The sequence below is a fragment of the Halomonas caseinilytica genome (genome assembly GCF_001662305.1).
Lineage (GTDB): Bacteria > Pseudomonadota > Gammaproteobacteria > Pseudomonadales > Halomonadaceae > Halomonas > Halomonas caseinilytica.
In genome coordinates this window covers 169218-223434 of record NZ_BDEP01000013.1, presented here as the reverse complement: position 1 = coordinate 223434, position 54217 = coordinate 169218, and the positions used below count along the sequence as shown (strand labels likewise).

59 protein-coding genes and 1 other RNA gene (2 of these 60 only partly in view) are annotated in these 54217 nt (G+C 64.4%); 40 read left to right on the top strand and 20 right to left on the bottom strand.

Annotation, left to right across the window (positions count from 1 at the left end; all coding sequences use genetic code 11):
* A protein-coding gene (gene pmbA, locus A9O65_RS07620) for a metalloprotease PmbA (protein ID WP_064698856.1) crosses the window boundary here: on the top strand, window positions 1-29 show its end. The gene continues 1312 nt to the left of window position 1, outside the view; 29 of the gene's 1341 nt are visible here — the last part of the coding sequence; its start codon lies off the left edge, out of view; its stop codon occupies window positions 27-29.
* A gap of 145 nt (window positions 30-174) precedes the next feature.
* Here the strand turns inward: pmbA and A9O65_RS07615 are convergent, their stop codons facing one another.
* The 11 genes from A9O65_RS07615 to A9O65_RS07565 form a co-directional block, all read right to left on the bottom strand.
* The gene (locus A9O65_RS07615; RefSeq protein ID WP_064698855.1) at window positions 175-444 is read right to left on the bottom strand and encodes an HPr family phosphocarrier protein; all 270 of its coding nucleotides are present in this window, start codon (window positions 442-444) and stop codon (window positions 175-177) included.
* Window positions 445-448: 4 nt separating this feature from the next.
* A complete protein-coding gene (rapZ, locus tag A9O65_RS07610; protein WP_064698854.1) occupies window positions 449-1375 on the bottom strand; it encodes an RNase adapter RapZ in 927 nt (308 codons plus the stop codon).
* Window positions 1376-1413: 38 nt separating this feature from the next.
* Window positions 1414-1893 (bottom strand): PTS sugar transporter subunit IIA, encoded by a 480-nt coding sequence (locus A9O65_RS07605; RefSeq protein WP_064698853.1) that lies wholly within the window; start codon window positions 1891-1893, stop codon window positions 1414-1416.
* 6 nt (window positions 1894-1899) lie between these two features.
* The gene (hpf, locus tag A9O65_RS07600) at window positions 1900-2211 is read right to left on the bottom strand and encodes a ribosome hibernation-promoting factor, HPF/YfiA family (RefSeq protein ID WP_064698852.1); all 312 of its coding nucleotides are present in this window, start codon (window positions 2209-2211) and stop codon (window positions 1900-1902) included.
* A 100-nt stretch (window positions 2212-2311) separates the two neighbouring features.
* Entirely contained in the window at window positions 2312-3733 is a 1422-nt protein-coding gene (locus A9O65_RS07595) for an RNA polymerase factor sigma-54 (RefSeq protein ID WP_064698851.1), read from the bottom strand.
* A 179-nt stretch (window positions 3734-3912) separates the two neighbouring features.
* A complete protein-coding gene (lptB, locus tag A9O65_RS07590) occupies window positions 3913-4638 on the bottom strand; it encodes an LPS export ABC transporter ATP-binding protein (RefSeq protein ID WP_064698850.1) in 726 nt (241 codons plus the stop codon).
* Window positions 4635-5165: a lipopolysaccharide transport periplasmic protein LptA gene (gene lptA / locus A9O65_RS07585; protein ID WP_064698849.1), complete on the bottom strand. Its 531-nt coding sequence runs from the start codon at window positions 5163-5165 to the stop codon at window positions 4635-4637. Before lptA ends, lptB begins: the two co-directional genes overlap by 4 nt.
* A complete protein-coding gene (gene lptC / locus A9O65_RS07580; RefSeq protein WP_064698848.1) occupies window positions 5162-5746 on the bottom strand; it encodes an LPS export ABC transporter periplasmic protein LptC in 585 nt (194 codons plus the stop codon). The genes lptA and lptC overlap by 4 nt, the downstream gene beginning before the upstream one ends.
* 4 nt (window positions 5747-5750) lie before the next feature.
* The gene (locus A9O65_RS07575; protein ID WP_064698847.1) at window positions 5751-6308 is read right to left on the bottom strand and encodes a KdsC family phosphatase; all 558 of its coding nucleotides are present in this window, start codon (window positions 6306-6308) and stop codon (window positions 5751-5753) included.
* A 15-nt stretch (window positions 6309-6323) separates the two neighbouring features.
* Entirely contained in the window at window positions 6324-7310 is a 987-nt protein-coding gene (locus A9O65_RS07570; protein ID WP_064698846.1) for a KpsF/GutQ family sugar-phosphate isomerase, read from the bottom strand.
* 39 nt (window positions 7311-7349) lie between these two features.
* Window positions 7350-8303, bottom strand: a complete 954-nt coding sequence (locus A9O65_RS07565) for a calcium/sodium antiporter (protein ID WP_064698845.1) — start codon at window positions 8301-8303, stop codon at window positions 7350-7352.
* A gap of 141 nt (window positions 8304-8444) precedes the next feature.
* Here A9O65_RS07565 and A9O65_RS07560 point away from each other — a divergent pair, with 141 nt between their 5' ends.
* From A9O65_RS07560 to hisD, 9 genes are all read left to right on the top strand, one after another.
* Window positions 8445-9257 carry an ABC transporter ATP-binding protein gene (locus tag A9O65_RS07560; RefSeq protein WP_064698844.1) on the top strand — a complete coding sequence of 271 codons (813 nt, stop codon included), beginning with the start codon at window positions 8445-8447 and terminating at the stop codon, window positions 9255-9257.
* Window positions 9254-10036, top strand: a complete 783-nt coding sequence (gene mlaE / locus A9O65_RS07555) for a lipid asymmetry maintenance ABC transporter permease subunit MlaE (protein WP_064701781.1) — start codon at window positions 9254-9256, stop codon at window positions 10034-10036. The genes A9O65_RS07560 and mlaE overlap by 4 nt, the downstream gene beginning before the upstream one ends.
* A 16-nt stretch (window positions 10037-10052) precedes the next feature.
* Window positions 10053-10517, top strand: a complete 465-nt coding sequence (gene mlaD / locus A9O65_RS07550; RefSeq protein ID WP_064698842.1) for an outer membrane lipid asymmetry maintenance protein MlaD — start codon at window positions 10053-10055, stop codon at window positions 10515-10517.
* A gap of 2 nt (window positions 10518-10519) precedes the next feature.
* Window positions 10520-11176: an MlaC/ttg2D family ABC transporter substrate-binding protein gene (locus A9O65_RS07545; protein ID WP_064698841.1), complete on the top strand. Its 657-nt coding sequence runs from the start codon at window positions 10520-10522 to the stop codon at window positions 11174-11176.
* Window positions 11173-11517, top strand: a complete 345-nt coding sequence (locus A9O65_RS07540; protein ID WP_064698840.1) for an STAS domain-containing protein — start codon at window positions 11173-11175, stop codon at window positions 11515-11517. Before A9O65_RS07545 ends, A9O65_RS07540 begins: the two co-directional genes overlap by 4 nt.
* A 111-nt stretch (window positions 11518-11628) precedes the next feature.
* Window positions 11629-11883 carry a BolA family protein gene (locus tag A9O65_RS07535; RefSeq protein WP_064698839.1) on the top strand — a complete coding sequence of 85 codons (255 nt, stop codon included), beginning with the start codon at window positions 11629-11631 and terminating at the stop codon, window positions 11881-11883.
* 14 nt (window positions 11884-11897) lie between these two features.
* Entirely contained in the window at window positions 11898-13160 is a 1263-nt protein-coding gene (murA, locus tag A9O65_RS07530; protein WP_064701780.1) for a UDP-N-acetylglucosamine 1-carboxyvinyltransferase, read from the top strand.
* Window positions 13161-13229: 69 nt separating this feature from the next.
* Window positions 13230-13883 (top strand): ATP phosphoribosyltransferase, encoded by a 654-nt coding sequence (hisG, locus tag A9O65_RS07525; protein ID WP_064701779.1) that lies wholly within the window; start codon window positions 13230-13232, stop codon window positions 13881-13883.
* A gap of 40 nt (window positions 13884-13923) precedes the next feature.
* On the top strand, window positions 13924-15246 hold the full coding sequence (gene hisD / locus A9O65_RS07520) for a histidinol dehydrogenase (RefSeq protein ID WP_064701778.1): 1323 nt from the start codon (window positions 13924-13926) through the stop codon (window positions 15244-15246).
* A 126-nt stretch (window positions 15247-15372) separates the two neighbouring features.
* Here the strand turns inward: hisD and A9O65_RS07515 are convergent, their stop codons facing one another.
* A complete protein-coding gene (locus A9O65_RS07515; RefSeq protein ID WP_064701777.1) occupies window positions 15373-16641 on the bottom strand; it encodes a Do family serine endopeptidase in 1269 nt (422 codons plus the stop codon).
* A 96-nt stretch (window positions 16642-16737) separates the two neighbouring features.
* On the opposite strand from A9O65_RS07515, the gene A9O65_RS07510 reads away from it, so the two are divergent.
* Complete coding sequence (locus tag A9O65_RS07510; protein ID WP_064698834.1) at window positions 16738-17499, top strand: Nif3-like dinuclear metal center hexameric protein; 762 nt, start codon at window positions 16738-16740, stop codon at window positions 17497-17499.
* 51 nt (window positions 17500-17550) lie between these two features.
* Here the strand turns inward: A9O65_RS07510 and A9O65_RS07505 are convergent, their stop codons facing one another.
* Window positions 17551-17979 (bottom strand): Z-ring associated ZapG family protein, encoded by a 429-nt coding sequence (locus A9O65_RS07505; protein WP_064701776.1) that lies wholly within the window; start codon window positions 17977-17979, stop codon window positions 17551-17553.
* A gap of 186 nt (window positions 17980-18165) precedes the next feature.
* On the opposite strand from A9O65_RS07505, the gene zapE reads away from it, so the two are divergent.
* The 8 genes from zapE (at window position 18166) to A9O65_RS07465 (ending at window position 24606) form a co-directional block, all read left to right on the top strand.
* Window positions 18166-19344 (top strand): cell division protein ZapE, encoded by a 1179-nt coding sequence (gene zapE, locus A9O65_RS07500; protein WP_064701775.1) that lies wholly within the window; start codon window positions 18166-18168, stop codon window positions 19342-19344.
* A gap of 277 nt (window positions 19345-19621) precedes the next feature.
* Window positions 19622-20050 carry a 50S ribosomal protein L13 gene (gene rplM / locus A9O65_RS07495; RefSeq protein WP_064698831.1) on the top strand — a complete coding sequence of 143 codons (429 nt, stop codon included), beginning with the start codon at window positions 19622-19624 and terminating at the stop codon, window positions 20048-20050.
* Between the two features lie 13 nt (window positions 20051-20063).
* A complete protein-coding gene (gene rpsI / locus A9O65_RS07490) occupies window positions 20064-20453 on the top strand; it encodes a 30S ribosomal protein S9 (RefSeq protein ID WP_064698830.1) in 390 nt (129 codons plus the stop codon).
* A 313-nt stretch (window positions 20454-20766) separates the two neighbouring features.
* Window positions 20767-21372, top strand: coding sequence for a ubiquinol-cytochrome c reductase iron-sulfur subunit (gene petA, locus A9O65_RS07485; protein WP_064698829.1), 606 nt, complete (start codon window positions 20767-20769; stop codon window positions 21370-21372).
* Window positions 21372-22631 (top strand): cytochrome b, encoded by a 1260-nt coding sequence (locus A9O65_RS07480; RefSeq protein ID WP_064698828.1) that lies wholly within the window; start codon window positions 21372-21374, stop codon window positions 22629-22631. Before petA ends, A9O65_RS07480 begins: the two co-directional genes overlap by 1 nt.
* Complete coding sequence (locus A9O65_RS07475) at window positions 22631-23365, top strand: cytochrome c1 (protein ID WP_064698827.1); 735 nt, start codon at window positions 22631-22633, stop codon at window positions 23363-23365. Before A9O65_RS07480 ends, A9O65_RS07475 begins: the two co-directional genes overlap by 1 nt.
* A gap of 94 nt (window positions 23366-23459) precedes the next feature.
* The gene (sspA, locus tag A9O65_RS07470) at window positions 23460-24086 is read left to right on the top strand and encodes a stringent starvation protein SspA (RefSeq protein ID WP_064698826.1); all 627 of its coding nucleotides are present in this window, start codon (window positions 23460-23462) and stop codon (window positions 24084-24086) included.
* A 43-nt stretch (window positions 24087-24129) separates the two neighbouring features.
* A complete protein-coding gene (locus A9O65_RS07465; RefSeq protein WP_064701774.1) occupies window positions 24130-24606 on the top strand; it encodes a ClpXP protease specificity-enhancing factor in 477 nt (158 codons plus the stop codon).
* A gap of 101 nt (window positions 24607-24707) precedes the next feature.
* Here the strand turns inward: A9O65_RS07465 and A9O65_RS07460 are convergent, their stop codons facing one another.
* From A9O65_RS07460 to A9O65_RS07445, 4 genes are read right to left on the bottom strand one after another with little or no spacing between them, the layout of a single operon-like run.
* Window positions 24708-25274 (bottom strand): BON domain-containing protein, encoded by a 567-nt coding sequence (locus A9O65_RS07460; protein ID WP_064698824.1) that lies wholly within the window; start codon window positions 25272-25274, stop codon window positions 24708-24710.
* Window positions 25275-25278: 4 nt separating this feature from the next.
* Entirely contained in the window at window positions 25279-25872 is a 594-nt protein-coding gene (locus A9O65_RS07455) for a phosphoheptose isomerase (RefSeq protein ID WP_013331705.1), read from the bottom strand.
* 21 nt (window positions 25873-25893) lie between these two features.
* Window positions 25894-26259: a YraN family protein gene (locus tag A9O65_RS07450; RefSeq protein ID WP_064698823.1), complete on the bottom strand. Its 366-nt coding sequence runs from the start codon at window positions 26257-26259 to the stop codon at window positions 25894-25896.
* Window positions 26246-28003 (bottom strand): penicillin-binding protein activator, encoded by a 1758-nt coding sequence (locus A9O65_RS07445; protein WP_064698822.1) that lies wholly within the window; start codon window positions 28001-28003, stop codon window positions 26246-26248. Before A9O65_RS07445 ends, A9O65_RS07450 begins: the two co-directional genes overlap by 14 nt.
* 48 nt (window positions 28004-28051) lie before the next feature.
* Here A9O65_RS07445 and rsmI point away from each other — a divergent pair, with 48 nt between their 5' ends.
* From rsmI to lpxC, 17 genes are all read left to right on the top strand, one after another.
* Window positions 28052-28909, top strand: a complete 858-nt coding sequence (gene rsmI, locus A9O65_RS07440) for a 16S rRNA (cytidine(1402)-2'-O)-methyltransferase (RefSeq protein WP_064698821.1) — start codon at window positions 28052-28054, stop codon at window positions 28907-28909.
* Window positions 28910-28942: 33 nt separating this feature from the next.
* Window positions 28943-29304: RNase P RNA component class A (gene rnpB, locus A9O65_RS07435), an RNA gene on the top strand.
* A 65-nt stretch (window positions 29305-29369) separates the two neighbouring features.
* Window positions 29370-30326 carry a 16S rRNA (cytosine(1402)-N(4))-methyltransferase RsmH gene (gene rsmH, locus A9O65_RS07430; protein WP_064698820.1) on the top strand — a complete coding sequence of 319 codons (957 nt, stop codon included), beginning with the start codon at window positions 29370-29372 and terminating at the stop codon, window positions 30324-30326.
* A 10-nt stretch (window positions 30327-30336) separates the two neighbouring features.
* Window positions 30337-30675, top strand: a complete 339-nt coding sequence (ftsL, locus tag A9O65_RS07425; RefSeq protein ID WP_064698819.1) for a cell division protein FtsL — start codon at window positions 30337-30339, stop codon at window positions 30673-30675.
* Complete coding sequence (locus A9O65_RS07420; RefSeq protein WP_064698818.1) at window positions 30672-32393, top strand: peptidoglycan D,D-transpeptidase FtsI family protein; 1722 nt, start codon at window positions 30672-30674, stop codon at window positions 32391-32393. Before ftsL ends, A9O65_RS07420 begins: the two co-directional genes overlap by 4 nt.
* A gap of 30 nt (window positions 32394-32423) precedes the next feature.
* Window positions 32424-33935, top strand: coding sequence for a UDP-N-acetylmuramoyl-L-alanyl-D-glutamate--2,6-diaminopimelate ligase (locus tag A9O65_RS07415; RefSeq protein WP_064701773.1), 1512 nt, complete (start codon window positions 32424-32426; stop codon window positions 33933-33935).
* Entirely contained in the window at window positions 33932-35299 is a 1368-nt protein-coding gene (locus A9O65_RS07410) for a UDP-N-acetylmuramoyl-tripeptide--D-alanyl-D-alanine ligase (RefSeq protein ID WP_064698816.1), read from the top strand. Before A9O65_RS07415 ends, A9O65_RS07410 begins: the two co-directional genes overlap by 4 nt.
* Before the next feature lie 8 nt (window positions 35300-35307).
* The gene (gene mraY, locus A9O65_RS07405) at window positions 35308-36390 is read left to right on the top strand and encodes a phospho-N-acetylmuramoyl-pentapeptide-transferase (protein ID WP_064698815.1); all 1083 of its coding nucleotides are present in this window, start codon (window positions 35308-35310) and stop codon (window positions 36388-36390) included.
* Window positions 36391-36437: 47 nt separating this feature from the next.
* The gene (gene murD, locus A9O65_RS07400; protein ID WP_064701772.1) at window positions 36438-37826 is read left to right on the top strand and encodes a UDP-N-acetylmuramoyl-L-alanine--D-glutamate ligase; all 1389 of its coding nucleotides are present in this window, start codon (window positions 36438-36440) and stop codon (window positions 37824-37826) included.
* On the top strand, window positions 37823-39013 hold the full coding sequence (gene ftsW / locus A9O65_RS07395; protein WP_064698813.1) for a putative lipid II flippase FtsW: 1191 nt from the start codon (window positions 37823-37825) through the stop codon (window positions 39011-39013). Before murD ends, ftsW begins: the two co-directional genes overlap by 4 nt.
* On the top strand, window positions 39010-40095 hold the full coding sequence (murG, locus tag A9O65_RS07390; protein WP_064698812.1) for an undecaprenyldiphospho-muramoylpentapeptide beta-N-acetylglucosaminyltransferase: 1086 nt from the start codon (window positions 39010-39012) through the stop codon (window positions 40093-40095). Before ftsW ends, murG begins: the two co-directional genes overlap by 4 nt.
* Before the next feature lie 61 nt (window positions 40096-40156).
* Window positions 40157-41569: a UDP-N-acetylmuramate--L-alanine ligase gene (gene murC / locus A9O65_RS07385; protein WP_064701771.1), complete on the top strand. Its 1413-nt coding sequence runs from the start codon at window positions 40157-40159 to the stop codon at window positions 41567-41569.
* Window positions 41566-42483 (top strand): D-alanine--D-alanine ligase, encoded by a 918-nt coding sequence (locus A9O65_RS07380; RefSeq protein ID WP_064698810.1) that lies wholly within the window; start codon window positions 41566-41568, stop codon window positions 42481-42483. Before murC ends, A9O65_RS07380 begins: the two co-directional genes overlap by 4 nt.
* 1 nt (window position 42484) lies before the next feature.
* Complete coding sequence (locus tag A9O65_RS07375; protein WP_064701770.1) at window positions 42485-43210, top strand: cell division protein FtsQ/DivIB; 726 nt, start codon at window positions 42485-42487, stop codon at window positions 43208-43210.
* Between the two features lie 197 nt (window positions 43211-43407).
* The gene (ftsA, locus tag A9O65_RS07370) at window positions 43408-44697 is read left to right on the top strand and encodes a cell division protein FtsA (RefSeq protein ID WP_064698808.1); all 1290 of its coding nucleotides are present in this window, start codon (window positions 43408-43410) and stop codon (window positions 44695-44697) included.
* Window positions 44698-44731: 34 nt separating this feature from the next.
* Complete coding sequence (gene ftsZ, locus A9O65_RS07365) at window positions 44732-45919, top strand: cell division protein FtsZ (RefSeq protein WP_064698807.1); 1188 nt, start codon at window positions 44732-44734, stop codon at window positions 45917-45919.
* 112 nt (window positions 45920-46031) lie between these two features.
* Window positions 46032-46943 carry a UDP-3-O-acyl-N-acetylglucosamine deacetylase gene (gene lpxC / locus A9O65_RS07360; RefSeq protein WP_064698806.1) on the top strand — a complete coding sequence of 304 codons (912 nt, stop codon included), beginning with the start codon at window positions 46032-46034 and terminating at the stop codon, window positions 46941-46943.
* A gap of 88 nt (window positions 46944-47031) precedes the next feature.
* Here lpxC and A9O65_RS07355 read toward each other — a convergent pair whose 3' ends face one another.
* The gene (locus A9O65_RS07355; RefSeq protein ID WP_082919948.1) at window positions 47032-47451 is read right to left on the bottom strand and encodes a DUF721 domain-containing protein; all 420 of its coding nucleotides are present in this window, start codon (window positions 47449-47451) and stop codon (window positions 47032-47034) included.
* Window positions 47452-47604: 153 nt separating this feature from the next.
* Between A9O65_RS07355 and A9O65_RS07350 the strand changes: the two genes are divergently transcribed.
* The 4 genes from A9O65_RS07350 (at window position 47605) to A9O65_RS07335 (ending at window position 53087) form a co-directional block, all read left to right on the top strand.
* The gene (locus tag A9O65_RS07350; protein WP_064698804.1) at window positions 47605-47970 is read left to right on the top strand and encodes a hypothetical protein; all 366 of its coding nucleotides are present in this window, start codon (window positions 47605-47607) and stop codon (window positions 47968-47970) included.
* Window positions 47971-48030: 60 nt separating this feature from the next.
* On the top strand, window positions 48031-50754 hold the full coding sequence (gene secA / locus A9O65_RS07345; protein WP_064701769.1) for a preprotein translocase subunit SecA: 2724 nt from the start codon (window positions 48031-48033) through the stop codon (window positions 50752-50754).
* 66 nt (window positions 50755-50820) lie between these two features.
* On the top strand, window positions 50821-52050 hold the full coding sequence (gene argJ, locus A9O65_RS07340; RefSeq protein ID WP_064701768.1) for a bifunctional glutamate N-acetyltransferase/amino-acid acetyltransferase ArgJ: 1230 nt from the start codon (window positions 50821-50823) through the stop codon (window positions 52048-52050).
* Window positions 52051-52139: 89 nt separating this feature from the next.
* Window positions 52140-53087, top strand: coding sequence for a Nudix family hydrolase (locus A9O65_RS07335; RefSeq protein ID WP_064698801.1), 948 nt, complete (start codon window positions 52140-52142; stop codon window positions 53085-53087).
* A gap of 162 nt (window positions 53088-53249) precedes the next feature.
* Here the strand turns inward: A9O65_RS07335 and A9O65_RS07330 are convergent, their stop codons facing one another.
* Both A9O65_RS07330 and A9O65_RS07325 read right to left on the bottom strand, forming a co-directional pair.
* Window positions 53250-54152, bottom strand: coding sequence for a carbon-nitrogen hydrolase (locus tag A9O65_RS07330; protein ID WP_064701767.1), 903 nt, complete (start codon window positions 54150-54152; stop codon window positions 53250-53252).
* On the bottom strand, window positions 54149-54217 hold the final stretch of the coding sequence (locus tag A9O65_RS07325; RefSeq protein WP_064701766.1) for an agmatine deiminase family protein. The gene runs 990 nt beyond the window's last position; only the last 69 of its 1059 coding nucleotides appear in the window; its start codon lies off the right edge, out of view — the gene reads right to left on this strand; it ends in the stop codon at window positions 54149-54151. Before A9O65_RS07325 ends, A9O65_RS07330 begins: the two co-directional genes overlap by 4 nt.

The following is a 54217-nucleotide window of genomic DNA, read 5'->3' as shown; positions in this document are numbered from 1 at the left end:
TCGACGAGATGACGGTCGCGGGCGCGTAGCGCCCGGGACGCGGCTGCGCCGCTCGAAAAGCCGGGCTTCGCCCGGAGCTGGAAGAACGCCCGCTTCGCGAGCTTAAGCTGGAAGCTTGAAGAAAAATCTTGATCCCGTGCGTCGGTGTTCATGCTGCCTTCCAGCTTCCAGCTGTCAGGCCTCCTCGTCGAACCGGGCCTCGAACAGCTCCTCGAGGGCATCGAGGACTGCCTCGTCGTCCTCGCCCTCGGCTTCCAGGAGGAGTTCGGTGCCGCAGGGGGCGGCGAGCATCAGCAGCGACATGATGTTGTCGGCGTTGGCTGTCCGACCGCCATGGGAAACGGTAACGCTGGCATCATAGGGTTGGCAGCACTGGACCAGGCGGGTGGCGGCGCGGGCGTGCAGACCGCGCTTGTTGGTCAAGGTGAGCTTGCGACTCGGCACGGACTCAGGATTCCTTTTCGTGGTCGTGATCGTCTTGTTCCTGGGTGGGTGGCGTTTCCGAGGGGAGGCGGCTGAGGTGTATGCCCAATTCGCGGTGGCGCAGGCGAACGCTGGGATGCTGGGCGGCGAGGTCGTGAGCCAGGCGCTCGGCCAGGTAGACCGAACGATGCTGCCCCCCGGTGCAGCCGATGGCCACGGTCAGGTAGCTGCGCTGGCTGGCCAGGTAGCGGGGCAGCCAGCGTTCCACCCAGGCGAGGATGTCCCGGCGCATCTCGTCGACCATCGGATAGGTCTCGAGAAAGGTGATGACGCTGTCGTCGCGTCCGGTGGCATCACGCAGTGAAGGGTCCCAGTAGGGATTCGGCAGGCAGCGTGCGTCGAAGACAATATCGGCGTCGAGAGGGACGCCGCGCTTGAAGCCGAAGGACTCGATGGTCAAGGCGAGGGCTTCCTGCCCGCGCTCGGCCACCTGGTCGGCGATGCGTCCACGCAGCTCATGCACCGAGAGCCGCGAGGTGTCGATCACCAGATCGGCGAGATCACGGATCTCTGCCAGGGATGCTTCCTCCTGATCGATGGCTTCAGCAAGCGTCATCCGGTTGTTGCGGGTCAATGGATGGCGGCGCCGAGTGGCCGAATAGCGCTCGAGCAGGATGCGGGCATCGGTAGTGAGGTAGACCACCTGGCACTGGACCTTCCGGTGACGCAAGTCATGGAGCAGCGTCGGGAAGCGCTGCAGGGCATGCGGCAGGTTGCGGGCGTCGATGCTGACGGCGATGGAACGTGCCTGGCCGTCGCGCAATTCGTCCACCAGCGAGCCGAGCAGCGTGGCCGGAAGGTTGTCGATGGCATAGAAACCGAGATCTTCCAATGCCTGCAGGGCGATCGACTTGCCCGAGCCTGAACGGCCGCTGATGATCACGATCTGCATGGCAGGGTCTCCTGGTCGAGTGGCTGGCCGTTGTGCCGTCAGTCGTTCTCGGCCGGTGCCTGTCGGCGTATCGCCTCGATGAGTCGTTCGTGCAAGGCGTGCTGGCTATCGGCACGACGCAGAGCGTTACGGGTGTCGGCGTCGTTCATTACGGCGGCGACCTGGCCGAGCAAGGCCAGATGGGCGTCGTCGGCCTGCTCGGGAACCAGCAGCACGAACACCAGGTCGACAGGGTCGCCGTCGACGGCGTCGAAGTCGATCGGCTCGGCGAGCTTCAGAAAGCCGGCAATGGGCGCCTTGCAGTGCGGGTTGCGGGAGTGGGGAATGGCGACCCCGTGCCCGATGCCCGTGCTGCCCAGGCGCTCGCGACCGATCAGGCGGCTGAAGACCTCCTGGCTGTCCAGACTCGGTGTGTTCTGGGCGATGAAGGTGCTGAAGAATTCCAGTACGCGCTTTTTGCTCCCCCCGGGCACGTCGAAGAGCGTGCGCTCGGGGGGAAGGATGGTTTCCAGAGTCATGATGGATCAGCGTACGCCGGCGGCGCCTTGGGCGCGCGCCTGGGATTTTTCCTTGTGTTTCACCAACTGGCGATCGAGCTTGTCGGCAAGGGCGTCGATGGCGGCGTACATGTCCCCGTCCATCGCTTCGGCATGCAGGTCAGCACCGGCGGCATGCAGGGTACAGGCAGCCTGTTGACGTTCTTTCTCCACGGAGAGCGTGACTTGCACGGTGGTGATGTTGTCGTAGTGACGTTCGAGTCGCGCGAGCTTCTCTTGGACATAGTCACGCAGTGCGTCGGTCAATTCCACATGATGGCCGGTGAGGTTGACTTGCATGACACGCTCCTTGCTCCTTGGGTTGTGCCTCGATTGTAACCCTTTTTGGAGTCGTGCAAACCCCCTGTGAAACGCTGTTGCCAGGCTCGCTCGAAAACGCTCAGCGAAGGCGCTTGCGCTGGCTCGAGGAGGGGATGTTCATGGCTTCGCGATACTTGGCCACGGTTCGCCGTGCGACATCGATGCCTTCCTCGGCGAGCAGGGTGACAAGCTTGTTGTCGGAGAGTGGCTTGCGTGCCGGTTCCTCATGGATGAGCTTGCGGATCCGGGCCCGTATGGCGGTGCTGGAGTGGGCGTCGTCGCCGTCGCCGACATGGCTGGAGAAGAAGTACTTGAGCTCGAACACGCCGCGTGGCGTGTGGATGTATTTCTGGGTCGTCACCCGCGAGATGGTCGATTCGTGCATCTCGACGGCCTGGGCGATGTCGGCCAGGATCAAGGGTTTCATGGCTTCCTCGCCGTGCTCGAGGAAGTCCAGCTGGCGGGCCATGATCTCGCGACCGACGCGCAGCAGAGTGTCGTTGCGACTGGCCAGACTCTTGAGCAGCCAGCGCGCCTCCTGCAGGTGATCCTTGAGGAACTGGTTGTCCTGGCTCTTGTCGGCGCGTCGGATCAAGGCGGCGTAGTCGGGCTGGATGCGCACGCGTGGCATGGCCTCGGGGTTGAGCTCGATCTGCCAGCCTTGTTCGTCGCGCCGGGCGACCAGGTCGGGGATGACGTAGTCGTTGCCGCCGCTGGCGAACGCGCTGCCCGGGCGTGGGTCGAGTCCTCGGATCAGGGCGATCACCTCGTCGAGCGCCGCGTCGTCCAGGCCGAGGCGGCGCTTGAGCAGGCGTCGATCATCGCCGGCCAGGGCCTCGAGGAACTGACGGGCCAGGCGCCGGGCCTGCGGCAGTCGAGGTGTTTCCTGGGGCAGGGCGGCGAGCTGCAGCATCAGGCATTCCCGCAGGTCGCGGGCGAAGACGCCGGTGGGCTCGAACTGCTGCACCTGCAGCAACACGGCTTCGACCTCGCGGCTGGAGAGCCCTTCCAGGCCCTGGGCGCGCAGGCCATCGCGGATCGCGTCCAGCGGCTGGTCCAGGTAGCCATCCTCGTTGACCGCGTCGATCAGGCTCTCGGCGATACGCGAGGAGCGCTCATCCAGGCCGCTCATGGCCAGTTGCCAGGCCAGGTGCCCCTGCAGGCTTTGGCCCGCTGCCTGACGCTCGAAGTCGGGGGCCTCGCCGCTGCCCGTGCCGCTCAGACTGCCCAATCCGGCATCCTGATAGGTATCGGACCAGTCGCTGTCGACGGTCAGATCCTCGGGAATCTCGCTGGCCCAGTCATCTTCGGGCGCCTCGCCGACGGCCAGTTCGCCGAAGTCCTCGTCGAGCTCCAGCATGGGGTTGGATTCCAGGGCCTGCTGGACCTCCTGACGCAGGTCGAGAGTGGAAAGCTGCAACAGGGCGATGGCCTGCTGCAATTGGGGCGTCATGGTCAGCTGGGTGCCGAGCCGAAGTTGGAGGGAAGCCTTCATGGCCATAGGAAAAGAGAACCGCTCAACGTGCGAGAAACCTCCACCCTAGTGCGTTGCATCACGGCATGCAAGTCTTCGATAAAGCAATTATCATGCCATCGGCAAATTTCGTGCCTTGGTGATAAAGTGTTCATTATATCAGCTTGTTGTGGTGACATGGCGCTGAGGGGCGGCAAGCCGTGGGCTCAGAGGCGGAAGTCTTGGCCTAGGTAGACGTCGCGCACTCGCTGGTTGGCGAGGATCGCCTCGGCGTCGCCTTCGGCGATGATCTGGCCGTCGCCGACAATGTAGGCGCCGTCGCAGATGTCGAGGGTCTCGCGGACGTTGTGGTCGGTGATCAGTACACCGATGCCGCGTGTCTTGAGCTGGCGGATGATGCCCTTGATCTCGCCGACGGAAATCGGATCCACGCCAGCGAAGGGTTCGTCAAGCAGGATGAAGTCAGGCTCGGTGGCCAGAGCGCGTGCGATTTCCACCCGTCGGCGCTCACCCCCGGACAGGCTCATGCCGATGTTGTGGCGGATGTGGGTGATGTGGAAGTCTTCCAGCAGCGATTCCAGGCGGTCGCGACGGCCGGCGCGGTCGAGATCCTTGCGGGTCTCGAGAATGGCCATGATGTTGTCGGCCACGCTGAGCTTGCGGAAGATCGAGGCTTCCTGGGGCAGATAACCGATACCGGCGTGGGCGCGCTCGTGCATGGCGGCATCGGATAAGTCGAGATCGTCGATGGCGACCTGGCCGGCATCGGCACGCACCAGGCCCACGATCATGTAGAAGGAGGTAGTCTTGCCGGCCCCGTTGGGGCCCAGCAGGCCGGTGATGTGGCCCTGGCCGATCTCCAGGCTGATGTCATGGACCACGCGTCGGCGTTTGTAGCTCTTGGCCAGGTGGCGGGCGTGGAGCGTCTTCATTGGGAATCCTGCTGCTCGGGTTCCAGGGTCATGCGTACTCGCTGGTTGCCTTCGACGCCTTCCGCGGAGGAACGCGCCTGGACCACGCGGCGATCGAGAAAGTACTCCAGGTAGCCGCCATCGAAGGTGTCACCGCCCCGGTGCAGTTCGGCCTGGTCGATGAGTTCCATGCGGCGTTCGGCCACGTGGTAGACGATGCGCTGCCCCCAGCCGCGTACCACTGATTCGTCGGGAGCGGGCTGCTGTTCGATATAGGCGCGATCGCCGGTGGCGATGGCCTGGCTCAGCTCGCCGGCGTCGTTGCGGCGGATTTCCACTCGTGAGCCGGTCAGGCGCATGCTGCCCTGCTGAATGTTCACGTTGCCCTGGTAGACGGCGGTGCCGGCACGGTCATCGAGGTCCAGGCGGTCGGCCTCGACCTGGATCGGGGCGCTGGCGTCTCCCTCCAGTGCCTGTGCCTGGGAGACGGCGAGGCTCAGGATGACCAGTGACAGGCCCAGCAGAAAGGGGGAGGTGGTTCGCGTCATGGCTCGGGGTCCTCATCGGTTGCCGGCGGGTGATGACCGCGAACATTGTCGGTCAGTCGCGCACGATTGTCATGAATCCAGGCGTCGAAATGCTCGCCCCGCATGGATTGGGGAGGCTGGCTAAGCGTGGCGGGCGTCTCGCTCCAGGCATGGCCGGTGTCGGCATCGTAGTGCAGCCTCTGAGTGGTCAGGCGCCAGCGTTCCGCGGGGGCCTCGAGGCGGACATCGCCGCTGAGCCTCAGGGGATTGCCACCGGCTTCCAGCCGGCCTTGCTCGGCGCGGGCGGTCCAGAGCCGGCCATCATCGGCGTGGAGCCTGACCTCGGGGTTTTCCAGGCGCGTGACATCGTCGATGGGGGTGTGCACGAGGCGCGGGGTGACGAGCCGCTGGTGGGGGGTGCCTTCGGCATCGAAGCGTGTGGCTTCGACGTCTTCCAGGTAGTAGTCCGGCTCGCCGGCGGCGTCCCGGGGCACCGGCCCGGGCGAGTCGTCGTCGCGAGAATCGAGCAGGGCCAGCCCGCCGCCGAGGGCCAGCAGCAGCAGGAAGAGCCAGGTACGAAAACCGGGGCGGGGCAGTCGCATGGGATTAGGCCCGATCATTCAGATAGGCGTCGAGCATGGCATCCCATTGCCCTTGGGCCTGGAGCAGGGCATCGCAGATCTCGCGCACCGCGCCGTGTCCGCCAGGGCGCTCGGTGACCCAGTCGGCGTGCTGGCGGATGTAGCTTGGCGCGCCGGGGACGCTGATGCCGACGCCGGCCTGGAAGATGGGGGCCAGGTCGGGCATGTCGTCACCGCAGTAGGCGACCTGGTCGAGGGTGATGTCGAGCTGCTCGCAGAGCTGGTGCAATACGGGAAGCTTGCGCGCGATCCCTTGATGAAGATGGGAGATGCCGAGTGCGGCGGCGCGGCGACTGACCATCGGCGAGTCGCGCCCCGTGATCAGCGCGACCTCGATGCCGGCGTTGCGTATCAGTTTGATGCCGTGGCCATCCAGGGTGTGGAAGGCCTTGATTTCGTTGCCGTCAGCGTGAAAGTAGAGCCGTCCGTCGCTGAGCACGCCGTCCACATCCAGTGCCAGCAGGCGTACTCGCCGCAAGCGGTCGAGCAGGTGGGGGGCGAGCGAAGGGGATTCGTGACGCATGACAACTCCTTGGGGTCAGATCACGCCGCTGGCGAGCAGGTCGTGCATGTGCAGGGCGCCGACGGGGTGGCCGTCGTCATCCACCACGGCCAGGGCGGTGATGCGATTGTCTTCCATGAGGCGCACGGCTTCGGCGGCCAGGGTGTCGGGCGAGGTGCGCTTGCCCGGCACGGTCATGACGTCGTCGACCTTGAGTCCGCTCAGGTCGGCATGCTGGTCGAGGGTGCGTCGCAGGTCGCCGTCGGTGTAGACGCCGACCAGCCGGTCGTCGGGGTCGACGACGCAGGTGAAGCCCAGTCCCTGGCGGGTGATTTCCAGCAGGGCATCGCGCAGCGGGCTGCCGGAAGCCACCCTGGGCAGGCGGGAGCCCTGGTGCATGAGATCGGAGACGCGCAGCAGCAGTCGCTTGCCCAGGCTGCCGCCAGGGTGCGAGAGGGCGAAGTCCTCGGCGGTGAAGCCTCGTGATTCGAGCAGTGCCACGGCCAGGGCATCGCCCAGCGCCAGGGCGGCGGTGGTCGAGGACGTGGGAGCAAGATCGAGCGGACAGGCCTCGCGTTCGACGCCGGCGTAGAGATGGGCGTCGGCGTGACGCCCCAGGGTGGAGGCAGGGCGCCCCGTCATGCTGATCAAGGGGGTGCCCAGCCGCTTGAGCAGTGGCAGCAGGGCGGTGACTTCGGCAGTCTCTCCCGAGTGTGATAGTGCCAGGACCACGTCACCCGGCGTGATCATGCCCAGATCGCCGTGGCTGGCTTCGCCGGGATGCACGAAGAAGGCTGGAGTGCCGGTGCTGGCCAGGGTGGCGGCGATCTTGCCGCCGATATGTCCGGACTTGCCCATGCCGGTGACCACGACCCGGCCCGGGCAGGCCAGGATGAGCTCGCAGGCACGCTCGAAGTCATCGTCGAGGTGTTCGATCAAGGCGCCGATGGCCTGCTGTTCCAGTGTCAGGGTGCGGATGGCGCTGGCACGCAACTGGGCGGAGGGAGAGGTAGCGTCAGTCATAGAAGAGATTGTTGCCCGTCATGGGGTTTCACTCAAGGGTCAGGCGCCGGCGGTGGCCTGGCCGCTACTCAGCCAGATCAGGTAGGCGGTGTAGGACAATGCCAGCAGGGCACCCGGCAGGCGCTTGATGTGTCCGTGTCGCTGCCACAGCAGCAGCATGCCCAGCGCCAGGGTCAGCAGCAGCATCACCGGGTAGTCGCGGCCGGCGGCGGCAGGATCGGTGGCCCCCGGATGCATCAGCGCCGGCACGGGGAGCACGGCGAGCATGTTGAATAGATTCGAGCCGATGACATTGCCGATGGCCAGATCGTGGTGGCGCTTCAGGGCGCTGGCCACGCAGGCGGCGAGTTCGGGCAGGCTGGTGCCGATGGCGACGATGGTCAGGCCGATCACGAGCTCGCTGACGCCGAAGTCACGGGCCAGTTCGCTGGCTCCCCAGACGAGGGCGCGTGAGCTTGCCACCATCACGATCAGGGTCAGGGTGAGCCAGAACAGGGCGCGCAGCAGGGGCATGTCGGGGATGTCGGCGTCGGCATCCGCCACGCCTGGCGTGTCGGCGCGAAACAGCCACCAGAGGCTGAAGATCAGCATGAGAACCAGCAACAGGCCATCGGGGCGATCGAGCTGGCTGTTGGCCAGGGCATAACCGGCCAGTCCCGTGGCGCCAAGCAGCAGCGGCAACTCCTTGCGCACGATGGAAAAGCGTACGGGGATCGGCACGACCATGGCGGTAACGCCCAGCACCAGACCGATATTGGCGATGTTCGAGCCCAGGGCGTTGCCGGTAGCGAGGTTGGGCGCGCCGTCCAGCGAGGCCATGATGGAGACGACGATCTCGGGCGCCGAGGTGCCGATGGAGACGATGGTCATGCCGACCAGCATGGTGCTCATGCCGGCACGACAGGCCGTGGCGGCGGCGGCGCCGACGAAGCGGTCGGCACTCCATAGCAGGCCGACGAGACCGAGCAGCACGAGAAGGACGGGAATCAGCATGGGTAGCGGGAAATCCGTGGCGGAAAGGTGGCCTATTGAACATGCTGCGTCATGCCGGTGCAAGCCGGTGGCTGCTGTGCTGGCGCGTCGAGTTCCAGTTAGGATACGATGTTCGATAATCCTGGTTGAGAAGGCGAACGGATGACCGACTCCCCTTTCGTTGAAGTGGAAGGCCTGCATTATTCCCGCGGCGAGACGTCGATCTTCCGTGGCGTCGACATGGCGATACCGCGCGGGCGGATCACTGCCATCATGGGCCCCAGCGGTACCGGCAAGACGACCCTGCTCAAGCTGATCGGGGGGCAGCTCACACCGGATGCCGGGCGGGTGCGCATTGCCGGCGAGGATGTGCATGCCTTGTCGCGCAAGGCATTGTTCAGGCTGCGACGGCGCATGGGTATGCTGTTCCAGAGCGGTGCCCTGTTCTCGGATCTCGACGTGTACGAGAACGTGGCCTTTCCGCTGCGCGTGCACACTGACCTGCCCGAATCGATGATTCGTGATCTGGTCCTGTTGAAGTTGCAGGCGGTTGGGCTGCGTGGCGCGCGCCAGTTGATGCCCGCCGAGCTGTCCGGTGGCATGGCGCGCCGGGTGGCACTTGCGCGCGCCATTGCCCTGGACCCGGAGCTGATCCTCTATGATGAGCCCTTCGTCGGTCAGGACCCGATCTCCATGGGGGTGCTGGTGCAGTTGATCCGTCGGCTCAACGATGCCCTCGGCTTGACCGCGGTAGTGGTTTCCCACGACATCAAGGAGACACTGTCCATCGCCGACTATGTCTATGTGATCGCCGACGGTCAGGTCATGGCCCGGGGAGCGCCGGCCGACCTCGACGTGGATCGCGACCCCAGGGTACGGCAGTTCGTCCATGGCGAGCCCGATGGGCCGGTGCCGTTCCATTATCCGGCTCGAGACTTCTATGCCGATCTGCTAGGTGCGGGAGGGCCGAAATGATCGACCACATCGTGCGACTGGGACGTTGGGGGTGCGAGACCCTGGAGCGTCTCGGGGATGCGGGGATCTTCCTGGCCCAGTCGATGTTCGGCGTGCCCTCCGCCGAGGGCGTTCGGTTATGGCTGCGCCAGATGCACTTCGTGGGTGTGATGTCGCTGGCCATCGTGCTGGTGTCGGGCCTTTTCATCGGCATGGTGCTGGCGCTCCAGGGATATACCATCCTGGTCGACTTCGGTGCTGAGGATGCCCTGGGCCAGATGGTGGCCCTGTCATTGCTGCGCGAGCTGGCGCCGGTGGTCGCGGCCTTGCTGTTCGCCGGCCGGGCCGGATCGGCGCTGACCGCCGAGATCGGCTTGATGAAGGCCACCGAACAGCTGACCAGCATGGAGATGATCGGTGTCGATCCGTTGCGTCGCGTGGTGGCGCCGCGGCTCTGGGCCGGCTTCGTTGCCCTGCCCCTGTTGACCATCGGCTTCGGGGTGGTCGGCGTATGGGGCGGCCAGCTGGTGGGCGTGCAATGGCTCGGCGTCTTTGAAGGGTCTTACTGGGGCAACATGCAGGCCAGCGTCGATTTCGTCGCGGATGTGGGTAATGGCCTGCTCAAGAGTCTGGTCTTTGCCCTGGTAGTGACCTGGATCGCGGTGTATCAGGGCTATGCCCTGGTGCCGACCTCGGAGGGGATTTCCCGGGCCACGACGCGTACGGTGGTATATGCGTCCCTGGCGGTGCTCGGTCTGGATTTCGTGCTGACCGCTGTAATGTTCGGAGGGCTGTCCTGATGTTCGGAGACACGCAATGAAGCGTAGCAAGGTGATGGAGTTGGGAGTCGGGCTGTTCATGCTGGCCGGCATCCTCGGGCTGGTATTCCTGGGGTTGAGGGTCAGCGGTCTCAGTCTCGAGCGTCCCGCAAGCAGCTTCGAGCTGGAAGCCAACTTCGCCAACATCGGTGGCTTGAAGCCTCGCGCTCGGGTCACGATGGCCGGTGTCACGGTGGGGCGGGTGCAGAGCATCGAGCTGGATACCGACTGGTACGATGCCCATGTGGTCATGGAACTCGACGGCAGCCTCGAGGACACACTCCCCGAGGATACGACGGCCGCGATCCTGACTTCAGGGCTTCTCGGCGAGCAATACATCGGACTCTCGGTGGGCGGCGCTCCCGAGACTCTGGGGGATGGTGACCGCATTCGCGATACCCAGTCCGCCCTGGTGCTGGAGGAGCTCATCCAGCAATTCGTGTCCAACATGGCCAAGGAGTGACGATGATGAAACCGGTTTTTTCGTTGGTTCGGCTGCACGCCACCCTGATGCTTCTCATCCTGCTGGTGGCATCGCTGCCGGCCCAGGCGCAGGATGCCGAGCATCCCGAGGCGCTGATACGCGACAGCATCGAGGCGCTGATGTCCCAGATCGAGGGGCGCAGGGACTACTTCGCCCAGCATCCCGATGAGCTCGAGGCCGTCGTCGAGGACAATCTGGCCGATGTGGCCGATTTCCGCTATATCGGCGCCAGCGTGATGGGGCGCTATTTCGGCAATGCAACGCCCCAGCAGCGTTCGCGCTTCGTCGAGACCTTCCGCCAGTCCCTGATCGATACCTATGCCAAGGGCCTGGTCACCTTCGACTACCGCGAGATCCGCGTACCGGAGGCACAGCAGGCTTCGCGCTACGATGATCAGGCCAGCGTGTCCATGGAGGTCGTCGGGGTCGATGGCACCGTCTATCCGGTCAGTTACACGATGCGTCTCGACGATGGTCAGTGGAAGGTCGTCAACGTGATCGTCAATGGCATCAACCTCGGCCTGACCTTCCGCAATCAGTTCGATCAGGCCATGCGAGATCACAATCGTGACTATGACGCGGTGATCAATGGCTGGTCGCCACAGCTCGACGTGGAAGATCTGGAGGAGGGTGAGTGAGCGTTCTGCTCGAGGATGGGGCCAATCGCCTCGAGGCGGCCGACGACACCTTGACAGTGGTCGGCAGCGTCGACTTCGAGGGAGCTGCGGCCCTGGCCGAGGCCGGCCGTCACTGGCTCGAGGGCCGGGGGCACGGCGAGCGGGTGGCCTTCGATCTGCAGGGCGTCGACCGTGTCAGCAGTGCCGCCATCAGCGTGCTGCTCGAGTGGTTGCGCCAGGCACGCCAGGCGAGTGTCGAGGTGGTCGATGTGCGGCTTTCGGCTCCCCTGGCGAGCCTGACCGAGGTCGCCGAACTGGATAGCTTGCTGCCGGCGGCCTCGCCGGCCGCGGCCAGCGTCTGAGCCTTTCTCGCCTGGCATCGCCAAGCGCCACGCTTTTCTTTACCATGTCGGGTCTGCCAGCGCTGCCACTGAGTGGCGCATTCACCGACGATACAGACGAGCGAGGATTCGATGCATCCCAGTGACGTCAAGGCGCTGCTCGAGAGCCGACTCGACGGCTGCGAATTTCATATCCAGGGCGAGGGCTGCGATTTTCAGGTGGTCGCCGTGGGCGAGGTCTTCGAAGGGCTGTCGCGTGTCAAGCGTCAGCAATTGATCTATGGCGCCTTGTCGGAGGAGATCGCCTCCGGTGCGCTGCATGCGATCACCATCCGCACCTACACTCCGCAACAGTGGCAAGATGCCGCCGAGAACAAGGGGGCCTGAGGGTCGACCCAATCATGGACAAGCTGATCATTACCGGTAACGGCCCCGTCGATGGCGAGGTCTGGGCGAGCGGTGCCAAGAATGCCGCCTTGCCGATACTCTGTGCGACCCTGCTGGCCGAGGAACCGGTGACCATCGGTAACCTGCCGCACCTGCAGGATATCACCACGACCCTGGAACTGCTCGGCCACATGGGCGTGCAGCCGGTAATGGGCGAGCGCATGAGCATCCAGCTCGATGGTTCCCAGGTGCACGACTGTCACGCGCCTTACGAGCTGGTCAAGAAGATGCGTGCCTCCATTCTGGTGCTGGGGCCCTTGCTGGCGCATTTCGGTAAGGCCGATGTGTCGCTGCCCGGTGGTTGTGCCATCGGGTCGCGGCCAGTCGACCTGCACATCCGGGGCCTGGAGGCCATGGGCGCCGACATTCGGGTCGAAGGCGGCTACATCCGCGCCCGGGTCGATGGACGCCTGAAGGGGGCGACCATCTTCTTCGATACCGTGACGGTCACCGGTACCGAAAACCTGCTGATGGCCGCCACGCTGGCCGAGGGCACCACGGTGCTCGAGAATGCCGCTCGCGAGCCCGAAGTGGTCGACCTGGCCGAATGCCTGATCAAGATGGGGGCCGACATCCGCGGGCATGGTTCCGACACCATCGTCATCGAGGGTGTTGAGTGCCTGCATGGAGCGGCCCACGATGTCATGCCCGACCGCATCGAAACGGGGACCTTCCTGGTTGCGGCGGCGCTGTCACGGGGGCGGGTCCGGGTGCGCAACACCCGTGCCGATCTCCTCGAGGCGGTGCTGGCCAAGCTGGAAGAAGCCGGTGCCGAGATCACTTCCGGAGACGGCTGGATCGCGCTGGACATGCATGGCCAGCGCCCCAGGGCGGTCAGCGTGCGCACCGCACCCTATCCGGCCTTTCCTACCGACATGCAGGCCCAGTTCGTGGCCTTGAATGCGGTGGCCGAGGGGACCGCGCGTGTCGTCGAGACGATCTTCGAGAATCGTTTCATGCATGTCCAGGAACTCAACCGGATGGGGGCCGACATTGCCCTGGAGGGCAATACCGCCGTGATCACCGGTGTCGAGAGCCTGTCTGGCGCCCCGGTGATGGCGACCGACCTGCGCGCTTCGGCCTCGCTGGTCGTGGCAGCGATGATGGCGGTGGGCGAGACCCTGGTGGATCGTATCTATCATATCGACCGCGGCTACGAGTGCATCGAGGAGAAACTGCAACTGCTGGGGGCGAAGATTCGACGCGTGCCGGGCTAGGCATTGCCTGGCCACTGCCTAGGCTCGTCGACTTTTCAGACAGCGCCCAAGCCGACAACGGGCAATACCATGAACAAGCAACTGATTCTGGCCCTTTCCAAGGGCCGTATTCTCGACGAGACGCTGCCGCTACTGGCCGATGCCGGCATTGTGCCGGCCGAGGAACTGTCGGCCAGTCGCAAGCTGTTATTCGACACCAACTTGCCGGACGTCAAGCTGGTGGTGATTCGTGCCACCGATGTGCCGACCTATGTACAGCTCGGGGCCGCCGATGTCGGCGTGGCCGGCAAGGATGTGTTGCTGGAGCATGGCGCCGAAGGACTCTACGAGCCGCTGGACCTGGAGATCGCCCACTGCAAGCTGATGACGGCCGGTGTCACGGGGGCCGAACCGCAACGGGCCCGGCGCCGGGTGGCGACCAAGTTTACCGAGGTGGCTCGCCGCTATTATGCGGAGCAGGGCATCCAGGCCGAGGTCATCAAGCTGTACGGTGCCATGGAACTGGCGCCGTTGATGAATCTGGCCGACGAGATCGTCGATATCGTCGATACCGGCAATACCCTGCGTGCCAACGGCATGGAGCCTCGCGAGTTGATCGCGCCGATCAGTACACGGCTGGTGGTCAACAAGGCGGCCATGACGATGAAGCACGATCGTATCAAGCCACTGGTGCGGCGTCTCCAGGAGGCGGTTGCGCGTCGCCGTGAGCAGGCATCCGCCTGAGCCCTATCTGTCTCAACCGTTGCAAAAGGACGGAACCGTCATGAGCGAATCTCCTGCAGGTGGCCTGGACATTGCGCGTCTGACCACCAAGGATGCCGATTTCGAGGCGCGCCTCGATGCCTTGCTGGCCTGGGAAGGTGTTTCCGATACCGAGGTGCAGCAGCGCGTCGATGAGATCCTGGCGGCGGTGAAGCGGCGTGGCGATGCCGCCCTGGTGGAATACAGCAATCGCTTCGATCGCCTGGCCGTCGAGAGCATGGCGGAATTGACCCTGGGGGCCGATCGGCTTCGCCAGGCCTATGACAATCTGCCTTCGATACAGCAACAGGCCCTGGCCGATGCGGCCGAACGGATCCGCCGTTACCACGAGCGCCAGAAGCCGCAGTCCTGGCAGTATACCGAGGAGGACGGCACCGTGCTGGGGCAGCAGGTGACGCCGCTGGATCGGGCCGGCATCTACGTGCCCGGCGGCAAGGCGGCCTATCCCTCCTCCGTGCTGATGAACGCCCTGCCGGCGCATGTGGCCGGCGTCGGCGAGATCGTCATGGTGGTGCCGACGCCAGACGGCGTGCTCAACGACCTGGTACTGGCCGCCGCCCATCTCGCCGGTGTCGATCATGTGTTCACCATCGGTGGCGCCCAGGCGGTGGCGGCTCTGGCCTACGGCACCGAGAGCGTGCCGCGGGTGGACAAGATCGTCGGCCCCGGCAATATCTACGTGGCGACCGCCAAGCGGGCGGTGTTCGGGCAGGTTGGCATCGACATGATCGCCGGCCCCTCGGAGATCCTGGTGGTGTCCGATGGCGAGACCGATCCCGACTGGCTGGCCATGGATCTCTTCTCCCAGGCCGAACACGATGAAGATGCCCAGGCGATCCTGGTGAGTTGGGACGAAGCGCACCTGGATACGGTGGCCGAGGCCATGGCACGCCAGTTGCCGACCCTGGAGCGCGAGGAGATCGTGCGTGCGTCGCTGGCCGCCCGTGGGGCCCTGATCCAGTGCCGCGATCGCAACGAGGCGTTGGAACTGATCAATCGCATCGCGCCCGAGCATCTCGAGCTCTCGGTGAGCACGCCCGAGACCTGGTTGCCCGAGGTGCGGCATGCCGGCGCCATCTTCATGGGTCGGCATACCGCCGAGGCACTCGGAGATTATTGTGCCGGGCCGAACCATGTCCTGCCGACATCCGGCACGGCGCGATTTTCGTCACCCCTGGGGGTCTACGACTTCCAGAAGCGCTCCTCCTTGATTCACTGCTCGGCGAAGGGAGCGTCCAGCCTGGGGCCGACCGCCTCGGTGCTGGCGCGAGGCGAGTCGTTGACGGCTCATGCGCGCAGTGCCGAGTACCGCATTCGCGACTGACCCTTGGCGACTGGCCCTTCGCGACAGGCATCGGGTCTAGGCCGGTCTTGGCGAGATGCATCGGCAAGCAAGAGTGCAAGTACACCTCCGCTGACTGCCTTGACGCCCCGCTCTGCGGGGCGTCTTTCATGGGGCGTCTTGTGACGCGGAAGGCGCCTGGGAAGCCGATGTGTCCTGAGGTTCGGACGGGAAGGGGCGGCTCGGTGTGGGGCGTTCTCCGACCTCGATGTCGACCTCCAGGGTCTCGCCGCCACGCACGATCGTGACCGGCAGTTCGGTGCCTGGCGTCACTGCCGCGATATCGCCCATGGTCTGGCGGGGATCGACGATCGGTTCGCCATCGACTTCGAGCAGCACATCGCCGGGCTGCAGCCCGGCCGCGGCGGCCGGACCGTTCGGCACGACGCCGGCGATCACCACGCCGCTGGGAGCCTCGAGACCGAAGGAGGCGGCCAGTTCTGTGTTGAGTTCCTGGGCCTCTATTCCCAGCCAGCCACGGACCACGCGTCCTCTGGTGACCAGTTCGTCGAGGATGTTGCGTGCCAGGTTGGCGGGAATGGCGAAGCCGATGCCCTGAGAGCCGCCCGAGCGCGAGAAGATGGCGGTATTGATGCCGACCAGGGCGCCTTCGGGGTTGATCAGGGCGCCCCCCGAGTTGCCTGGGTTGATGGCGGCGTCGGTCTGGATGAAGTCCTCGTAGGCGCTGAGTCCCAGGTGGCTGCGTCCGGTCGCGCTGATGATTCCCATGGTGACGGTCTGTCCGACGCCGAAGGGATTGCCGATGGCCAGCGACACGTCTCCCACGGCGACTTCCTGTGAGTCGGTGAGCTCGATCACCGGAGGGTCTTCCAGGTCGATGCGCAGTACCGCCAGGTCGCTCTCCGGATCGGTGCCCACCACCTCGGCGAGGGTCTCGCGGCCGTCGCGCAATGCCACCCGAATCTGGTCGGCGCCGTTGATCACATGGTGGTTGGTGAGCACATAGCCTTCTTCGCTGACGATGACGCCGGAGCCGAGGCTCGAGAGCATGCGTTGGCGGCTTGGGGCATTGTCACCGAAAAACTGGCGGAAGAACGGATCCGACATCAAGGGGTGCGAGTCGCGTTCGACCACCCGTGACGAGTAGATGTTGACCACGGCGGGTGCGGCACGCTCCACCGCCTCGGCGTAGCTCACCGGCCCTTGGTCGCGCGACATCGGAGCTGCCTGGCGGATGTCAGGAGCCGAGCGATCGGTACTGGCCGGCGTGCTGCCATCCTGGCGTGCCTGGATGAGCGTGCCGGAACCGCCATCGCTATCCTGGCGCCCCAGTAGCTGCGGAAAGGCATTGAGCAGCACGGTGGCCGCCAGTACACCGATCAGGACAGGCCAGAGGTAGGGGAGGGCGCGTCGCATGCGGTGAGGTTCCTTCTGCGTGGTCGCGGGGGGAGTAGGCACTCGTTACAATGTGGCGATTGTAACATTTCATCCCGCACCACGCCCGGAGGGGTCATGACGACATGCGACGAACTGGTGGCGGCCTGCGATCAGCTGCTGGCCCCTGCACGTTTCAAGGATTACACCGTCAACGGCCTGCAGGTGGGCGGCCGTGAGCGCATCCAGCGGGTCATGAGTGGGGTCACGGCCTGCCAGGCGCTGCTCGACGAGGCGGTCGCCTGGCAGGCTGATCTGGTGCTGGTGCATCACGGCTATTTCTGGAAGAACGAGCCGGTCAACATCGTCGGCATGAAGCGGCGGCGCTTGGCCACCTTGATGAACCACGATATCAACCTGCTTGCCTATCATCTGCCCTTGGATGCGCATGCCACGCTCGGCAACAACGCAACCCTGGCCGAGCGCCTGGGCTTTCGTGTCGAGGGATGCGTCGATGGCGTCCTTGGCGAAGGCCTCATCTGGCATGGTGCGCCCGACGAGCCCATGGCGCCGCGGCAACTGGCCGAGCATGTCGGCGAATGCCTGGCGCGCTCGCCGCTGCTGGTCGAGTCGCCGGTGGCAGGTGAGGTGCGGCGTGTCGCCTGGTGCACGGGCGGTGCCCAGGACATGATCATCCAGGCCGCTGAGGCCGGGGCCGATGCCTTCATTTCCGGCGAGATCTCGGAGCGTACCACCCATCTGGCGCGCGAGATGGGCATTCACTATCTGGCGGCGGGGCATCATGCCACCGAGCGCTACGGTGTTCAGGCGCTCGGCGCCTGGCTGGTCGAACGCTTTGGCGTCGAGCATCGCTTCGTGGATATCGACAACCCGGCTTGAACCTGAGAGGCGCACTCGCTGTGCCCCGGCGCTGGCGAGTGCGCCGCTTAATCAGTAGCGCGGTGGCTGGGCGGGAGTATCGTTGTCGGATTTCAGGCCAAAGTCCTCGGAGAGGGTGCCACGGTTGCCATCGGCGTAGTCGCGTGGGGCATTGACATCGTCGCTCGTCTCGTCGGCCTGTCGGAAGTCGGGCTTGCGTGGCTGCGAGGAACCGAGCTGGGCGGCACTGTCCTGCATTTCCTGTTGCAGGTTCTGCCCGTTGGCGAGCAGGGCGTCGAGCAACCCGTTCGCGCGGTCGAAATGTTCGCCCAGTCCAGTGCGTAGCTCGCTGAGTTCGCGGTCTCGCTCGGCGAGGCGCTGCCGTAGCTTCTGTGCGTTCCTGGCGCCACCGTTGAGCAGGTGATAGCCCAGGGCGCCGATACCCACGCCGGCCAGCAAGCAAGCGATGGCCAGTATCCAATTGATATTGCCTTGTTCCACGTCCTTCTCCCTGAGCTGTCGTTCGGCCTGGCGGCGGCTTCTCCCGATGAAACCGCACGGCGCCCCATTATAGAGCCTGGGTGAGCGCCGGGGTCAACGGCCCTCGGCGACGGTGCCAAGCCTGCCTGCGACGCGTATAATGCTCCTCTTTCGATGTCATGCCAGGATGGATCGCCAGGAATGTCCATGAGCGATAGCGACAGGACTCTCGACGCACCGCGAGCGGGCTCGCCACTGGCGCGTTACCGTGCCGATCTCGAGCGCGATGACTTTCAGTACGACCCGGCTCAGGAGCGGGCCGTCGAGCATCTGCAACGCCTTTACGATGAATTGCTGAAGACGCCGCGCTCTCGCCCCAGTGCCCCGGCATCCGCGGCCAAGGGGCTGAAGGCGCGCATGTCGGGCTGGTTCGGCAAGCGCGAGGCACCGGACGAGCCGGCCATGCCGGCGGTCTCGGGGCTCTATTTCTGGGGCGGTGTGGGGCGTGGCAAGACTTATCTGGTGGATGCCTTCTTCGAATCCCTGCCTTTTCCCGAAAAGATCCGCACCCACTTCCATCGCTTCATGCAGCGGGTGCACAGCGAACTCGAGCATTACAAGGGGCAGCGCAACCCCTTGACGCTGGTCGCCGACAAGTTCGCCGAGGAGGCACGGGTCATCTGCTTCGATGAGTTCTTCGTCAAGGACATCACCGATGCCATGATCCTGGCCAACCTGCTCGAGGCGTTGTTCGCCCGAGACGTGGTGCTGGTGGCGACGTCCAACATTGTGCCGGCCGATCTCTACAAGGATGGCTTGCAGCGAGCCCGCTTCCTGCCGGCCATCGATCTGCTCGAGCGCCACTGTGAGGTGGTCAACGTGGATTCCGGCATCGATTATCGGCTGCGTGCCCTGGAGCAGGCCGAGATCTTCCATTCGCCGCTGGACGAGGATGCCGAGAGCGAGCTGGAGCGCAGTTTCCGTTCGCTGGCCGGTAGCGAAGGGGAGCGGGACGTTGCCGTCGAGATCAATCATCGCGTGCTGCAGACGCGCCGGCTTCACGAGGACGTGGTGTGGTTCGAGTTCGCCGAGCTGTGCGACGGGCCTCGGAGCCAGAACGATTACATCGAGTTGGCGCGCGAGTATCACAGCGTGCTGGTGTCCAATGTCACCTGCATGGATGGCTCCACCGATGACAGGGCGCGGCGTTTCATCAACATGGTCGACGAGTTCTATGATCGTGGCGTCAAGCTGTTGATGTCCGCCGAGGCACCGGCGGAGCAGCTGTATCGCAACGGCAAGCTGGAATTCGAGTTCCAGCGTACCCTGTCGAGGCTTCAGGAAATGCAGTCCTACGATTACCTGGCGCTGCCGCACAAGCCCTGACCCGGCCCGGCGGAGCCGGGCCGGGAGCTTGAAGCTCGAAGAGCGCCGCTTCGCGGCTGGAAGCTTGAAGAGGGAAGTGAAAACCTTGACCCAGGCCGTAGGGGGCATGTTGCCTTCCAGCTTTGCGATTGCCATGGCTGTGGCGCGTCGTGTAGAATGCGCGCTCGCTCGAAAGTTGTCGCTCGGCCTGACGGGCGAGGCGGCAACCAAGAAAAATAGGGATGGTCCTTCACCGGCTCGCCGGTCGGACCCAACGCATCAATTTGGTGATTCACCCATGAAGACGTTCACTGCCAAACCGCAGTCCGTCGAACGCGACTGGTACGTCGTCGACGCTGCGGACAAGACGCTTGGTCGCCTGGCCACGGAAATCGCTCGCCGCCTGCGTGGCAAGCACAAGCCGGAATACACCCCGCATGTCGATACCGGCGATTACATCGTCGTGATCAATGCCGAGAAGGTGAAGGTCTCCGGCAACAAGGCCACGGCCAAGAACTACTATCGCCACACCGGTTATCCGGGTGGTCTGCGTTCCATGAATTTCGAACAGATGATCGATTACGCTCCTGAGCGGGTCATCGAGTTCGCGGTCAAGGGCATGCTCCCGAAGGGTCCGCTGGGTCGTGCCATGCATTCCAAGCTCAAGGTCTATGCCGGCACCGAGCATCCCCACGCCGCCCAGCAGCCGCAAGAACTGAACATCTGAGGGAGTCTTCGCCATGACACAGCAGTATTACGGCACCGGTCGCCGCAAGACCTCTACCGCCCGCGTGTTCCTGAAAGCGGGAACCGGCAAGATCACGGTCAACAATCGTGAGCTGAACGATTACTTCGGTCGTGTTACCGGCCACATGGTCGTGCGTCAGCCCCTCGAACTGACCGAGACTCTCGATCAGTTCGACGTCTACGTCACCGTCAAGGGCGGCGGTGGTTCGGCCCAGGCCGGCGCCATCCGCCACGGCATCACTCGTGCCCTGATGGAATACAACGAGGACTTCCGTCGTCCGCTGCGCGAGGCCGGTTACGTGACGCGTGACGCCCGCGAGGTCGAGCGCAAGAAGATCGGTCTGCGCAAGGCGCGTCGTCGCCCGCAGTTCTCCAAGCGTTAAATCACACGCTGGCCGATCTCGACGCCCGGGTCTTTCGACCCGGGCGTTTTTGTATGGGTATTGGGTATGACGTTTTGGTCGCGTGGAAAGCATTATCGTGCGAGGTAGCCGTTTTTCTTGCTATGTTAGCTATCTGCGAGATCCGTGATCGCGTGGCGTCCAGGCGGGACGAAGACAACAACAAGGAGACGCTGAGCTTTACGTCGCACGACATCGCGCAAGGCGCATGAGCACAGCATGCCAGCCCGTGGTCCAGCCGTGTCGTGGCTTGTCAGCGCTCTCCGAACGGATAAGCCGACGGAGAAACCAGTACATGGCAGACGATGGCGTGAACAAGGGACGACGCCGTTTCCTGGTGGCTGCGACCACCGTCATCGGAGCGGTGGGGGCGGTCAGCGTGGCGGTGCCCTTCCTGTCTTCCTGGCAGCCCAGTGCCAGGGCGAGGGCGGCGGGAGCCCCCGTCAAGGCAGACATTTCCAAGCTCGAGCCCGGCCAGCGCATGGTGGTCGAGTGGCGCGGCCGGCCCGTCTGGATTCTCGATCGCTCCACGGAAATGATCCAGCGGACGAAAGCGCTGAGCGCCGACCGATTGGCCGATCCCGATTCCAGCAAGCCACAGCAACCCGACTATGCGCAGGGGCCGCTACGTTCCATCCGGCCAGAGATCGGTGTGTTCATCGGCATCTGTACCCACCTTGGCTGCTCTCCGCTGTTCAGGCCCGAGCCCAATGCCGAAGGTGTGGGCGTCGATGACTGGCCTGGTGGCTTCTTTTGTCCGTGCCACGGTTCGCGCTTCGATCTGGCGGGGCGGGTGTTCCGCAACGTGCCCGCGCCGCTCAACCTCGAGGTTCCCCCTTATTACTTCGAGAGTGATGCGGTGATCGTTGTCGGTGCCAGTGAAGACGAGGAGGCTGCCTGATGGGAAATCCCAACAAGCCCAAGGCGCAGCGCGGCGTGATGCGTTGGGTCGATGAACGCTTCCCGGCCACGCAGCTGTGGCAGGATCACGTGTCTCGTTATTACGCTCCGAGGAATTTCAATTTCTGGTACTTCTTCGGTTCGCTGGCCCTGCTGGTGCTAGTCAACCAGATCCTCACCGGTATCTGGCTGACGATGAGCTACACCCCGACGGCGGAAGATGCGTTCGCCTCCGTCGAGTACATCATGCGTGACGTGGAGTGGGGGTGGTTGATCCGCTACTTGCACACCACCGGTGCGTCGGCGTTCTTCGTGGTGATCTATCTGCACATGTTCCGCGGCCTGCTGTATGGCTCCTACAAGGCGCCTAGGGAGCTGGTCTGGGTCTTCGGCATGGCCATCTATCTGGCGCTCATGGCCGAGGCCTTCATGGGGTATCTGTTGCCCTGGGGACAGATGTCTTACTGGGGAGCCCAGGTGATCACCTCGCTGTTTTCCGCCATTCCCGCCATCGGCCCGGGGCTCGCCGAATGGATTCGTGGCGACTACCTGGTCACGGGCATCACCCTGAACCGTTTCTTCGCCCTGCATGTGGTGGCCCTGCCGATCGTGATTCTGGCGCTGGTGGTGCTGCATATCGTGGCGTTGCACGAGGTCGGGTCCAACAATCCCGACGGCATCGAGATCAAGGACAAGACCGACGCCGATGGCAAACCGCTGGATGGCATTCCCTTCCACCCGTATTACACGGTCAAGGACCTGGTCGGCGTGGCCGTGTTCCTGTTCGTGTTCTGCGTGGTCGTCTTCTATTTCCCCGAAGGGGGCGGTTATTTCATCGAGAAGCCCAACTTCGAGCCGGCCGACCCCTTGCAGACACCGGATCATATCGCGCCGGTGTGGTACTTCACGCCCTTCTACGCGATCCTGCGTGGCGTCACCTTCTCGATATTCGGGCTGGAGGCCAAGTTCCTTGGTGTCGTTTGCATGGGGCTGGCGATCGGGTTGCTGTTCGTGCTGCCCTGGCTGGATCGCAGTCCGGTGCGCTCGATGCGCTACAAGGGGTGGATCTCCCGTGTGATGCTGGGGCTGTTCGTGGTCTGTTTCAGCGTGCTCGGCGTGCTCGGTGTGCTGCCGTCCACGGAAACGCGCACGACAATCGCTCAGGTGTGCACGCTGGGGTATTTCGCCTACTTCCTGCTGATGCCGTTCTACACCCGTCTGGAAAAGACCAGGCCCGTGCCGGAAAGGGTGACCGACTGATGAGAAAATCACTGTTTGCACTGTGCCTTGCCTTGTTGCCGGTAACCGGTCTCGCTGCCGGCGGCGGTGATGCCCATCTGCGGGACATGACGCCGGACCTGCACGACAAGGCGTCGTTGCAGAATGGCATGAAGCTCTTCGTCAACTACTGCATGGGCTGTCACTCCCTGGAGCATCAGCGCTTCTCACGGGCTGCCGAGGATCTGGAGATTCCCCGGGAGTTGGTCGAGGAGCACCTGATCTTCGCCGATGACCATGCCTTCAATGACCAGATGAGCAATGCCATGAACAGCGAGGAGGGCGCGGCCTGGTTCGGCGCAGCACCGCCGGATTTGACCCTGGTGACCCGGTTGCGTGGTGTCGATTGGGTCTATTCCTATCTTCTCGGCTTCTATCGTGATCCGCAGCGCCCCACGGGCGTGAACAATACCGTGTTCCCGCTGGTGGCCATGCCCAACGTGCTGGAGCCACTCCAGGGCGTGCAGCGGCAGGTGTGCAGCGACGCGGAGCATGAAGGAGGCTCGGAGTGCCATCTCGAGCTCGTCCGCGAGGGCTCCATGTCGCCTGACGAGTTCGAGCGTGCCATGTTCGATCTGACCAACTTCCTGGCTTATGTCGGCGAGCCATCCCGGCTGAAGGCCGAGGCGTTGGCTCCCAAGGTTCTGATCTTCCTCTTCGTCTTTGCCATCGTGGCCTATCTGCTCAAGCGTGAGTACTGGCGCGACGTTCACTGAGTCGTTTCGATTCGTCGATGTGGCATGTCACGACGCCCCCGACCGGGGTGCGTCGTGTTATCATTCCGGCACGAACTGATGCGAGGATTGTTTCATGGGTGTAGTGGCCAAGCGGTCATCGATGATCTTCTATTCCGGGGGCGATGATCATTACAGTCATCGCGTGCGTATTGTGCTCGCCGAGAAGGGTGTGGCTGTTGATATCGTCGAGGTAACCGAGGATAAGCATCCCGAGGAGCTCGCCGATCTCAATCCGTACAACAGTGTCCCCACGCTGCTCGACCGCGATCTGGTGCTCTACGAATCCAAGGTGATGATGGAGTATCTGGACGAACGCTTCCCGCATCCGCCCTTGTTGCCGGTCTATCCGGTGGCCCGTGCCCAGAGTCGATTGTGGATGCACCGCATCGAACGCGAGTGGTGCCCGCTGGTCGAACAGATTCGGAACGGGTCGAAGAAGGAGGCCGACAAGGCGCGCAAGGAGCTGCGCGAGAGTCTGGTCGGGATTTCGCCGATCTTCGAAGACATGCCGTTCTTCATGAGCGAGGAGTTCACCCTCGTCGATTGTTGCCTGGCACCGATCCTGTGGCGCCTGCCGTCGCTGGGCATCGAATTGCCCGAAAAACAGGTTCAGCCGCTTATGGGGTACATGGAGCGCGTCTTCGAACGCGAAGGCTTCAAGACTGCGCTGAGTGAAGCCGAGCGCGAAATGCGTCCCTGAATTTTCATTCCCGTTCGAAGTACCGACTCAGGAGGGCCGAACGATGCATTCAAGCCGTCCCTATATTGCCCGGGCCCTTTATCAGTGGTTGCTGGACAACGAATTGACGCCATATATCGTGGTCGATGCCGAGCAGGAGGGCGTCGAGGTGCCCAGGCAATTCGTCCAGAATGGCCAGATCGTGCTCAACATGGGGGTCACCGCGATTCGCGACCTGTCCATGGAGAACGAGGCGATCGCCTTTTCTGCTCGTTTCGGTGGCGAGCCGATGCAGCTCATGGTGCCCATGGAGGCGCTGATCGCCATCTATGCCCGCGAGAACGGCGTCGGCATGGTCTTCGGCCATGAGCCGGTGATGCCCGATACCGGCCATGACGAGACCGAGGCCGTGCAGGAAGGCGAAACGTCAGGGCCGACGCTGGCCAGTGTCGACGAGTCCGAAGAGCGCAAGACGACGGATTCGGAGCAGGAGGGCGAGGCGCCCAAGAAGGGGCGTCCCTCCCTGCGGGTTGTCAAGTAGGCTCGTCGTCCGGCGTCTCGATGCCGGGAGCGAGTGAAGAACGCGAACGGCAGGCCTACTGGCCTGCCGTTCGCGTATGCGTGGTGCCTGTCCGGGCAATCTCAGTCGAGGTAATCGAAGGCCTTGACGATGCGTTGCATGCCGCCGGTATTCGAGACGGCCGATACGATGCGGTCGGCCTCGGCACGGCTGACGATGCCCATTAGATAGACGGTGGCGTTCTCGGTGACGACGAGCAGCCGGCTGGCGTCGATGTTCTCGTTGGTCGCCAGGGACGTGCGGACCTTGGTGGTGATCCAGGTGTCGGCGAGTCGTTGGCTGGAGGGTAGATTGGCCGCGATGGTGAGCTCATTGTGCACCTTGCGTACATTGCGCACCTGTCCGGCCACTTGCTCCGCCATGTCCTTGAGTTCCTGGCTGGGGACCTGGCCGGTCAGCAGGACGACGCCGTTGAAGGCGTTGACATTGATCCGGGCGTCGTCGAGCCGCGCGTCGGTGGCGCCGAGGTTGCGGTAGATCTTGTCCTCGATGTTCGAGTCCTCGACCTTGGTGCCTTCGGTGCGTTGACCGTAATGCTCGTTGACGGGGCCGGAGGTCATGCTGGAGCAGCCTGACAGGACGAGCAGGAAGATGAGGGTCAGGGCAGTACACAGAGACTTGTAGGGCATGGGGTCACTCGCTTGCGCCAAAGAGTTGTTCATCGATCAGGTCGCACAGGCAGTGGATCACCAGCAGGTGAACCTCCTGGATGCGTGCGGTGGAAGTGGCCGGGACACGTATCTCGCAGTCATCCTGGCCCAGCAAGGAAGCCATGTTGCCGCCATCGCGACCGGTCAGCGCCACCACTGTCATTTCGCGATCGTGGGCGGCCTGGATGGCCTGGATGACATTGCCGGAGTTGCCGCTGGTGGAAATGGCCAGCAGTACATCGCCGGGCTGCCCCAGTGCGCGTACCTGCTTGGAGTAGACATCGTTGTAGCTGTAATCGTTGGCGATGGAAGTCAGGGTCGACGTGTCGGTGGTCAAGGCCAGGGCGGGCAGGCTGGGGCGCTCCCGTTCGAAGCGATTGAGCAGCTCCGACGAGAAGTGCTGGCTGTCGCCGGCGCTACCGCCGTTGCCGCAGGCCAGAATCTTCCCTTCGTTGACCAAGGCCTGAACCATCATCTGGCTGGCGACCTCGATGAAGGGCGGCAGCACCTCGCTGGCGTAGGTCTTGGTGTCGATGCTGGCGTTGAAGTGTCCGAGAATGCGGGTCTGGAAATCCATCTTGGCTTCCTGGTCCTTGGGTCAAAACGCTTCGAAGGCGCCTGCCACCCATTCGAACTCGAGTTCGGGGGGCGTGCCGGTCACGGCCAGCACATCGAAGCGGCAAGCACATGATAGCCGGTTGCGCTGGAGATAAAAACGCGCCGCCTTTATCAGTCTGCGACGCTTGGTAGTGGTGATGGTTTCCAGCGGATGGCCGTGACGGGTGTCGGCGCGATGTCGAACCTCCACGAATACCAGGGTATCGCCATCGCGCATGATCAGGTCGAGCTCGCCGCCCTTGGCATGCTGGTTGGTGGCCTCGAGGACGAGCCCCCGGGCCACCAGCCAGTCGGCGGCGAGGCGCTCGACATGAGCGCCCCGGGCGCGGGCGTCAGGGCAAGGCATTGTCGAGGCGTATCGGCGCGATCACCGGCTGGGGAACGCCGTCGCTGAAGCGTGCCCAGGGCAATTGGCGCTGGATGCGGCCATCATCGGCCACGTTCAGGGTACCGGTGGCGCCGAACAGTTCGCTGCCCGGAATGGCCTGGAATTGAGGCAGGCGTCGGGTCAGCTCGTAGGCATCCACGCCCATGGCCATCAGCCGGAACAGCGAGGGATCGGATTCCTCGCGGAGCTGGTGATAGCTGTCGAGGAAAGGCAGGGCATCCTCGCCGCCCACGGCGGCATCCGGAATCTGCCAGGGGATGTCGACGAAGCGAACGCCATCGAGGTCCTTGTCCAGGCGCGGCTGGGGACGCCCCTCGTAGAGATGGGAGGTGGCGTAGACCGGCAGCTCCGAGGCGGAATAATAGTCAAGGGTAGGCGGAACCTGGCGCGCGTATTCCGGAAGTGCCAGCAAAAAGAGCATGTCCGGCCGAGGGGAGCTGACGGCCCGGCGGGTACTCTCGGTGGCCGGACGCCCCGGGTTGTAGCGCTCGGTGCGGGTGATCTCGCCGCCATTGGCGAGCCAGGTGTCCCGGAAGGCCTCGCCGACCCGGCGTCCCCAATCGTTGTCGGGGACCATCACGGCGGCGCGGCGCAGGCCGTCCACCCGGCCGCGGCGGGCCACCTGGCGTGCTTCGTTCTCGGCGGAAAGCCCGTACTGGAAGAGGCCTTCGGCCTGGTTGTGCGCGGCGGTGCCGTAGTTGAGGGCCAGGGTGGGCAATGGGACCTGCTCGCGTTGCTCGAGGCGACTGACCAGGTCCTTGTCGAGCGGGCCGATCACGGCCTGGGCGCCACGGTTGCGCGCTTCACGGTAGAGCGCGTCGAGATCGCCCTCGGTGGAGTCGATGAAACTCAGTCGGGAACCGCTGGCTCCGTCGTTGACTTCGTTGAGGTGGTGGGCGCGCATGCCCTGCTTGATGGCATCGGCCACGCCGGCCAGCGGCCCGCCCTCGGGCAGGAAGACGGCGACATGACGAATCTCGCGACCGCGCAGATCCCGCAGCGCCAGAACCTTGGATGGCAGGCGGCGTGCGGCGGGATGCTCCGGATGCTGGTTGCGCCAGTCGTCGAGTCGCTGGAACAGGCGCTCGATGTCACCGCTATTGTCGCGAACCAGATCGGTCAGCGCCAGCCAGGCCCGGGTATCGGGCTCCTGGCTGCTGCGCAGCTTGCCGAGGGCGCCGGCGGGCAGGCGGGAGAGCTGGGCCCAGATCGGATCATTGAGCTCTTCACTGTCGTTGGCGGCCTGCAGACGCAGCAAAGCGGCGGCGGCAGGCAGCGGCTTGTCGAGTTCACCCAGGGCGCGGCCGAGCCGTTCCAGCAGCAGGTCGGCCTGCTCGCGGGGCGGCGTATCGTCCTTGAGCAGCTGGCCGGCCTGCACCACGGCGCGCGGGTCTCCCTGGGACTCGCCCAGCTCGGAAAGCAGCAAGGCCCAACGGCGTCGCTGCTCGACCGGCAGTTGCCGGTCATCGAGATTGCTGGCGATTTCCAGTGCCTGGGGGCCGCGCCCCTGGCGTGCTAGGATGTCCGCGGCCTCCAGTCGGGAGCGAGCGGCTTGTGCCGGTTCTTGCTGCTCGGCTGCCTGTAGCAGCTTGTCCGGGTCTTCTGCCGGTTGGCGTTGGGTCATGCTCGGCTGCATGCCGCAGCCGGCCAGGAGTAGCGCCAGAAGCGCGGCGGCCAGGGGGCCGCGAGACGAAATCTTCATCGATCCTTCCTTGTCCCATTGTTCCGGAAAGCATCCCAGGGGGCCGAAATGTCAGACGCGATTGCAGGTTCATTGTACGTGGTCGCCACGCCGATTGGGAATCTGGAGGACCTCAGCCCTCGTGCCGCCCGACTGTTGGGGGAGGTGGGACTGGTGGCCGCGGAAGATACCCGGCATACGTCACGTCTCTTGCGGCATCTGGGCATTGCGCCGGCCCTGGTGTCCTTGCACGAGCATAACGAGTCAGCCCGGGTCGAGTATATCGATGCACGCCTGGCCACCGGTGAGGACGTTGCCCTGGTCAGCGATGCCGGTACACCTCTGATCAGCGATCCGGGGTTCGTGTTAGTGCGGGAGTTGCGGGCCCGTGGGCGTCGCGTGGTGCCGGTGCCGGGAGCGTGCGCTTTGGTGGCGGCGCTCTCGGCGGCCGGCCTGGCCACCGATCGCTTCCTGTTCAACGGCTTCTTGCCGGCCAAGGGGGGCGCCCGTCGGGCCCGCCTGGAGGCATTGGTCGAGCATGAGGAAAGCCTGGTGTTCTATGAATCGCCGCACCGTATCGGTGCCACGCTTGCCGATCTCGCGACGGTCTTCGGCGAGCGTCGCCTGGTACTGGCCCGGGAATTGACCAAGACGTTCGAAACCTTCCTCGATGGCAGTGCCGCTACCTTGATGGCTCGATTGGAGGCGGATCCCGATCAGGCGCGCGGTGAATTCGTGGTGATGGTGGAAGGTGCCGCGCCACGCTCGGTCGGCGAGGTGGTCTCGGTCGAGGCCGATGCGCTGTTGACGTCGTTGTTGTCCGAAGGGGTCGGCGTCAAGCAGGCGGCCGGTGTGGCCGCGCGCTTGCTGGGTGGTGCCAGGAAAAGCTGGTATGCCCGGGCACAGCGGCTCAAGGACGGGGATTGAGGGGGTGTCGTGGCACTGGTATGCTTGCGCTCGGGAGTTGGCCAGACAGTCGCCGCCGGTCGCCGTTTCGGCGGTCGGGGGAGGAAAGTCCGGGCTCCACAGGGCAGAGTGCCAGGTAACGCCTGGGCGGCGCGAGCCGACGGAAAGTGCAGCAGAGAGTAGACCGCCTACGTCTCTTTCGAGAGACCGGTAAGGGTGAAAGGGTGCGGTAAGAGCGCACCGCGCGCCTGGCAACAGTGCGTGGCACGGTAAACCCCACTCGGAGCAAGACCAAATAGGAACCCGATGGCGTGGCCCGCGCTGGGTTCGGGTAGGTTGCTTGAGAACGGCGGTGACGACGTTCCTAGACGAATGACTGTCCCCGACAGAACCCGGCTTATCGGCCGACTCCCCCGAATTCCGCTATCGTTCATGATGAAGCCGTCGCGCACGGTCCCTCCCAAGTTGCCACGAGAGCCGCATGTCGTCACCCGCCTCCGAACAGCCCCCTCGCGGATTTCGCCATGCCAGCGTGTTGCTCGATGGCGCGGTCGAGACCCTGATTCACGACCCGTCGGGGTGCTACCTGGATGGCACCTTCGGGCGGGGCGGTCACTCCCGCGCCATCCTGGAGCGGCTTTCACCGCAGGGCCGCCTGCTCGCCATCGATCGGGATCCTCAGGCCATCGAGGAGGCCGCCGCCATCGAGGATTCGCGGTTTTCGATCGAGCGCGGCGATTTCGCCCGTCTCGGGACCTATGCCGAGGCGCATGGCCTGCATGGCAAGCTCGATGGCATCCTGCTCGATGTCGGCGTTTCCTCGCCGCAGCTCGATGACCCGAAACGAGGCTTCAGCTTCCTGCGTGATGGCCCGCTGGACATGCGCATGGACCCCGAGCACGGCGAGAGTGCCGCGGACTGGATTGCCCGCGCTGCCGAGGACGAGATCGCCCGGGTGTTCAAGACATACGGCGAGGAGCGTTTCGCGCGTCGCCTGGCGCGGGCCATCGTGGCGCGACGGGGCGAGCGTGCCTTCACTCGCACCGCGGATCTCGCTGAGGTGATCAAGGCCGCGCATCCTGCCTGGGAGAAAGGCAAGCATCCGGCGACCCGCGCCTTCCAGGCATTGCGCATCCAGGTCAATGGCGAGCTCGAACAGCTCGACCTGGCTCTGGAGGCGGCGCTTGAAGCCTTGGCGCCGGGCGGTCATCTGGTGGTGATCAGTTTCCATTCGTTGGAGGATCGCCGTGTCAAGCGCTTCATCCGCGACCACGTCCGCGGCGATACTCACTTGCCGCGCGGGATCCCGCTGCGCGATGACCAGATCCAGCGTCGTCTGGAGGCGCTCGGCAAGGCGCGACGTCCTGCCCGTGAAGAGGTCGAGGACAATCCCCGTGCCCGTAGCGCCGTGATGCGCGCGGCACGCAAACGCTATTGAAAGGAGTGACATGGCACAGGGACGCAATGCCTCCAAGACCACGACGCCGGGCTTCGGCTGGCCGGTGCCCCGCCCGCGCCCGACCTTCAAGCTGTTGCTCAACGGAGTGCTGGTGGGGTTATGCCTGGTGTCGGCATTGGCAGTGATCGCCACCAGCCACGAGATCCGCGAACGCTACGTGCGCCTGCAGCAACTCGAGAGCGAGCAGCAACAGCTGCAGACCGAGTGGGGGCAGTTGTTGCTCGAGGAGAGCGCCTGGTCCTCGCCGTCGCGAATCGAGCGGCTAGCCTCGGAGCGTCTGGAGATGCGCCTGCCGGATGTCGATGAAGTGGAGGTGATCCGTCCATGAGCCGAGACGCGTCGAACGGTGTCACGCCGCGCCGTCCTTCCCCCATGGCGCCGATGGGGCGGGCTCGCTATATCGTGATGATGACGCTGGTGCTCGTCGGGCTGGGGTTGCTGGTGGGGCGCATCGTCGATCTGCATGTGTTCGATCACTCCTTCCTGCAGGGCCAGGGCGATGCCCGGACCCTGCGCGTCGACGAAATTCCCGCGCACCGCGGCATGATCACCGACCGCCACGGTGACCCGCTGGCCATCTCGACGCCCGTCGTGACCCTGTGGGCCAATCCGCAGGACTTGCCCGACGACGGTATTCAACGCCTGAGGCTTGCCCAGGCCCTCGGCCAGGATCTCGATGCGCTCGATGCGCGCATCGAGCGCTATGCCGATCGAGAATTCATGTACCTGCGTCGCCGCATGACGCCGGGCGAGGCCCAGAAGGTGCTCGACCTCCATGTTCCCGGCGTGCACGCGCGACGGGAGTACAAGCGTTATTATCCGGCCGGCGAGGTGACGGCCCAGTTGCTCGGCGTGACCAATATCGACGATCACGGCCAGGAAGGCCTCGAACTGGCCTACCAGCCCTATCTTGCCGGGGTGCCGGGCAAGCGACGGGTGCTCAAGGATCGGCGTGGTCGCCTGGTGCGTGATCTGGAAGTGCTCAAAGAGGCCCAGCCAGGGGGCGATCTGACGTTGTCCATCGACCAGAGCCTGCAGTACATGGCTTATCGGGAACTCAAGGCGGCAGTCGACGAGAACGATGCCGACGGTGGCACCCTGGTGATGCTGGATGCCGACACCGGTGAAGTGCTGGCGATGGCCAACCAGCCGTCCTACAACCCGAACAATCGTGCCGGGCTCGATCCGGAGGGCTTGCGCAATCAGGCCATCGTCGATGTCTTCGAACCGGGATCGGTGATGAAGCCGCTGGCCATGTCGGCGTTGCTGGAAACCGGCAAGTTTCCGCCCGATACCGTCATCGATACCTCGCCGGGCTGGCTGGTGATCGATGGCTACACCATCCGGGACGTCTCCAACAACGGCAAGTTGAGCCTGGCAGGTATTCTGCGCAAGTCTTCCAATATCGGCATGTCAAAGTTGACCCTGCAGCTCGACGAGCCGGTGGTGCCCCAGCGTTATCGGGCGCTTGGCTTTGATCGTGCCCCGGGAACCGGCTTCCCCGGCGAGGCCACGGGCAGTGTGCCGTCACCTCAGGTCTGGTCCAGCAGCCAATGGGCGGCGCTTTCCTATGGCTATGGCTTGTCGGTGTCGGCGTTGCAACTGGCCAGTGCCTATACGGCCATCGCCAACAATGGTCGACGGTTGCCCCCGTCATTGTTGCGCCTGTCCAAGGTGCCCGAGGGCGAGCCGGTCATCGATCCCGCTGTTGCCGATCGCGTGCTCGGCATGATGGACGAGGTGGTGGCGCCCGGTACCGGGGCGCGTCGTGCGCTGGTCCCGGGCTACAGTGTGGCGGGCAAGACGGGCACGGTGCGCAAGACCGGCAGCGGGGGATATCAGCAGAGCGCCTATCGCTCCTTGTTCGTCGGCATCGCGCCGGTCTCCGACCCGCGTATCATCGCCGTGGTGATGATCGACCATCCGCGCGGGGATTCCTATTATGGTGGGGCCATCGCCGCGCCGGTCTTTTCCCGTGTAGCGGGTAGCGCCCTGCGCATGCTGGATGTTCCCCCTGACCGACCGAGCCAGGACGATGATGCTTGATTCTTCCATCCCGACCCACGAGAGGCTGGCATGCACGTGAATGCATCGCGACTGATGACCGCATTGGCTCGCCAGTGGCCGGAAGGTGCCGCCGCGCTCGAGGCGTTGCAGCTTGCCGGTAACGTCGCGCTTTGTCTGGATAGCCGGGAGCTGGCCGAGGGCGATGTGTTCGTGGCAGTGCCCGGGGTAAGCGTCGATGGTCGCGATTTCATCGACCAGGCTCTGGCGACGGGTGCCGCAGCGGTACTGGCACATGCCGAACCAGATGCGTCACCGTCCTCCGATGCCCGAGTGATCCAGCTGGAGGGGCTGGCAGGAGGGCTCGGCGAGCTGGGGCGGTCGCTGTTCGAGGTACCGGCATCACTGGAACTGATCGGGGTAACCGGTACCAACGGCAAGAGCTCGGTGACGCACTACATCGCTGAACTGAGTCGGCTTTTGGGGCGCGATGCGGGCATGGTAGGTACCCTGGGGCATGGGCGGCCCGGTGCGCTTCGCGAAGGTCGGTTGACCACGCCGGGGCCGCTGGCCCTGCAATCGGCGCTCGGTGAGCTGGCGTCCGACGGTGTCGAGCGTGTGGCCATGGAGGCTTCATCTCATGCCTTGGAGCAAGATCGCCTGTCGGGATGCCGAGTGGCGGCGGCTGTCTTTACCAACCTGAGCCGCGATCATCTCGACTACCACGGTGGCATGGCGGCCTATGCGGCGGCCAAGGCCCGCCTGTTCCAGCGTCCCGAGTTGCGGCTGGCGGTGGTCAATGGCGATGATCCCCTGACCCGCTTGATGCTGGCCGGCTTGCCCGAAGGCGTGCGCGTCCTGGCGGTTGGCGATGACAAGGCGGTCACGCTGCGGGTAGTGGGCATCGAGCCCCTGTCGCAAGGGCAGCGCGCCGTCATCGCCACGCCGGATGGCGAACGGGTGCTGGAAATCCCCCTCATGGGCGTTTTCAACCTCACCAATGTGCTGCTGGCCATCGCGACCCTGTACGGGCTGGGCGAGGATCTCGAGGCACTGTTCAGCGCTGCCGCCGATCTGTCACCGGTGCCGGGGCGGATGCAGGTGATCGAGGATACCCGAGGGCCGACGGTGGTGGTCGACTATGCCCATACGCCGGATGCACTGGAAAATGCCCTTCAGGGGTTGAGGGCGCACTTGCCGGAGCAAGGCCGCCTGTGGTGCCTGTTCGGCTGTGGCGGCGATCGGGACGCCGGCAAGCGGCCCTTGATGGCTGCCGCCGCCGAGCGGCATGCGGACGTGCCGGTGATTACCGACGACAACCCGCGAAGCGAGCCGGCGGCCGCTATCCGTGAGCAGATTCTTGCCGGCCTGAGCGAGCCGGCGCGCCGGTCGGCTCGTATCGAAGCCGGTCGCGCGGTGGCCATCCGTGCGACGATCGCCGAGGCTGATGTCGAGGATGTGATCCTGATTGCCGGCAAGGGCCATGAGACCTATCAGGAAATCGAGGGCGTGCGTCATCCCTTCTCCGATCTCGACGAGGCTCGGGCCGCCCTGGCCGCGCGACATGGGGAGGGTGGCCCGTGAGCGGCGTTGGTTTGGCTTCTCTCGGCGCGGTGGCTCGAGCCTTGGGTGAGCGGCCGCCGGAAAACGATGTCGAGCTGACGGCGATCACGACCGATACGCGCCGGCTGGGGCCGGGCGGCCTGTTCGTGGCACTCATCGGCGAGCGTTTCGATGCCCATGACTTCATTGCTCAGGCGCGCGAGGCCGGGGCGGCGGCGGCGCTGGTGGAGCGGCGTCAGGATGATCCACTGCCGCAACTTGAAGTTGCCGATACTCGGTTGGCGCTCGGGCTTCTGGGACGCGAGCGCCGTCGCGCCTGGGGCGGCCCGCTGGTGGCCGTGACCGGCAACAGCGGCAAGACCACCGTCAAGCAGATGCTGGCGACCATCCTGTCGCGATCCGGAGCGACCCTGGCCACCCGCGGCAATCTCAACAACGATTTCGGTGCGCCCATGACGCTGCTCGAGTTGGCTGACGAGCACCGCCAGGCCGTGGTGGAGCTGGGCGCCAACCATCTGGGGGAGATCGCCTGGACGGCTTCGCTGGCGATGCCCGACGTCGCGGTGATCACCAACGTGACCGGCGCCCATGTCGGCGAGTTCGGCGGCATGGGCCGCATTGCCCAGGCCAAGGGCGAGATACTGAGCGGATTGTCGGCGGACGGCGTGGCGGTGCTCAATCGTGATGACCGCTACTTCCGGTTCTGGGCAAGCCAGGCGGCACCACGCGAGGTGCTCGACTTCGGACTGGAGGGAGCGGGGCGTCTGCGTGCCGAGACACTGGTCTGCGATGAGTTCGGGCGCTATGCTTTCACGCTATCTTTCGATGGCCGCGAGCTGGGACGGATACAATTGTCGCTGATGGGGCGCCACAATGTGGCCAACGCCCTGGCAGCGGCGGCAGCGGCCCTGGCCCTGCGAGCCGACCCGGCGGAGGTGCTGGCCGGGCTGGAAGAGGTCGAACCGGTGGCCGGCCGGCTCGGTGTGTTCGCCGGACGCGATGGCGCACGCCTGCTGGATGACACCTACAATGCCAATCCTGGTGCCGTGAAGGCGGCGCTGGATACCCTGGTGACGCTGCCGGCGCCCCGTTGGTGTCTGCTGGGCGCCATGGGTGAGCTTGGCGAGATGTCCGCGCATTGGCACGCTGAAGTCGGACGCCACGCGCGGGCATTGGGCATCGATTTTCTCGGCACTCTCGGTGAGGCGGCGCGGCCGGCCAGCCGTGCCTTCGGTGAAGGAGGGTGCCATTTTGACGACAGAGAGGCGCTGACGCGCCATGTTCTCCACCATCTGCCGCCAGGGGCCAGCGTACTGGTCAAGGGATCGCGCAGTGCCGGAATGGAACACGTGGTGACCGCGCTGCGCTCGGATGCATCAAGGTAACGCATTACATGCTGCTTTTTCTGGCTGACTTTCTGGCGCAATTTCAGAGCGCCTTCAACGTATTCAACTATCTGACCCTGCGGATGATCCTGGGGACTCTGACGGCCCTGATCCTTTGCCTCTGGTTGGGGCCGGTGGTCATTCGCCGGCTGGTGGAGCGCCAGATCGGCCAGGCCGTGCGCGATGACGGCCCGCAGTCCCATCTATCCAAGGCCGGGACGCCAACCATGGGCGGGGCCATGATCCTCATGGCCATCGCCGTCAGCACCCTGCTGTGGGGCGATCTCACCAACCACTATGTCTGGGTCGTGCTGGCGGTGACCCTGGGCTTCGGGGCCATCGGCTGGGTCGACGACTACCGCAAGGTGGTGGAGAAGAACCCGCGTGGCCTGCCGGCCCGTTGGAAGTACTTCTGGCAGTCGGTGATCGGCCTGGCAGCCGCGTTCATCCTCTATGTCACCGCCGCCTCGCCGGTGGAAACGAGCCTGATCGTGCCGCTGTTCAAGGAGTTCGTGTTCCCGCTGGGCATCTTCTACATCCTGCTCAGCTATCTGGTGATCGTCGGCAGCTCCAATGCCGTGAACCTCACCGACGGCCTCGATGGGCTGGCGATCATGCCTACCGTGCTGGTGGCCATGGGGCTTGCGGTGTTCGCCTATGCCAGCGGCAACGCGGTGTTCGCCGAGTATCTCCAGATCCCGATGATCCCCGGGGCGGGCGAGCTGGCGGTGTTCTGCGCCACTATTGCCGGCGCTGGCCTGGGCTTTCTGTGGTTCAACACCTATCCGGCCCAGGTCTTCATGGGCGATGTGGGGGCCCTGGCGCTGGGCGCGGCACTCGGTGTCGTGGCGGTCATCGTGCGCCAGGAGATCGTGCTGTTCATCATGGGCGGTATCTTCGTCATGGAAACCGTGTCGGTGATCCTGCAGGTTGGGTCCTACAAGCTGACCGGCCGTCGCATCTTCCGCATGGCGCCGCTGCACCACCACTATGAGCTGAAGGGATGGCCGGAACCACGAGTCATCGTGCGTTTCTGGATCATCACGGTCGTGCTGGTGCTGCTGGGGCTGGCCACGCTGAAGATTCGTTGAGGTTCCCGCGCGGAACCGGAAGTCGTCGTCCATGCGAGGAGCCGTTCATGGTCAAGGTGCCCAAGGGAGTCACGCTGGTGGTCGGGCTCGGTATATCGGGGCGCGCCATCTGTCGTCACCTGGAGCGCCTGGGCCGGCCCTGCATGGTGGCCGATACCCGCGATGCACCGCCGGGGCTCGATGCCTTCAGGGAAGCGCATCCGAACATCGAGGTGCATTGCGGCTCGCTGGCCGATCTCGACATGCGCGAGGCTCGGGAGGTGGTGGTCAGCCCCGGGGTGGATCCGCATCTGCCCGAGCTGGAGGCGCTGAAAGGGCTGGCCGGTGAATCCGGTGACCCAATGGTGGTAGGGGAGATGGCCCTGTTCACGCGTGCCTGTCGTTCCCCCGTCGCGGCCATTACCGGTGCCAATGCAAAGTCCACGGTCACGACCTTGTTGAGCGAGATGGCGGCCGAGGCGGGCTGGCGAGTGGCGGTAGGTGGCAATCTGGGTACCGCCGCTCTGGATCTGCTGGCCGAGGTTCCCGATGCCGAGCTCTATGTGCTGGAGCTGTCGAGCTTCCAGCTCGAGACCACCCCCCGGCTCGGCGCTGCAACGGCAGCCTTTCTCAATCTCTCGGAGGATCATCTGGACCGCCATGGCGACATGGCTGGCTACCGCGCCGCCAAGCTCGGTATCTTTCGCGGTGCCGCGCATGGTGTGGTCAATGCCGAAGATCCGCAGACCTGGCCGGCGAACCCGCTGCCGGCACTCGATCGTTTTTCTACCCATGCGCCCGGCCCCGGGGAATGGGGAATCGCGCCTCACGATGACGGCAATGGATCGCGTACCTGGCTGATGCATGGCGACATGCCCCTGATGCCTGCCGATGCCTTGCGGCTGCAAGGGCTTCATCATCAGGCCAATGCCTTGGCGGCCCTGGCCATGGGGCATCGTCTCGGGCTGCCGATGGCCGACATGGTCAGGGTGCTGGAACGCTTCGGTGGGTTGCCGCATCGTTGCGAATGGATCGCTGATGTCGATGGCGTGCGCTGGATCAATGATTCCAAAGGTACCAATGTCGGAGCGACCCTGGCCGCCATCGCCGGCATCGGGCCGACTCTGGAAGGGCGCGTGATCCTGCTGGCAGGCGGTGTCGGCAAGGGGGCCGATTTCACGCCGCTGGCCGATCCTCTTCGTCGATACGGGCGAGCGGCGATCCTCTTCGGGCGCGATGCGGATCAGCTCGAGGCCGCGCTCGAGGAAGCTCTGCCCTTGCAGCGGGTCGAGGACCTGGCGGCTGCCATGGAGCGGGCCCGCGAGATCGCGGCGCCCGGCGATTGCGTGCTGCTCTCGCCGGCCTGCGCCAGTCTCGATCAATTTCCGGGTTACCAGGCACGTGGCGAGGCTTTCCGGCAGGCCGTCGAGCGACGCTTGAGCAAGGAGGCAACATGAGGCGTCTTTCCCGTTTGCGTGAAGAACTGTCGACCCGGGATCATATCTGCGATGGCTGGTTGCTGGTGGCCACCTTGTCGCTGTTGCTGATCGGCTGGGTCATGGTCACCTCCGCGTCCACGGAGGTCGCTACCAGCCTTACCGGCAACCCTTGGTATTTCAGCATCCGGCATGGCGTCTTTGTGCTCGTGTCCATGGGGATCGCGCTGGTGGTCCTGCGCATACCGCTTGCCTGGTGGAAGGCCAATGGCCCCTTGCTGCTGCTCGTCGGCCTGGCCATGCTGGCCCTGGTGCTGGTGGTGGGCCGCGAGGTCAATGGCAGCCGGCGTTGGCTATCGGTGCCCGGCATCCCCCTGAACCTGCAGGCCTCCGAAATCGCCAAACTCTGCTTGATCGTCTACCTGGCGGGGTATCTGGAGCGCTTTCTGCCCCAGGTACGTCGTCAGTGGGGGGCTTTCCTGCGGCCGCTGATGGTGATGGCGGTCATCGGGATTCTGCTGATCCTCGAGCCGGATTATGGCGCGGTGGTGGTCATGACAGGCTGCGTCATGGGCATGTTGCTGATGGCAGGGGCGCCCTGGGGGCGTTTCCTGCTGTTGATGCTGCTGGTGGCAGCGCTGGGTACCGTGTTGGCCATCGCCGAACCCTATCGCATGGCACGCCTGACCAGCTTCGTTGATCCTTGGGCCGACCAGTTTGCCAGTGGTTATCAGCTCACCCAGGCGTTGATCGCCTTCGGTCGAGGAGAATGGTTCGGTACCGGGCTCGGCAACAGTGTGCAGAAGCTCTTCTATCTTCCCGAGGCTCACACAGACTTCGTGTTCGCCGTGCTGGCCGAGGAGCTGGGCATGGTGGGGGCCATCGCCGTGATCGGCCTGTTCGCCTTGCTGGTGTGGCGTGCCATGGCGGTGGGGCGTCGTGCCGAACTGGCCAAGCGCCCCTTTGCCGCCTATCTCTGCTATGGCATTGCCCTGGTGATAGGCGCTCAGGCGTTCATCAACATTGCGGTGAGCACCGGCATGCTGCCGACCAAGGGATTGACGTTACCGCTGCTCAGCTATGGGGGATCCAGCCTGGTCATCAGTGCGGTGATGGTCGGCATGCTGCTGCGAACGGACATTGAAACGCGGCAGGCCAGACGTCGCGAGCAGCCCACCGCACCGAGGACGAGCGAGGCCCGATCATGAGTGACGACCAGACCCGCCGAGTGTTGATCATGGCCGGAGGCACCGGCGGGCATGTGATACCCGCCCTGTCGCTGGCTCGTGCACTCGGCGAGCGGGGCGTCGAGGTTCAGTGGCTGGGCAGCCCGAAGGGGATCGAGAACCGTCTGGTGCCGGAGGCCGGCATTCCCCTGCACCGCATTGCCGTGAGCGGCTTGCGGGGCAATGGCGTGACCGGGTGGTTGGCCGCGCCCTGGCGGCTGGCGAGGGCGATCTGCCAGGCCCGTCAGGTCATGCGGGATTTCGACCCGCAACTGGTGGTGGGCCTTGGTGGCTTTGCCAGTGGCCCGGGTGGGTTGGCCGCCTGGCTCGGCCGTCGCCCTCTGGTGATTCATGAGCAGAATGCGGTCGCCGGCTTGACCAACCGTGTGCTGTCGCGCCTGGCCAGACGGACCTTCGCGGCCTTTCCCCAAGCCTTTCCTGGGCGTGGCGAGGTGGTCGGCAATCCGGTCAGGAACGACATCGCGGCACTCGGCGAGCAGCCACGAGAGGCCGCCGCGATGCGCGAACGCCCTTTGCGCCTGCTGGTGGTGGGAGGGTCGCTGGGGGCCAAGGCGCTGAACGAGCGGCTTCCCGAGGCTCTGTCGCAGCTCTCGGCCGAGCGTCGCCCCGAGGTGTATCACCAGGCGGGCCGTGACAAGGATGAACCGACCCGAGCAGGCTATGCCGAGTATGCCATCGAGGCGCGGGTGTCGGACTTCATCGACGACATGGCACAGGCCTACGATTGGGCCGATCTGGTGGTGTGTCGTGCCGGCGCCCTGACGGTGGCGGAGCTGGCGGCGGCTGCCAAGCCGGCATTGTTCGTACCGTATCCGCATGCGGTGGATGATCATCAGACGGCCAATGCGTCGGCACTGGTGGAGGAGGGGGCTGCCTCGCTGATGCCCCAGGATGAAATGAGTGCGGCGGCGCTGGCCGAACGGCTGGCGACGCTGCTGGATCCCGATACATTGGCCGCCATGGCGTCACAGGCTCGGCGCTGCGCACGCCTCGATGCCATGGAACGCCTGGCGGCCGGCTGCATGGAGACAGGTTTTGAGTGATGACAGCCTAGGGCAGGTCCCCGGTCAGTCGACCCTGCCCCGTCATGGTCGAGGGTTGGGGATGCGCCGCATCCGGCGTATTCACTTTGTCGGTATCGGCGGAGCCGGCATGTGCGGCATCGCCGAAGTGCTGGCCAATCAGGGATATGCGGTCAGTGGCAGTGACCTCAAGCTCTCGCCGGTGGTGGCACGCCTGCGAGAATGCGGCATTGCGGTTGCCATCGGCCATGCCGAGGAAAACGCCCGGGAGGCCGATGTGGTGGTGGTCTCGACAGCGGTCGACGACACCAACCCCGAGATTCGCTGGGCACAGGAGAATCGCATACCGGTGGTGCGTCGGGCCGAGATGCTCGCCGAGTTGATGCGCTTTCGCCATGGTATCGCCGTGGCCGGTACCCATGGCAAGACGACCACGACCAGCCTGACCGCGACCCTGCTCGGTGAAGGCGGACTCGATCCGACCTTCGTGATCGGCGGTCGCCTGACCAGCGCCGGTGTCAATGCGCGCCTGGGCGAGGGCGACTACCTGGTGGCCGAAGCCGACGAATCGGATGCCTCCTTCCTGCACCTGCAACCCATGGTCGCCATCGTCACCAACATCGATGCCGACCATATGGCGACCTACGGCGGCGATTTCGAGCGACTCAAGCAAACCTTCATCGAGTTCCTGCACAACTTGCCCTTCTATGGGCTGGCGGTACTTTGCATCGATGATGCCAACGTGCGCGGGTTGATCGAGCGGGTCAATCGCCAGTTCGTCACCTACGGGTTCAGCGAGGATGCCGATTATCGGCTCGAGGATTTCAAGCAGAATGGGGGCGAGGTGAGCTTCACCGCACGCCGTCCCGATGGCCTGGCGCCGCTTGCGGTACGCCTGGCCATGCCCGGCGAGCACAACGCCCTGAACGCCCTGGCCGCCATCGCGGTGGCCAGTGACGCGGGAGTCGATGACGCGGCCATTCTGCGCGGCCTGGAGAGCTTTGCCGGCGTCGGGCGTCGTTTCCAGGTGCATGGCCATTTCGCTGCGCCACGAGGCGAGGGCGAGGTCATGCTGGTGGACGATTACGGCCATCATCCCCGGGAAGTGGAGATGGTGATCAAGGCGGTCCGCGACGGTTGGCCCGAGCGTCGTCTGGTGATGGTCTATCAGCCGCATCGCTATTCGCGCACCCGTGACCTGTTCGAGGATTTCGTGCGCGTGCTGGCGGGAGTCGATACGCTGCTGCTGCTGGATGTCTACAGTGCCGGCGAGTCGCCGCTGCTGGGAGCCGATGGCCGTACCCTGGCAGGCTCCATTCGGCAGCGCGGCGAGGTCGATCCGATCTTCGTGCAGGACAAGAGCGAGCTGCCGGAGCTGCTGGCCAAGGTATTGTGCCCCGGTGATATCCTGATCACCCAGGGCGCCGGTGATGTGGGCGGGATCTCCCAGCAGCTTTCCGATGCCAGGCTGGTACTTGACGAGGTGAATCTATGACGGTCGACCATGGACGGGTGGTGGTGCTCTACGGTGGGGATTCCGCCGAACGTGAGGTGTCACTGAAAAGCGGCGAGGCGGTGCTGGGAGCGCTCGAGCGCAGCGGCGTGGCGCCGATCGGCTTTGATCCGGCCGAAGGAGGATTGACGGGACTCGAGGCGCTGGCGCCGGATCGGGTGTTCATTGCCTTGCATGGTCGGGGCGGTGAGGACGGAACGCTGCAGGGCGCCCTGGAATTGCTGGGCATTCCCTATACTGGCAGCGGCGTGCTGGCATCGGCGCTGGGTATGGACAAGCAGCGCACCAAGCTGATCTGGCAGGCCCTGGGGCTGCCGACCCCAGAATGCGTGATGCTGAAGGCCGACGCCGATTGGCAGGCCGTGGTGGAACGTCTCGGGTTGCCGCTGATCGTCAAGCCCGTACACGAAGGCTCGACCCTGGGCATCACCATTGTCGATAGCGCCGAAACCCTGGCGTCGGCCTACCGGGATGCGGCGCGTTATGACACGCGGGTCATGGCCGAGCGTTTCATTCAAGGCGAGGAATATACGGTGTCGCTGATCGGCGACGAGGAATTGCCGGCGATCCGCGTGGAAGTGCCGGGTGGCTTCTATGATTACGAAGCCAAATACCTGTCCGACGAAACGCTTTACCACTTGCCGTGCGGTCTGTCCGAAACGGAAGAGCGAAGGCTGGCCGAGCTCTGTCGTGCGGCCTTCGAGGCCATTGGCTGCCAGGGCTGGGGGCGCGTCGATGTCATGCGCGACGAGCAAGGGCGTTTCTGGTTGCTCGAGGTCAATACCGTGCCGGGCATGACGGATCACAGCCTGGTGCCCCAGGCCGCGGCTCACGCCGGCATTGACTTCGATGCGCTGGTCTTGCGTATCCTCGATACCGCTGGTCGGTGCGACTGATATGGCGCGTCGTTCCTCCCTCATCGGTATTGTGCTGCTGATGCTCTTGCTCGGCGCCGGAGGGCGAGCCCTTTGGCTCTGGCTGGATCGTCCCATCGAGCGCGTCTCCATCGGAGGCGAGTTGCACCATGTCAGTGCTGATTACCTGCGGGATCGCCTGGCGCCGCTCGTCCAGGGACAGACCTGGTTGTCGGTGGATATCGATACCTTGCGGGAGCGAGCCAGGGATATTGGTTGGTTGCGCGAGGTGAGGGTGCATCGCGAGTGGCCCAATGCCCTGCGTTTCGAACTGGAAGAGCAGGTGCCGGTAGCGCGCTGGAACGATGATCGGTTGCTGAATGCGCAAGGCGAACCTTTCTCCTTCGCCCCCGTGACGCCGCCGGAGGGATTGCCGGATCTGTCCGGCCCTGAAGGCAGCGGCCCTGAGGTGCTGGCTTATCATGATCAACTGGTGTCGCGTTTTGCCGACCAAGGGCTCGACGTACGCCAGTTGCGGCTTGAGGCGAGGGGGGCCTGGCGCTTCCAGTTGGATGACGGTGTCTGGGTGATGCTGGGACGTAATCATCGCTCTGGGCGCCTGGAGCGCTTCGAGGCTGCCTGGCGTCGAGAGCTGGGTGAATGGGCGTCGCACATTCGCTACATCGATCTTCGTTATCCCAATGGTGTCGCCGTTGCCTGGCATGGTGAAACGGAACCCGTCGAAAGCGATTCGAAAGCGGAAGGCTAACCGATCGAATTGCCGAATTGTCCGCCCGACGTGGCCTGGGGGGATTCCTTTAATGCGAAAATAACCGTATCGTTAAGACACGTTTTTCGGTTACGGGCTGGTGGAACGGCGTAAGTTGTTCCTATAATTAGTCCAGATTTTTCGTGACAAACATGCATTTCCCCTAGCGGGTCTGGCTCGAGGAGAATTCCCGGCTCATGGCAGGTCCTTCCAATGTGTCCAATATGGTAGTCGGGCTGGATATCGGAACATCCAAGGTCGTGGCGATCGTGGGGCAGCCCACGGACGATGGCGGAATTGAAATCGCCGGTATCGGCTCCCACCCCTCTCGAGGAATGAAGAAAGGGGTGGTGATCAACATCGAGTCCACGGTGCAGTCGATTCAGCGCGCCGTGGAAGAGGCCGAGCTCATGGCCGGTTGCGATATTCATTCCGTGTACGTGGGAATCGCCGGGAGCCATATCAGCTCGATGAATTCCGACGGTGTGGTGGCGATCAAGGAGCGAGAAGTCGCCTCTTCCGACATCGATCGCGTCATCGATTCGGCCCGTGCGCGGGCCATTTCCGAGGGGCAGCGCGTCTTGCACGTGCTGCCCCAGGAGTTTGCCATCGATACCCAGGGCGGTATTCGCGAGCCCCTGGGCATGTCCGGGGTACGTCTCGAGGCGCGGGTGCATCTGGTCACCGCGGCGCTCAACGCGGTACAGAACATTGAGAAGTGCGTGCGCCGCTGCGGGCTCGACGTGGACGCCATCATCCTCGAGCAACTGGCGTCCAGCCATGCCGTGCTGACCGAGGATGAGCGTGAGCTCGGCGTGTGCGTGGTGGATATCGGAGGGGGAACGACCGATATCGCCGTATTCACCGAAGGCGCCATCCGTCATACGGCGGTGATTCCCATTGCCGGGGATCAGGTGACCAACGATATTGCCATGGCGCTGCGCACGCCGACCCAGCATGCCGAGGAAATCAAGGTCAAGTATGCCTGCGCACTGACGCAGATGGCTTCCAGCGACGAAATGATCAAGGTGCCCAGCGTCGGCGATCGGGCGGCTCGCGATCTGTCGCGGCAGTCGCTGGCCGAGGTGGTGGAGCCTCGTTACGAGGAACTTTTCACCCTGGTGCGTGACGAATTGCGGCGCAGCGGTTACGAGGATCTGGTGGCTGCCGGTGTGGTATTGACCGGAGGCACGGCACGCATGGAAGGCGTCGTCGAGTTGGCCGAAGAGATCTTCCACATGCCGGTGCGCATCGCTTGCCCGCAGAATGTCCGCGGGCTGGCCGATGTGGTGCGTAACCCGATTTATTCGACGGGGGTCGGTTTGCTACATTACGCTCTGAATGAGACCCGTCAGGGACTCGGCCATCCGGAGCGCGATGGTGGCTTCTCGGCGCAACCGAGACGGGAAGACGTCTCCCGGCGTGGACCAGAGGAAGGGATTCCGGCGCTGGTAAGGCTCAAGAGCTGGTTCAAAGGAAATTTCTGACAGGGCCGCCCGAGCGGTCCAGGAGACGGGGCTAATGTTCGAACTCGTGGATAGCGCACCTTCTAGCAGTGCGGTTATCAAGGTGATCGGTGTCGGTGGCGGTGGTGGCAACGCCGTCAACCACATGGTCGAGAGCAGCATCGAAGGCGTGGAGTTCATCTGTGCCAATACCGATGCTCAAGCACTGAAGAGCGTGTCGGCCAAGACCGTTCTCCAGCTCGGTAGCGAGATCACCAAGGGCCTGGGAGCTGGTGCCAGCCCCGAGGTCGGCCGTCAGGCGGCCATGGAGGATCGCGAGCGCATCGCCGAGCTGCTGGGTGGTGCCGACATGGTCTTCATCACCGCCGGCATGGGCGGAGGAACCGGAACCGGTGGTGCACCGGTGGTAGCGCAGGTTGCCAAGGAACTCGGCATCCTCACCGTCGCGGTGGTGACGCGTCCCTTCCCCTTCGAAGGGCCCAAGCGGATGCGGGCCGCCGAGGAGGGCATGAAGGAACTCTCCGAGCATGTCGACTCGCTGATCACCATTCCCAACGAGAAGCTGCTGTCGGTGCTGGGCAAGAGCGCCAGCCTGCTGACTGCCTTCAGCGCCGCCAACGACGTCCTGCTCGGTGCCGTTCAGGGCATCGCCGAGCTGATCACCAGCCCCGGCATCATCAACGTCGACTTCGCCGACGTGCGCACCGTGATGTCCGAGATGGGCATGGCAATGATGGGCACGGGGGGCGCGACTGGCGAGAACCGCGCTCGCGAGGCGGCCGAGAAGGCCATCCGCAGTCCCTTGCTCGAAGACATCGATCTGCACGGTGCCCGGGGCATTCTGGTCAACATCACCGCTGGTCCGGATCTCTCCATCGGGGAGTTCAACGACGTGGGTGCCACGGTTCAGGAATTTGCGTCCCAGGATGCGACCATCGTCGTCGGTACTTCCATCGACATGGAGATGAGCGACGAGCTGCGCGTTACCGTGGTGGCGGCCGGCCTGGATGGCCAGCAGCGTCAGACTTCGACGGCGAATCGCGAGGCAACGCGTCGCAGCGATGCGGCTGCCGTGCGGCAACAGGCGGCTGCCAGTCGCGCGCATCAGAACCGTACCGCCGCTGCGTCCAAGCCGGAGCCGCAGGAATCTCCGCGCTCGCAGCCGCAGTCGGATTCGCGCAAGTCCCAGGAGCTGGATGACTATCTGGACATTCCGGCCTTCCTGCGGCGCCAGGCCGATTGACGCGATTTATTGTTCGCATAGGCAGTGGTCGATGATGTTATTTTTGTTGAAACGTGCGTTCGGTGTTATAGTGAACGGTGTTTGATAATCAACGACTGCCTGGCGAACGCCCATGATTAGACAACGCACGCTCAAGAACGTCATTCGCGCCACTGGCGTCGGCCTGCATTCCGGCAAGAAGGTCTACCTGACCCTGCGCCCCGCACCCGTCGACACTGGCATAGTCTTCGTGCGCACCGACCTGGAGCCCGAAGTCCAGATCCAGGCGCGTGCCGAGAACGTCACGGACACGACCCTGTGTACTGCCCTGTCGCAGGATGGTGTCAAGGTGGCGACCGTCGAGCACCTGATGTCCGCCCTTGCCGGCCTCGGCATCGACAATGCCTATGTCGATGTGAGTGCCCCTGAGGTGCCGATCATGGATGGTAGCGCCGGTCCCTTCGTGTTCCTCATCCAGTCGGCGGGCATCGCCGAGCAGGAGGCGCCGAAGAAATTCATCCGCATCAAGCGCGAAGTGATGGTCCGCGAGGGCGACAAGGAAGCGATCTTCCTGCCCCACCAGGGGTTCAAGGTCTCCTTCGCCATCGACTTCGACCACCCGGTGTTCGAGGATCAGAAGCAGACCGCCACGGTCGACTTCTCCACGACCTCCTTCGTCAAGGAGGTATCCCGCGCTCGTACCTTCGGTTTTATGCGCGATCTCGAACACCTGCGCTCGAACAATCTGGCGCTCGGTGGCAGTCTCGACAACGCCATCGTGGTCGATGATTATCGAATCGTGAACGAAGGCGGGCTGCGTTATGACGATGAGTTCGTCAAGCACAAGGTTCTGGATGCCATCGGTGATCTCTACCAGCTGGGGCACAGCCTGATCGGCGAATTCCGTGGCGTGAAGTCTGGTCATGCGCTGAACAATCAGCTGTGTCGCGCGCTGGTCGCCAATCCCCAGGCCTGGGAGATCGTCACTTTCGAAGACGATGCCCAGAAGGCGCCGATCTCCTATGCGGCGCCCGCCATGGCCTGACATCGTCTCGGTGTTTCGTTGCAGCGCAGTCCTTGACCGCCGCCCTTACCGGGCGGCGGTTTCGTATGGCGGTACGATGTCGGCGGAGTCAGGTTTCCGCGTGTGAGGCGAGGCGCTCCAAGGCGCGTTTCAAGCGGGGGTCGTCGACGTCGGCGGCGCAACTGGACAGCTCATCGGCAGCACGGGCGGGGAGATGGCGTGTCTGGCGTACCGGTGCCTTGGGCGGGCGCACCGGGCGAACCTTGAGGTCGAAGCCGCTGACCGCCTCGAAGCCGGCAAGCTCGTGGAGTCGTTTCAACAGTCGCGGCTGTTCATAGCGGAGTCTCGTCAGCCAGGTGGCGCGGTCCGTGATCAAGGTCAATCGGCCCTGGCGGAAGCCGCCGACATAAAGGTGCTCTCCGAGTTCGGCAGGGAGGTGGGCGCGAAGATGTTCCTGGGCACGCTCGATCAAGCGTGCCGTCCGCATCAATGATCCCAGCTCACCCCGGCCTTCCAGGAGCCTCGACATGGGCTGTGCTCGGAACCGCTTAACCTTTATACTCATCAGCTTGATTCTCGGGGCATCCCCCTGACGTGATTCTCGGTCGCCGCGCCGCCTCGGGCGGATGTCGACGACCTTACGACAGCCAGAGCCTAGCACGCACGGGAGTTTCTCGACAGCATGGCCTCTCTTTCCACGGACATTCGCGCCCCTTCGGCGCCGTCGCGACGCCCTCGAGGCGCGCCGGCGCGCTGGTGGCTGGCCGGGTTGCTGGTGGGCTGCCTGTTGCCGGCGGGTCTGGCCCAGGCTGAGTGGCGTCCTGTCGAACGTGTCGTGCAGATGTGCATCCTGGCGCCGGCCCTGATCCGTGCCAGCTCCCGGCAACTCCAGGCAAGGCGCCGCTCGCGGCGCCGCTGGCTGTCCCGGATGGCGCCTTGTCGTCCGGTCGGGCAGCCCCTTCCAGTGGTATGCCGCGAGCCGCTGCGGGCCGTCGCGGCCCATGATGTCCTGACGCGCCGTGGCCCGCCATCCCTCCTGTCGGGATGAGCGACGAAGCGGCCGGACCCGAGAGCCGGCCGGATGCCACATGCAGTGACAGGACCCTTCATGATCAACACCCTGCTACGTAAGGTCGTCGGTTCCAAGAACGACCGTGAAATCAAGCGCATGAACCGTATCGTAACGCGTGTCAATGCGCTGGAATCGGAATACGAGGGTCTCGATGACGCGACCCTCAAGGCGCGGACCGAAGTCTTTCGCGAGCGGCTGAGCAATGGCGAGACACTGGATGCCCTGCTGCCGGAGGCGTTTGCCACGGTTCGCGAAGCCAGCAAGCGCGTCATGGGCATGCGCCATTTCGATGTGCAGATGGTCGGTGGTATCACCCTGCACAATGGCCGCATCGCCGAGATGAAGACCGGCGAGGGCAAGACCCTGGTGGCGACCCTGGCGGTCTATCTCAATGCGCTGCCCGCCAAGGGCGTGCACGTGGTGACGGTGAACGACTATCTGGCCTGCCGTGATGCGGACTGGATGCGTCCGCTGTACGAGAGCCTCGGGCTGACGGTTGGGACCATCTATGCCGGTCAGAGCCCGGAAGCGAAGCGCCGTGCCTACGGTTGCGACATCACCTACGGAACCAACAACGAGTTCGGTTTCGACTATCTGCGCGACAACATGGCCTTCTCCCTGGAGGACAAGGTTCAGCGCGACCTGCACTTTGCCATCGTCGACGAGGTGGACTCGATCCTGATCGACGAAGCGCGTACGCCCTTGATCATTTCCGGGGCCGTGGACGAGAACACCGAGCTCTATCGGATCGTTGACCGACTGGCCACGGGCCTGACGCCGTGCAGTGACGAGGAAGATCCGGAGAGCGGTGATTTCACGCTGGACGAGAAGCAAAAGCAGGTGGAACTCACCGAGGGCGGGCATAACAAGGTCGAGGAGTTGATGCGCGCCGAGGGCCTGCTCGGCGCCGAGGACTCGCTCTATGCGGCCCAGAACCTCAACCTGCTCCAGCACATGCACTCGGCCCTGCGTGCCCGCCACCTGTATCACCGTGATGTGGACTATATCGTCCACGAAGGGCAGGTGGTGATCGTCGATGAGCACACCGGGCGAAGCATGCCGGGCCGCCGCTGGTCGGAAGGGCTGCACCAGGCCGTGGAGGCCAAGGAAGGCGTGACCGTGCAACGCGAGAGCCAGACGCTGGCCTCGACGACCTTCCAGAACTATTTCCGCCTCTACGACAAGCTGTCCGGGATGACCGGCACCGCCGATACCGAAGCCTTCGAGTTTCGCCAGATCTACGGGCTCGATGTGGTGGTGATCCCGACCAACCGTCCGCTGATCCGCAAGGACCAGAACGATCTGGTCTATCTGAGCGCCGAGGAGAAGTTCAACGCCATCATCGAGGACGTCAAGGAGCAGACCGAAAAGGGGCGCCCGGTCCTGGTGGGGACGGCTTCCATCGAGACCTCCGAATACCTGGCCGAGTTGATGCGCAAGGCGGGGCTCGATTTCAACGTGCTCAACGCCAAGCAGCACCAGAGCGAGGCCGAGATCATTGCCCAGGCGGGGCGTCCGGGTGCGATCACCATCGCCACCAACATGGCCGGGCGTGGTACCGACATCGTGCTGGGGGGCAACTGGGAAGCCGAGGTCGCCAAGCTGGAGTCTCCCGACGAGACGCAGATCGAGCGTATCAAGAGCGAATGGCAGGCGCGCCACGAGGCGGTGCTGGCCGCCGGCGGTCTGCATGTGATTGGCTCCGAACGCCACGAGTCACGGCGCATCGACAACCAGCTGCGCGGTCGTTCCGGCCGGCAGGGTGATCCGGGGTCGACCCGCTTCTTCCTGTCCTTGGAAGACAACCTGATGCGTCTGTTCGGCTCCGATCGCGTGCAGCGGCTCATGCAGGCCATGGGGCTGGAAAAAGGCGAGGCCATCGAGCACAAGATGGTCTCCAACGCCGTCGAGCGAGCCCAGAAGAAGGTCGAGGGACGCAACTTCGATATCCGCAAGCAACTGCTCGAGTATGACGACGTGGCCAACGATCAGCGCCGCGTGATTTACGAGCAGCGCAACGACATCCTCGGGGCCGAGGACGTTTCCGAGAATGTCCTGGGGATCCGCGAAGAGGTGCTGGATGAGGCCATCACCAGCTTCGTGCCACCCCAGAGCCTGCCGGAGCAGTGGGATCTGACGGGGCTCGAGGCGCATCTCAAGAACGAGTTCAACCTCGATGCGCCCGTGGTGGAATGGTACGAGAACGACGAGCGCTTCCATGAGGAGCAACTCCGCGAGCGTCTCCAGACCATGCATCGCGAGGCCTACGAAGAGAAGGTCGCGGTCGCCGGTCCCGAACTGATGCGGCGCTTCGAGAAGCAGGTCATGCTGCAGGTGCTGGATACTCGCTGGAAGGAACATCTGCAGTCCATGGACCACTTGCGTCGGGGCATTCACCTGCGCGGTTATGCACAGAAGAACCCCAAGCAGGAATACAAGCGCGAGTCCTTCGAGCTCTTCCAGTTGCTGCTCACCAACATCAAGTCCGATGTCACGCGGATCCTCAGTCACGTCAAGGTGCGTCAACCCGAGGAAGTGGAAGAACTGGAGCGTCAGCGTCGCGAGTCTCTGGAGCGGGAACAGGCCGCGTCTGCCAATCGGCGGGAGGATGTCGCAGACGAGGCGCCGGAGTCTCCGGAACCTGCGCTTGGCAACGATGGCCGTCCGGCCCGTCGTGAAGGGCCCAAGGTTGGGCGTAACGATCCTTGCCCCTGTGGTTCAGGGAAGAAATTCAAGCAGTGCTGCGGCAAGCTGAGCTGAATACAATGCCTGCGCGGCATCTCGCTTGGTAGTGTTATTGTCCTGACTCATTGAGGAGTATTCGCCATGGCGGTGGGTGAATCACATTTCCCGGCAATGCCCAGGATCGAGGGGCTGCGGCTGGGCACGGCGATGTCGGGCATCAAGACAGCGGACCGTCGTGACCTGGTGGTGATCGAGGTGCCGGAAGGCGCCTCCGTGTCCGGCACCTTCACGCGCAATGCCTTTTGCGCCGCGCCGGTGACGGTGGCGCGTGAGCACCTGGCGGCCTGTGCCACCCGCGGCACGGCGCCACGCTATCTGGTGATCAACACTGGAAACGCCAATGCTGGCACCGGCGAGATTGGCCTGCGCGACGCCCGGACCACTTGCACGGAGCTGGCCGGACTCGTCGATGTGGAGGCCACCTCGGTACTGCCGTTCTCCACCGGCGTGATCGGCGAGACGCTGCCCATGGACCGCTTGCTGGCGGGCCTGCCCGAGGCGTTGCGTGCCCTGGATGATGGCCCCGAGGGCTGGGCGGCGGCGGGTGAGGGCATCCTCACCACCGATACCCGGGCCAAGGGAGCCAGCGTCGTGGTGCCCTTGGGTGACGAGACCATCACCATCAATGGCATCAGCAAGGGCTCGGGCATGATCAAGCCCAACATGGCGACCATGTTGGGCTTCGTGGCCACCGACGCGGCCATTGCGCCGGCCGTGCTGGATGACGTGCTGCGCGAAGCGGTGGCGCATTCCTTCAATTGCATCACCGTGGATGGCGACACCTCCACCAATGATGCCTGCATGCTGATCGCCACGGGGCGCGGTGCGGCGGTGAACGATGAACATCGCCTGGCCGCGTTCCGCGACGGACTGCAGCGGGTGATGAATGAACTGGCACAGGCCATCGTGCGTGACGGTGAGGGGGCGACCAAGTTCGTCACCCTTCAAGTGGATGGTGCGGTGACCCGCGACGAGGCGCTGGATGTCGCCTTCACGGTGGCGCATTCTCCGCTGGTCAAGACGGCACTGGCCGCCAGCGATGCCAACTGGGGGCGGATTCTTGCCGCCGTGGGGCGGGCCCCGGTGGCCGATTTCGATGTCTCCAGGGTGACCATCGACCTCGGTGGCGTGCGACTGGTCGAGCAGGGCGGGCGTGCCCCGGGCTATACCGAGGAAGCCGGCAGCGAGGCCATGGCCCAGGAAGAGATCGGCATTCGCATCGATCTGGGACGTGGGGATCGCGGTGCCACCGTATGGACCACGGACCTGACGCGGGAATACGTCGCCATCAACGCCGATTACCGTAGCTGAACCGGCGGGCGACAGCGTTCGCGAATCGATGAGCCCCATAGCAATCCCCGCCGCACGCGGCGGAAACGTTGGAAAGGTGAATGAACACAATGGTGAAAAGAAGGGTGCATGTGGCGGCTGCCGCCATCATCAGCGCCGATGGTCGTGAGGTCTTGCTCGCCCGGCGGCCGTCCAATGTGGATCAAGGCGGCCTCTGGGAGTTTCCCGGGGGCAAGCTGGCACCCTACGAGACGGGGCTGGAGGCGCTGAAACGCGAACTGCACGAGGAGTTGGGCGTGGAGATTCGTCGTGCCCAGCCATTGATCCGTATCCATCATGAATACGCTGACAAGCACGTGCTGCTCGACGTCTGGCAAGTGCATGATTTCGCCGGCGAGCCTTTCGGCCGTGAGGGACAGGCGGTACGTTGGGTGCCCATGGAAGAGCTGCATGGCTATCCGTTCCCCGCGGCCAACCTGCCGATCCTGCGTGCGGTGATGCTGCCCACCGAGTATCTGATCAGTGCCGAGGAAGACGACGAGGACGTATTCCTGGAGCGTCTGGAACGCGCGATGCGCGAGGATGGCGTGCGCCTGGTACAACTGCGTGCCAAGACGCTGGATGAAGACGCCTACGTGGCCCGGGCCGAGAAGGCGCTGGCCTTGTGCCGGCGTTTCGAGGCACGCCTGATGCTCAACGGGGAGCCGACGCTGCTGGAGCGGGTGGATGCCGATGGCATCCACCTGACCAGCGAGCGGCTGATGAGCCTGGAGCGCCGCCCGATCAGCGAGGAGAAATGGCTCGCGGCGTCGACTCATGATCGCGAGCAACTGGATCAGGCGCATCGGATCGGCTGCGATTTCGTCACCCTCTCGCCGTTGCGCACCACACCGTCGCACCCCGAGGTGGCGCCGATCGGCTGGCACGATTTCCAGCAGCTCGTGGAGCATGCCGGCATGCCGGTCTTCGCGCTGGGCGGCATGACGCGCCACGATGCCAACCACGCCCGTGCCGTCGGCGCCCAGGGTATCGCCTCGATTCGCGACTTCTGGAAGTGACCGGTTTTGCCGGAGCTAAGCTATAAGCTGTAAGAAAAACCCTCCCGGCGATGCCGCGGAGGGTTTGATGTTTCTGGGGAAGGAACGTCGAAGGCGTCGATGAGCATCTCGAGGCCGATATCAACGCTGTAGCATCGAGTTCAGACACTTTTTGCACAGTTCCTAGTCCCGGTAGCGTCGAGACAGATCACCATAGGCGTCGATGCGCCGGTCGCGCAGGAAGGGCCAGATGCGGCGGGTCTGCTCGCCACGTGCCAGATCCAGCGTCACCAGCAGGCGTTCGGCCTGTTCGCCACCGTGGGCCAGCATTTCACCCTGGGGGCCGCAGATGAAGCTACCGCCCCAGAAGTCGATGCCTGGGCCGATGCCGGAAAGGTCCGCTTCGTGGCCGACGCGGTTGGCGACGATCACCGGTAGGCCATTGGCCACGGCATGGCTGCGCTGGATCAGTGTCCAGGCGTCCTTCTGGCGGGCCTTCTCGTCATCGTCGTCGGGCGGGTGCCAGCCAATGGCGGTGGGGTAAAGCAGCAGCTCGGCGCCGGCCATGGCCATCAGGCGGGCGGCCTCTGGATACCACTGATCCCAGCAGACCAGCACGCCGAGCCGTCCCACCGAGGTGTCGATGGGAGTGAAACCCTGGCCGCGAGCCGCGTCGTGATCCCCGGGCGTGAAATAGAATTTTTCGTAAAAGCCCGGATCGTCGGGAATATGCATCTTGCGATACTGGCCGACCCGGCCCTGCTCGCGGTCATAGACCACGGCAGTGTTGTGGTAGACGCCCGGCGCGCGACGCTCGAACACCGAGCCCATCAGCACGATACCGAGCTCTGCCGCCAAGGCTGCCAGGCGTTGCCCGGTGGGGCCGTCCAGCGGCTCGGCCAGGTCGAACAGCTCGGGATCCTCGTACTGACAGAAATAGTGAGTGGCGTGCAGTTCCTGGAGCACCACCAATTCGGCGCCGGCCCCAGCGAGCTCGCGTATGCCGGCTTCGCTTTCGGCGAGGCTGCGTGACTTGTCGGGCCAGGCGGGCTGCTGGACCAGGCCGGCCTTGAGGGTGCGTGTCATGAGCCATCTCCTTCGCGGTGGCGGTCGAGGGTGCCGCGTGGCAGTTGCATGGTCAGACAGTGCAG

Excerpts from the sequence above, each read along its gene's own strand:
- murC (WP_064701771.1), top strand. The coding sequence starts at position 40,157 with ATGCGCCGCATCCGGCGTATTCACTTTGTCGGTATCGGCGGAGCCGGC.
- ftsW (WP_064698813.1), top strand. The coding sequence starts at position 37,823 with ATGAGGCGTCTTTCCCGTTTGCGTGAAGAACTGTCGACCCGGGATCAT.
- rpsI (WP_064698830.1), top strand. The coding sequence starts at position 20,064 with ATGACACAGCAGTATTACGGCACCGGTCGCCGCAAGACCTCTACCGCC.
- A9O65_RS07560 (WP_064698844.1), top strand. The coding sequence starts at position 8,445 with ATGACCGACTCCCCTTTCGTTGAAGTGGAAGGCCTGCATTATTCCCGC.
- mlaE (WP_064701781.1), top strand. The coding sequence starts at position 9,254 with ATGATCGACCACATCGTGCGACTGGGACGTTGGGGGTGCGAGACCCTG.
- A9O65_RS07335 (WP_064698801.1), top strand. The coding sequence starts at position 52,140 with ATGGTGAAAAGAAGGGTGCATGTGGCGGCTGCCGCCATCATCAGCGCC.
- A9O65_RS07380 (WP_064698810.1), top strand. The coding sequence starts at position 41,566 with ATGACGGTCGACCATGGACGGGTGGTGGTGCTCTACGGTGGGGATTCC.
- rplM (WP_064698831.1), top strand. The coding sequence starts at position 19,622 with ATGAAGACGTTCACTGCCAAACCGCAGTCCGTCGAACGCGACTGGTAC.
- A9O65_RS07350 (WP_064698804.1), top strand. The coding sequence starts at position 47,605 with ATGGCCTCTCTTTCCACGGACATTCGCGCCCCTTCGGCGCCGTCGCGA.
- A9O65_RS07545 (WP_064698841.1), top strand. The coding sequence starts at position 10,520 with ATGATGAAACCGGTTTTTTCGTTGGTTCGGCTGCACGCCACCCTGATG.
- A9O65_RS07480 (WP_064698828.1), top strand. The coding sequence starts at position 21,372 with ATGGGAAATCCCAACAAGCCCAAGGCGCAGCGCGGCGTGATGCGTTGG.
- A9O65_RS07445 (WP_064698822.1), bottom strand. The coding sequence starts at position 28,003 with ATGAAGATTTCGTCTCGCGGCCCCCTGGCCGCCGCGCTTCTGGCGCTA.
- lpxC (WP_064698806.1), top strand. The coding sequence starts at position 46,032 with ATGATTAGACAACGCACGCTCAAGAACGTCATTCGCGCCACTGGCGTC.
- ftsZ (WP_064698807.1), top strand. The coding sequence starts at position 44,732 with ATGTTCGAACTCGTGGATAGCGCACCTTCTAGCAGTGCGGTTATCAAG.
- rapZ (WP_064698854.1), bottom strand. The coding sequence starts at position 1,375 with ATGCAGATCGTGATCATCAGCGGCCGTTCAGGCTCGGGCAAGTCGATC.
- A9O65_RS07565 (WP_064698845.1), bottom strand. The coding sequence starts at position 8,303 with ATGCTGATTCCCGTCCTTCTCGTGCTGCTCGGTCTCGTCGGCCTGCTA.
- A9O65_RS07515 (WP_064701777.1), bottom strand. The coding sequence starts at position 16,641 with ATGCGACGCGCCCTCCCCTACCTCTGGCCTGTCCTGATCGGTGTACTG.
- lptC (WP_064698848.1), bottom strand. The coding sequence starts at position 5,746 with ATGCGACTGCCCCGCCCCGGTTTTCGTACCTGGCTCTTCCTGCTGCTG.
- A9O65_RS07455 (WP_013331705.1), bottom strand. The coding sequence starts at position 25,872 with ATGGATTTCCAGACCCGCATTCTCGGACACTTCAACGCCAGCATCGAC.
- murD (WP_064701772.1), top strand. The coding sequence starts at position 36,438 with ATGGTCAAGGTGCCCAAGGGAGTCACGCTGGTGGTCGGGCTCGGTATA.
- lptA (WP_064698849.1), bottom strand. The coding sequence starts at position 5,165 with ATGACGCGAACCACCTCCCCCTTTCTGCTGGGCCTGTCACTGGTCATC.
- murG (WP_064698812.1), top strand. The coding sequence starts at position 39,010 with ATGAGTGACGACCAGACCCGCCGAGTGTTGATCATGGCCGGAGGCACC.
- rsmH (WP_064698820.1), top strand. The coding sequence starts at position 29,370 with ATGTCGTCACCCGCCTCCGAACAGCCCCCTCGCGGATTTCGCCATGCC.
- A9O65_RS07375 (WP_064701770.1), top strand. The coding sequence starts at position 42,485 with ATGGCGCGTCGTTCCTCCCTCATCGGTATTGTGCTGCTGATGCTCTTG.
- hisG (WP_064701779.1), top strand. The coding sequence starts at position 13,230 with ATGAACAAGCAACTGATTCTGGCCCTTTCCAAGGGCCGTATTCTCGAC.
- A9O65_RS07575 (WP_064698847.1), bottom strand. The coding sequence starts at position 6,308 with ATGCGTCACGAATCCCCTTCGCTCGCCCCCCACCTGCTCGACCGCTTG.
- secA (WP_064701769.1), top strand. The coding sequence starts at position 48,031 with ATGATCAACACCCTGCTACGTAAGGTCGTCGGTTCCAAGAACGACCGT.
- A9O65_RS07510 (WP_064698834.1), top strand. The coding sequence starts at position 16,738 with ATGACGACATGCGACGAACTGGTGGCGGCCTGCGATCAGCTGCTGGCC.
- rsmI (WP_064698821.1), top strand. The coding sequence starts at position 28,052 with ATGTCAGACGCGATTGCAGGTTCATTGTACGTGGTCGCCACGCCGATT.
- A9O65_RS07415 (WP_064701773.1), top strand. The coding sequence starts at position 32,424 with ATGCACGTGAATGCATCGCGACTGATGACCGCATTGGCTCGCCAGTGG.
- A9O65_RS07460 (WP_064698824.1), bottom strand. The coding sequence starts at position 25,274 with ATGCCCTACAAGTCTCTGTGTACTGCCCTGACCCTCATCTTCCTGCTC.
- A9O65_RS07465 (WP_064701774.1), top strand. The coding sequence starts at position 24,130 with ATGCATTCAAGCCGTCCCTATATTGCCCGGGCCCTTTATCAGTGGTTG.
- petA (WP_064698829.1), top strand. The coding sequence starts at position 20,767 with ATGGCAGACGATGGCGTGAACAAGGGACGACGCCGTTTCCTGGTGGCT.
- lptB (WP_064698850.1), bottom strand. The coding sequence starts at position 4,638 with ATGAAGACGCTCCACGCCCGCCACCTGGCCAAGAGCTACAAACGCCGA.
- A9O65_RS07330 (WP_064701767.1), bottom strand. The coding sequence starts at position 54,152 with ATGACACGCACCCTCAAGGCCGGCCTGGTCCAGCAGCCCGCCTGGCCC.
- A9O65_RS07450 (WP_064698823.1), bottom strand. The coding sequence starts at position 26,259 with ATGCCTTGCCCTGACGCCCGCGCCCGGGGCGCTCATGTCGAGCGCCTC.
- mlaD (WP_064698842.1), top strand. The coding sequence starts at position 10,053 with ATGAAGCGTAGCAAGGTGATGGAGTTGGGAGTCGGGCTGTTCATGCTG.
- murA (WP_064701780.1), top strand. The coding sequence starts at position 11,898 with ATGGACAAGCTGATCATTACCGGTAACGGCCCCGTCGATGGCGAGGTC.
- A9O65_RS07595 (WP_064698851.1), bottom strand. The coding sequence starts at position 3,733 with ATGGCCATGAAGGCTTCCCTCCAACTTCGGCTCGGCACCCAGCTGACC.
- hpf (WP_064698852.1), bottom strand. The coding sequence starts at position 2,211 with ATGCAAGTCAACCTCACCGGCCATCATGTGGAATTGACCGACGCACTG.
- A9O65_RS07570 (WP_064698846.1), bottom strand. The coding sequence starts at position 7,310 with ATGACTGACGCTACCTCTCCCTCCGCCCAGTTGCGTGCCAGCGCCATC.
- hisD (WP_064701778.1), top strand. The coding sequence starts at position 13,924 with ATGAGCGAATCTCCTGCAGGTGGCCTGGACATTGCGCGTCTGACCACC.
- argJ (WP_064701768.1), top strand. The coding sequence starts at position 50,821 with ATGGCGGTGGGTGAATCACATTTCCCGGCAATGCCCAGGATCGAGGGG.
- mraY (WP_064698815.1), top strand. The coding sequence starts at position 35,308 with ATGCTGCTTTTTCTGGCTGACTTTCTGGCGCAATTTCAGAGCGCCTTC.
- A9O65_RS07355 (WP_082919948.1), bottom strand. The coding sequence starts at position 47,451 with ATGTCGAGGCTCCTGGAAGGCCGGGGTGAGCTGGGATCATTGATGCGG.
- ftsL (WP_064698819.1), top strand. The coding sequence starts at position 30,337 with ATGGCACAGGGACGCAATGCCTCCAAGACCACGACGCCGGGCTTCGGC.
- A9O65_RS07535 (WP_064698839.1), top strand. The coding sequence starts at position 11,629 with ATGCATCCCAGTGACGTCAAGGCGCTGCTCGAGAGCCGACTCGACGGC.
- A9O65_RS07475 (WP_064698827.1), top strand. The coding sequence starts at position 22,631 with ATGAGAAAATCACTGTTTGCACTGTGCCTTGCCTTGTTGCCGGTAACC.
- ftsA (WP_064698808.1), top strand. The coding sequence starts at position 43,408 with ATGGCAGGTCCTTCCAATGTGTCCAATATGGTAGTCGGGCTGGATATC.
- A9O65_RS07420 (WP_064698818.1), top strand. The coding sequence starts at position 30,672 with ATGAGCCGAGACGCGTCGAACGGTGTCACGCCGCGCCGTCCTTCCCCC.
- sspA (WP_064698826.1), top strand. The coding sequence starts at position 23,460 with ATGGGTGTAGTGGCCAAGCGGTCATCGATGATCTTCTATTCCGGGGGC.
- A9O65_RS07605 (WP_064698853.1), bottom strand. The coding sequence starts at position 1,893 with ATGACTCTGGAAACCATCCTTCCCCCCGAGCGCACGCTCTTCGACGTG.
- zapE (WP_064701775.1), top strand. The coding sequence starts at position 18,166 with ATGAGCGATAGCGACAGGACTCTCGACGCACCGCGAGCGGGCTCGCCA.